This window comes from Rugamonas aquatica (assembly GCF_009380215.1).
GTDB classification, from domain to species: Bacteria; Pseudomonadota; Gammaproteobacteria; order Burkholderiales; family Burkholderiaceae_D; genus Rugamonas; species Rugamonas aquatica_B.
In genome coordinates this window covers 55,492-113,162 of sequence record NZ_WHUG01000018.1, presented here as the reverse complement: position 1 = coordinate 113,162, position 57,671 = coordinate 55,492, and the positions used below count along the sequence as shown (strand labels likewise).

General features: G+C 63.9%; 50 protein-coding genes and 1 tRNA gene (2 of these 51 only partly in view). 23 read left to right on the top strand and 28 right to left on the bottom strand.

Annotated features, from left to right (window positions below; all coding sequences use genetic code 11):
* The 6 genes from fabG to GEV02_RS28995 all read right to left on the bottom strand — a co-directional run.
* Window positions 1-162 carry the 5' end (the start) of a 3-oxoacyl-ACP reductase FabG gene (gene fabG, locus GEV02_RS29020; RefSeq protein WP_152841320.1) on the bottom strand. It extends 585 nt beyond the left edge of the window, so the window shows 162 of its 747 coding nt (coding positions 1-162); it begins with the start codon at window positions 160-162; the stop codon falls past the left edge of the window.
* Window positions 163-207: 45 nt separating this feature from the next.
* Window positions 208-1,149, bottom strand: coding sequence for an ACP S-malonyltransferase (fabD, locus tag GEV02_RS29015; RefSeq protein WP_152841319.1), 942 nt, complete (start codon window positions 1,147-1,149; stop codon window positions 208-210).
* Window positions 1,150-1,249: 100 nt separating this feature from the next.
* A complete protein-coding gene (locus GEV02_RS29010) occupies window positions 1,250-2,236 on the bottom strand; it encodes a beta-ketoacyl-ACP synthase III (protein WP_152841318.1) in 987 nt (328 codons plus the stop codon).
* A gap of 16 nt (window positions 2,237-2,252) precedes the next feature.
* The gene (gene plsX, locus GEV02_RS29005; RefSeq protein WP_152841317.1) at window positions 2,253-3,314 is read right to left on the bottom strand and encodes a phosphate acyltransferase PlsX; all 1,062 of its coding nucleotides are present in this window, start codon (window positions 3,312-3,314) and stop codon (window positions 2,253-2,255) included.
* 194 nt (window positions 3,315-3,508) lie between these two features.
* Window positions 3,509-3,691: a 50S ribosomal protein L32 gene (rpmF, locus tag GEV02_RS29000; RefSeq protein ID WP_008449924.1), complete on the bottom strand. Its 183-nt coding sequence runs from the start codon at window positions 3,689-3,691 to the stop codon at window positions 3,509-3,511.
* A 199-nt stretch (window positions 3,692-3,890) separates the two neighbouring features.
* Window positions 3,891-4,388, bottom strand: coding sequence for a YceD family protein (locus tag GEV02_RS28995; protein ID WP_152803534.1), 498 nt, complete (start codon window positions 4,386-4,388; stop codon window positions 3,891-3,893).
* Window positions 4,389-4,516: 128 nt separating this feature from the next.
* Between GEV02_RS28995 and GEV02_RS28990 the strand changes: the two genes are divergently transcribed.
* Both GEV02_RS28990 and GEV02_RS28985 read left to right on the top strand, forming a co-directional pair.
* Window positions 4,517-5,107 carry a Maf-like protein gene (locus GEV02_RS28990; protein WP_152841316.1) on the top strand — a complete coding sequence of 197 codons (591 nt, stop codon included), beginning with the start codon at window positions 4,517-4,519 and terminating at the stop codon, window positions 5,105-5,107.
* 8 nt (window positions 5,108-5,115) lie between these two features.
* Window positions 5,116-5,841, top strand: coding sequence for an SAM-dependent methyltransferase (locus tag GEV02_RS28985; RefSeq protein ID WP_152841315.1), 726 nt, complete (start codon window positions 5,116-5,118; stop codon window positions 5,839-5,841).
* A gap of 86 nt (window positions 5,842-5,927) precedes the next feature.
* Here the strand turns inward: GEV02_RS28985 and GEV02_RS28980 are convergent, their stop codons facing one another.
* Complete coding sequence (locus tag GEV02_RS28980; protein WP_152841314.1) at window positions 5,928-7,196, bottom strand: EAL and HDOD domain-containing protein; 1,269 nt, start codon at window positions 7,194-7,196, stop codon at window positions 5,928-5,930.
* A 104-nt stretch (window positions 7,197-7,300) separates the two neighbouring features.
* Entirely contained in the window at window positions 7,301-8,230 is a 930-nt protein-coding gene (locus tag GEV02_RS28975) for a 23S rRNA (adenine(2030)-N(6))-methyltransferase RlmJ (protein ID WP_152841313.1), read from the bottom strand.
* 177 nt (window positions 8,231-8,407) lie between these two features.
* Between GEV02_RS28975 and GEV02_RS28970 the strand changes: the two genes are divergently transcribed.
* A complete protein-coding gene (locus tag GEV02_RS28970) occupies window positions 8,408-8,665 on the top strand; it encodes a hypothetical protein (RefSeq protein ID WP_008449939.1) in 258 nt (85 codons plus the stop codon).
* Window positions 8,662-8,889: a hypothetical protein gene (locus tag GEV02_RS28965; protein ID WP_152841312.1), complete on the top strand. Its 228-nt coding sequence runs from the start codon at window positions 8,662-8,664 to the stop codon at window positions 8,887-8,889. The genes GEV02_RS28970 and GEV02_RS28965 overlap by 4 nt, the downstream gene beginning before the upstream one ends.
* A gap of 45 nt (window positions 8,890-8,934) precedes the next feature.
* On the opposite strand, the gene aceA is transcribed toward GEV02_RS28965, so the two are convergent.
* The 4 genes from aceA to GEV02_RS28945 form a co-directional block, all read right to left on the bottom strand.
* Complete coding sequence (gene aceA / locus GEV02_RS28960) at window positions 8,935-10,230, bottom strand: isocitrate lyase (protein ID WP_152841311.1); 1,296 nt, start codon at window positions 10,228-10,230, stop codon at window positions 8,935-8,937.
* 285 nt (window positions 10,231-10,515) lie between these two features.
* Entirely contained in the window at window positions 10,516-11,115 is a 600-nt protein-coding gene (locus GEV02_RS28955) for a PEP-CTERM sorting domain-containing protein (protein WP_152841310.1), read from the bottom strand.
* Window positions 11,116-11,238: 123 nt separating this feature from the next.
* Complete coding sequence (rraA, locus tag GEV02_RS28950) at window positions 11,239-11,736, bottom strand: ribonuclease E activity regulator RraA (RefSeq protein WP_152841309.1); 498 nt, start codon at window positions 11,734-11,736, stop codon at window positions 11,239-11,241.
* 36 nt (window positions 11,737-11,772) lie between these two features.
* Entirely contained in the window at window positions 11,773-12,993 is a 1,221-nt protein-coding gene (locus GEV02_RS28945) for an MFS transporter (protein ID WP_152841308.1), read from the bottom strand.
* A 95-nt stretch (window positions 12,994-13,088) separates the two neighbouring features.
* Between GEV02_RS28945 and GEV02_RS28940 the strand changes: the two genes are divergently transcribed.
* Complete coding sequence (locus GEV02_RS28940) at window positions 13,089-13,877, top strand: AraC family transcriptional regulator (RefSeq protein ID WP_152841307.1); 789 nt, start codon at window positions 13,089-13,091, stop codon at window positions 13,875-13,877.
* Window positions 13,878-13,975: 98 nt separating this feature from the next.
* A complete protein-coding gene (locus tag GEV02_RS28935) occupies window positions 13,976-14,899 on the top strand; it encodes a GGDEF domain-containing protein (RefSeq protein ID WP_152841306.1) in 924 nt (307 codons plus the stop codon).
* Here the strand turns inward: GEV02_RS28935 and clpB are convergent.
* The 7 genes from clpB to GEV02_RS28900 form a co-directional block, all read right to left on the bottom strand.
* Window positions 14,896-17,484, bottom strand: a complete 2,589-nt coding sequence (clpB, locus tag GEV02_RS28930) for an ATP-dependent chaperone ClpB (RefSeq protein ID WP_152841305.1) — start codon at window positions 17,482-17,484, stop codon at window positions 14,896-14,898. The two genes, GEV02_RS28935 and clpB, sit on opposite strands and share 4 nt — an antisense overlap.
* Window positions 17,485-17,558: 74 nt before the next feature.
* Window positions 17,559-18,020 carry a molybdenum cofactor biosynthesis protein MoaE gene (locus tag GEV02_RS28925; protein ID WP_152841304.1) on the bottom strand — a complete coding sequence of 154 codons (462 nt, stop codon included), beginning with the start codon at window positions 18,018-18,020 and terminating at the stop codon, window positions 17,559-17,561.
* Complete coding sequence (locus GEV02_RS28920; protein ID WP_152841303.1) at window positions 18,017-20,485, bottom strand: DUF349 domain-containing protein; 2,469 nt, start codon at window positions 20,483-20,485, stop codon at window positions 18,017-18,019. The genes GEV02_RS28925 and GEV02_RS28920 overlap by 4 nt, the downstream gene beginning before the upstream one ends.
* Before the next feature lie 78 nt (window positions 20,486-20,563).
* A complete protein-coding gene (locus GEV02_RS28915) occupies window positions 20,564-21,283 on the bottom strand; it encodes a hypothetical protein (RefSeq protein ID WP_152841302.1) in 720 nt (239 codons plus the stop codon).
* 151 nt (window positions 21,284-21,434) lie between these two features.
* Entirely contained in the window at window positions 21,435-23,843 is a 2,409-nt protein-coding gene (locus GEV02_RS28910; protein WP_152841301.1) for a bifunctional acetate--CoA ligase family protein/GNAT family N-acetyltransferase, read from the bottom strand.
* Between the two features lie 16 nt (window positions 23,844-23,859).
* Window positions 23,860-24,849 (bottom strand): DUF2804 domain-containing protein, encoded by a 990-nt coding sequence (locus GEV02_RS28905; protein WP_152841300.1) that lies wholly within the window; start codon window positions 24,847-24,849, stop codon window positions 23,860-23,862.
* 13 nt (window positions 24,850-24,862) lie between these two features.
* Window positions 24,863-26,113, bottom strand: coding sequence for a winged helix-turn-helix domain-containing protein (locus GEV02_RS28900; RefSeq protein WP_152841299.1), 1,251 nt, complete (start codon window positions 26,111-26,113; stop codon window positions 24,863-24,865).
* Window positions 26,114-26,257: 144 nt separating this feature from the next.
* Between GEV02_RS28900 and GEV02_RS28895 the strand changes: the two genes are divergently transcribed.
* From GEV02_RS28895 to GEV02_RS28860, 8 genes are all read left to right on the top strand, one after another.
* Window positions 26,258-28,915, top strand: a complete 2,658-nt coding sequence (locus tag GEV02_RS28895) for a sensor domain-containing diguanylate cyclase (protein WP_235923027.1) — start codon at window positions 26,258-26,260, stop codon at window positions 28,913-28,915.
* A gap of 98 nt (window positions 28,916-29,013) precedes the next feature.
* Window positions 29,014-30,255 (top strand): exonuclease SbcCD subunit D C-terminal domain-containing protein, encoded by a 1,242-nt coding sequence (locus tag GEV02_RS28890; protein ID WP_152841298.1) that lies wholly within the window; start codon window positions 29,014-29,016, stop codon window positions 30,253-30,255.
* Window positions 30,252-34,088, top strand: a complete 3,837-nt coding sequence (locus GEV02_RS28885) for an AAA family ATPase (protein ID WP_152841297.1) — start codon at window positions 30,252-30,254, stop codon at window positions 34,086-34,088. The genes GEV02_RS28890 and GEV02_RS28885 overlap by 4 nt, the downstream gene beginning before the upstream one ends.
* Before the next feature lie 32 nt (window positions 34,089-34,120).
* Window positions 34,121-35,272, top strand: coding sequence for a serine hydrolase domain-containing protein (locus GEV02_RS28880; protein ID WP_152841296.1), 1,152 nt, complete (start codon window positions 34,121-34,123; stop codon window positions 35,270-35,272).
* Between the two features lie 291 nt (window positions 35,273-35,563).
* Window positions 35,564-36,184 (top strand): putative metalloprotease CJM1_0395 family protein, encoded by a 621-nt coding sequence (locus GEV02_RS28875; protein ID WP_152841295.1) that lies wholly within the window; start codon window positions 35,564-35,566, stop codon window positions 36,182-36,184.
* Between the two features lie 41 nt (window positions 36,185-36,225).
* On the top strand, window positions 36,226-36,435 hold the full coding sequence (locus tag GEV02_RS28870) for a hypothetical protein (RefSeq protein ID WP_152841294.1): 210 nt from the start codon (window positions 36,226-36,228) through the stop codon (window positions 36,433-36,435).
* A 77-nt stretch (window positions 36,436-36,512) separates the two neighbouring features.
* The gene (locus GEV02_RS28865; protein WP_152841293.1) at window positions 36,513-37,472 is read left to right on the top strand and encodes a hypothetical protein; all 960 of its coding nucleotides are present in this window, start codon (window positions 36,513-36,515) and stop codon (window positions 37,470-37,472) included.
* 113 nt (window positions 37,473-37,585) lie between these two features.
* Window positions 37,586-38,755, top strand: coding sequence for a methyltransferase (locus GEV02_RS28860; protein WP_152841292.1), 1,170 nt, complete (start codon window positions 37,586-37,588; stop codon window positions 38,753-38,755).
* Between the two features lie 10 nt (window positions 38,756-38,765).
* On the opposite strand, the gene GEV02_RS28855 is transcribed toward GEV02_RS28860, so the two are convergent.
* Window positions 38,766-40,634 (bottom strand): serine hydrolase domain-containing protein, encoded by a 1,869-nt coding sequence (locus GEV02_RS28855; RefSeq protein WP_152841291.1) that lies wholly within the window; start codon window positions 40,632-40,634, stop codon window positions 38,766-38,768.
* Between the two features lie 208 nt (window positions 40,635-40,842).
* On the opposite strand from GEV02_RS28855, the gene GEV02_RS28850 reads away from it, so the two are divergent.
* From GEV02_RS28850 to GEV02_RS28830, 5 genes are all read left to right on the top strand, one after another.
* Window positions 40,843-40,919, top strand: a tRNA-Met gene (locus tag GEV02_RS28850).
* Window positions 40,920-40,997: 78 nt separating this feature from the next.
* Window positions 40,998-41,672 (top strand): hypothetical protein, encoded by a 675-nt coding sequence (locus GEV02_RS28845; protein WP_152841290.1) that lies wholly within the window; start codon window positions 40,998-41,000, stop codon window positions 41,670-41,672.
* Complete coding sequence (locus GEV02_RS33740) at window positions 41,648-42,508, top strand: site-specific integrase (protein ID WP_152841289.1); 861 nt, start codon at window positions 41,648-41,650, stop codon at window positions 42,506-42,508. Before GEV02_RS28845 ends, GEV02_RS33740 begins: the two co-directional genes overlap by 25 nt.
* Before the next feature lie 265 nt (window positions 42,509-42,773).
* Window positions 42,774-43,262, top strand: coding sequence for a helix-turn-helix domain-containing protein (locus GEV02_RS28835; RefSeq protein ID WP_152841288.1), 489 nt, complete (start codon window positions 42,774-42,776; stop codon window positions 43,260-43,262).
* Between the two features lie 31 nt (window positions 43,263-43,293).
* Window positions 43,294-43,788, top strand: coding sequence for a hypothetical protein (locus tag GEV02_RS28830; RefSeq protein WP_152841287.1), 495 nt, complete (start codon window positions 43,294-43,296; stop codon window positions 43,786-43,788).
* A 290-nt stretch (window positions 43,789-44,078) separates the two neighbouring features.
* On the opposite strand, the gene GEV02_RS28825 is transcribed toward GEV02_RS28830, so the two are convergent.
* On the bottom strand, window positions 44,079-44,303 hold the full coding sequence (locus GEV02_RS28825; RefSeq protein WP_152841286.1) for a hypothetical protein: 225 nt from the start codon (window positions 44,301-44,303) through the stop codon (window positions 44,079-44,081).
* A gap of 112 nt (window positions 44,304-44,415) precedes the next feature.
* Entirely contained in the window at window positions 44,416-44,991 is a 576-nt protein-coding gene (locus GEV02_RS28820; RefSeq protein WP_152806001.1) for a hypothetical protein, read from the bottom strand.
* A gap of 164 nt (window positions 44,992-45,155) precedes the next feature.
* Here GEV02_RS28820 and dcm point away from each other — a divergent pair, with 164 nt between their 5' ends.
* Window positions 45,156-49,079 (top strand): DNA (cytosine-5-)-methyltransferase, encoded by a 3,924-nt coding sequence (gene dcm, locus GEV02_RS28815; protein ID WP_152841285.1) that lies wholly within the window; start codon window positions 45,156-45,158, stop codon window positions 49,077-49,079.
* Window positions 49,080-49,115: 36 nt separating this feature from the next.
* Here dcm and GEV02_RS28810 read toward each other — a convergent pair whose 3' ends face one another.
* Window positions 49,116-49,523 (bottom strand): hypothetical protein, encoded by a 408-nt coding sequence (locus GEV02_RS28810; RefSeq protein WP_152841284.1) that lies wholly within the window; start codon window positions 49,521-49,523, stop codon window positions 49,116-49,118.
* Between the two features lie 488 nt (window positions 49,524-50,011).
* On the opposite strand from GEV02_RS28810, the gene GEV02_RS28805 reads away from it, so the two are divergent.
* Window positions 50,012-51,079, top strand: a complete 1,068-nt coding sequence (locus GEV02_RS28805; RefSeq protein WP_174999392.1) for a site-specific integrase — start codon at window positions 50,012-50,014, stop codon at window positions 51,077-51,079.
* Between the two features lie 88 nt (window positions 51,080-51,167).
* Window positions 51,168-51,914, top strand: a complete 747-nt coding sequence (locus GEV02_RS28800) for a hypothetical protein (RefSeq protein WP_152841283.1) — start codon at window positions 51,168-51,170, stop codon at window positions 51,912-51,914.
* 312 nt (window positions 51,915-52,226) lie between these two features.
* Here GEV02_RS28800 and GEV02_RS28795 read toward each other — a convergent pair whose 3' ends face one another.
* Both GEV02_RS28795 and GEV02_RS28790 read right to left on the bottom strand, forming a co-directional pair.
* Complete coding sequence (locus tag GEV02_RS28795) at window positions 52,227-52,544, bottom strand: hypothetical protein (protein WP_152805986.1); 318 nt, start codon at window positions 52,542-52,544, stop codon at window positions 52,227-52,229.
* Window positions 52,545-52,589: 45 nt separating this feature from the next.
* Window positions 52,590-53,237 carry a DUF4755 domain-containing protein gene (locus GEV02_RS28790; RefSeq protein WP_152805983.1) on the bottom strand — a complete coding sequence of 216 codons (648 nt, stop codon included), beginning with the start codon at window positions 53,235-53,237 and terminating at the stop codon, window positions 52,590-52,592.
* Between the two features lie 69 nt (window positions 53,238-53,306).
* Here GEV02_RS28790 and GEV02_RS28785 point away from each other — a divergent pair, with 69 nt between their 5' ends.
* The gene (locus GEV02_RS28785) at window positions 53,307-53,723 is read left to right on the top strand and encodes a helix-turn-helix domain-containing protein (RefSeq protein WP_152805980.1); all 417 of its coding nucleotides are present in this window, start codon (window positions 53,307-53,309) and stop codon (window positions 53,721-53,723) included.
* A 448-nt stretch (window positions 53,724-54,171) separates the two neighbouring features.
* On the opposite strand, the gene GEV02_RS28780 is transcribed toward GEV02_RS28785, so the two are convergent.
* The 3 genes from GEV02_RS28780 to GEV02_RS28770 all read right to left on the bottom strand — a co-directional run.
* Complete coding sequence (locus GEV02_RS28780; protein WP_152841282.1) at window positions 54,172-55,071, bottom strand: helix-turn-helix domain-containing protein; 900 nt, start codon at window positions 55,069-55,071, stop codon at window positions 54,172-54,174.
* Between the two features lie 285 nt (window positions 55,072-55,356).
* The gene (locus GEV02_RS28775) at window positions 55,357-56,025 is read right to left on the bottom strand and encodes a PEP-CTERM sorting domain-containing protein (RefSeq protein ID WP_152841281.1); all 669 of its coding nucleotides are present in this window, start codon (window positions 56,023-56,025) and stop codon (window positions 55,357-55,359) included.
* A 97-nt stretch (window positions 56,026-56,122) separates the two neighbouring features.
* Window positions 56,123-57,671, bottom strand: the 3' portion of a protein-coding gene (locus tag GEV02_RS28770; protein WP_152841280.1) for a DUF4209 domain-containing protein. It continues 335 nt past the right edge of the window; only the last 1,549 of its 1,884 coding nucleotides appear in the window; the start codon falls outside the window, past its right edge; its stop codon occupies window positions 56,123-56,125.

The following is a 57,671-nucleotide window of genomic DNA, read 5'->3' as shown; positions in this document are numbered from 1 at the left end:
GGCGCCGAACTCGGCCAGATAAGCCGAGATCGCTTCCGCGCCGGCTTCGGTGGTGGCGGTGCCGATCACGCGGGCGCCTTGACGGGCCAGCTCCTGGGCAATGGCCTTGCCGATGCCGCGCGATGCGCCCGTAACCAGGGCAACTTGATTTGCTAAATTCATGGTGTTCCTTAAACGTTTAGGGAGTGTGCCTGAAGACCCGGCTGCTTATTTGAGCAGGGTCAACACGCGTTCCAGCGATGCTTGATCGGTGATCGCGTCGCCGACCAGAGTGGCGTCGATGCGCTTGGTCAAGCCCATCAGCACCTTGCCAGGTCCGCACTCGACCACTTGCGTGATGCCTTCGGCGGCGACCTTCTGCATGGTTTCGACCCAGCGCACCGGCGCGGCGGCCTGGCGCACCAGCGCGTCCTTGATGCTGGCCGGATCGGTCAGCACGGCGACATCGACGTTGTTGATCAGCGCGATCTGCGGCGCCGAGAACGTCAAGCCTTCCATGTAGTCGCGCAGACGGTCCGAGGCCGGCTTCAGCAGCGACGAGTGGAACGGCGCCGACACCGGCAGCTTCATGGCGCGCTTGGCGCCCTTGGCTTTGGCGATCTCGCAGGCGCGCTCGACCGCGGCGGTTTCGCCGGCGATCACAACCTGCGCTGGCGCGTTGAAGTTGACGGCCTCGACTACCGAACCGGCCACGGCGTCAGCGGCTTCGACGCAGGCGGCGCGGACATCATCGTCCGACAGGCCCAGCACGACGGCCATGGTGCCCTGCCCGACCGGCACGGCTTCCTGCATCGCTTGCGCGCGGAAGCGCACCAGCGGCACGGCATCCTTGAACGAAATCACACCGGCAGCCACCAGCGCCGAGTATTCACCCAGGCTGTGACCGGCAACGATGGACGGCAGCGGACCGCCGGCGGCGATCCATGCGCGGTAGACGGCGACCGCAGCGGTCAGCATGACCGGCTGGGTGTTGGTGGTCAGGTCCAGCTCTTCCTTCGGACCTTCGGCGATCAGCTTGCCGAGGTCGAATTGCAGCGCATCGGATGCTTCGGCGATGGTCTGTGCCACCACCGGATTGCCGGCAAAGCCGTCCATCATCGCGATCGCTTGCGAACCCTGGCCTGGAAATACAAAAGCAAATTTAGTCATACTTCATCCATCTCATTTTTATTGAACGCTACGCTAGCATGCCATCGTGACAGCTTTGCTACCGACGAGTCCGTTAGAACTCTAATTCTAATTCAGGCCGTTAAAAACGCGCCAAAACTGCGCCCCAGGTAAAGCCGCCGCCCACACCTTCCATCATGATGTGCTGGCCTTTCTTGATGCGGCCATCGCGCACGGCGACGTCCAGCGCCAGCGGGATCGAAGCGGCCGAGGTATTGCCGTGCTGATCGACGGTGACGACCATCTTCTCGACAGGCAGACCCAGCTTCTTGGCGGTGCTGTTCATGATGCGGATATTGGCCTGGTGCGGTATCAGCCAGTCGATCTGGTCGGAGGTCATGTTGGCCTTGTCCAGCGCTTCGTGCGCGACCTTCTCCAGCACCGATACGGCCAGCTTGAAGACGGCCGGACCATCCATGTACAGGAAGGCGCTGCCGGCAACCGCACCGCCATCGACCGAACCCGGCACGCTGAGGATGTCCGAATGACGGCCGTCCGCATGCAGCTTGGTGGCCAGGATGCCCGGCTCTTCCGACGCGCTCAGCACGATGGCGCCGGCGCCGTCGCCGAACAGCACGCAGGTGGTGCGGTCGTCGAAATTGAGGATGCGCGAGAACACTTCGGAACCGATCACCAGCACATTCTTGTGCACGCCGGCGCGGATGAAGGCGTCGGCGGTCGACACGGCGTAGACGAAGCCGCTGCACACGGCTTGCACGTCGACGGCCGCACTGTTGTTGGTCATGCCCAGTTTTTTCTGCACGATGCAGGCGGTGCTGGGGAAGCTGCCGAAGAAGTCCGGCGTCGAGCTGGCCAGCACGATCAGGTCGATGTCGTTCGGCTCCAGACCGGCCATCTCCAGCGCCTTCTTGGCGGCGTTGACCGCCAGGTCCGATGATTTCTGTTCAGGCTCGGCGAAGTGGCGTGCCGAAATACCGCTGCGGCTGACGATCCATTCGTCCGAGGTCTCTATGCCTTTGGCGGCGAGTTGATCAGCCAGATCCTGGTTGGTCACACGCTTTTCCGGCAGGTAGCTGCCGGTGCCTATAATTTTGCTGTACAAAGTCATGCCGTTCTACCGTCCACTAAATAGTTGAGCTTGGTACTTCCGGGGTATCCGTGTTGCGCGGCATGAGCTCGGCGATCATTTCCGAGATATGCCCCAACACATCATTTTTTGCAGCATCATACGCGCGTCGGATCGCCCATTCAAAAGAATAGGCATCGGCGCCGCCATGGCTCTTGAACACCAGGCCGCGCAGGCCCAGCAGACTGGCGCCGTTGTGGCGCGATGGCTGGAAGCGATCCTTGACCGCCTTCAACGCACCGCCGCCGAGCAAGGCGCCCAGCATGGTCAACAGGTTACGCTTGAATTCCGTGCGCAGGGTGTCGCCGAAAAATCGTGCAACGCCCTCCACTGCCTTCAAGGTCACGTTGCCGACAAAGCCATCGCACACCACGATATCGGTGGTGCCCTTGAAGATGTCATTGCCTTCGACGTTGCCGTAGAAGTTGAGCGCGCCGCGCTCGTGATCGACCTGCAGCAGCTTGCTGGTGGCCTTGACCACTTCATTGCCCTTGATGTCCTCGGTGCCGACGTTCAGCAGGCCGATGGTCGGGCGATCGATTTTTTCCATGGCCGACACCAGCACCGAACCCATGATGGCGAACTGGTGCAGGTGATGCGGTTCGCAATCGACGTTGGCGCCCAGGTCCAGCATATAGGTCGGGCCATTTTTCTGATTCGGCATGATGCCGCAGATGGCCGGACGGTCGACGCCGGTCATGGTCTTGAGCACATAGCGCGACACCGCCATCAGCGCGCCGGTGTTGCCGGCCGAGACGCAGGCCTGGGCCCTGCCGTCCTTGACTTGCTCGATGGCGACGCGCATCGACGAATCCTTCTTGCGGCGCAGGGCCACTTCGAGCGGATCGTCCATGGTGACTTGTTCGGAGGCGTGTTGCACGGTGATGCGCGGATGCGTATCGGCGTGCTGCTTTTTCAATTCCGCGCGAATGACGTCCTCCAAACCGACCAGGATCAGTTCAGCGTCAGGCTCACGTTTGAGGAAGGAAACTGCTGCGGGGATAGTGACCGACGGGCCGTGATCGCCACCCATGCAGTCGATAGAAATTTTGATTGTCATTTGTTTTGATTCAGTACCACGCTCCAGCCCATGCGGGGCAAGCTGCGGCAAGCTGCGGACCAACCACATCCAGGTCTACGCGTTTCAAAATGACGGTGTGCAAAAGAGGATTGCAGCCGATGATAAAGAAAAAGCGATGCTCCGCGAGTTATCCACGTAGCACCGCCTATTTCCGGGTCCAGCAAAAGCGTCGATTACTCGTCGTTTTTGGTTTTCAGGACTTTACGACCACGGTAGAAGCCGTTAGGGCTGATGTGGTGACGCAGGTGGGTTTCACCGGTGGTTGGCTCGATACCCAGTTGTGGAGCAACCAGGAAATCGTGCGAACGGTGCATACCACGCTTCGAAGGGGACTTCTTGTTCTGTTGAACTGCCATGTTAATGACTCCTAATACATAAGTTCTAAAATTTTAACACATTCGACCAGCAAATACATGCGAATCGAGTATCCTGCCGGCAAAACTGAACCGGCATAGTTAAACTGAGATTTACTACATTTTCACTGCTGACTTGCCATACTCGATTTACTACACGCGTTTGACACGTTCTTTACAACACTACTTATTCGGTACTGCTTTATTCGGATTTGAGGCCCTTGAGGGCGTCGAACGGCGACAACTTTTCGCTTTTTGCCTTGTCCAGCAGAGCGGAATCGGGGCAGACATCATGTTTCGGCGTATGCGGCAGGGCCAGCAGCGCTTCGTCTTCCACCAAGTCCATCAGCTCCATGCTGCGGCTGCCGACGATCACATCGATCGTCTCGTCGTTGATCATTTCTTCGATCTCGTCCGCTTGCTCATCGTCCTTGCCCAGCATCAGCACGGTTTGTGCGTCGATGGTGTGCGCGTAAGGCGTCAGGCAGCGCTGGCAGACCAGTTGCACGGTGCCGGAAACCGACAGCGTCATCTGCGGGAAGCCCATCTTGCTGGTGCCCCCTACTGCTTTCCAGGCGATCGTACCCGACGTATCGGCACAATCCTTGGTCAAACGGGTCATTTCGGCAACAGGCGTCACGCCTTGCTGGCTGCCGTTGCTCCGACAAAATTCAAAGGCGTCGATCACAATAGCATTCATTACAGAAAATTTCCCCGGAAAACCTGCGATAATAACAGGGTTTTCATCGTCAAGTCAAAGCCTTAGCGTATTTTTCGTTCTTTTTTGCCGCTGGCACGTCCGGCGACAGAGCATATAACATTCCCCTCATGACATCAAGTTTACTCGTACTCGCCTCCAGTTCCGCGTATCGCCGCGAACTCTTATCACGGCTGCAACTGCCGTTCGACGTGGCGGTGCCCGATATCGACGAAAGCCCGCTGCCCGGCGAGACGCCCAGCGCCACGGCGCTGCGCCTGGCGCGCGAAAAAGCCGCCGCCGTGGCCGCCAAGCTGCCCGGCCGCATCGTCATCGGCTCAGACCAGGTCGCCACACTGGACGACGAGCAGATCGGCAAGCCGGGCAACCATGCCAACGCGCTGGCCCAGCTGCAAAAGATGCGCGGCCGCGAAGTGATCTTCCACACCGCGCTGTGCGTGTGGGATGGCCGCACCGGCACGGCGCAGGTGGAAGACATCCAGACCGTCGTCAAGTTCCGCGACCTGCCCGACGCCGAGCTGGACGCCTACCTGCGCATCGAACAACCCTACGACTGCGCCGGCAGCGCCAAGAACGAGGCGCTGGGCATCGCCATCCTGGAACGCATCGACAGCAGCGACCCGACCGCCCTCACCGGCTTGCCTTTGATCGCGCTGACAGGCATGCTGCGCAACATTGGCGTTTCCTTCTTTAATACCTGACTGTTTTTATGACCGGCACCCTCTTCTTAATACCGAACACCCTGGGCGAGACTGAAGCGCTCTCCTCCGTGCTGCCCGAACAGGTACAGCAGATCACTTCGCAACTCGATTACTTCGTCGCCGAGAACGCCAAGACGGCGCGCGCCTTCCTCAAGCTGGTCAACGCCAGACATCCGCTGGCCAAGCCGCTGCAGGAAATCACCATCTCCGAACTCAACGTCAACACCCCGGCGGCCGCGCTGGCGGGCCTGCTGGCGCCGCTGCTGGCCGGCCAGGATGGCGGCCTGGTGTCGGAAGCCGGCGTGCCGGCGGTGGCCGATCCGGGCGCCGACCTGGTGCGGCTGGCGCACCAGCACAACATCCCGGTGCGGCCGCTGGTGGGACCGTCGTCGCTGCTGCTGGCGGTGATGGCGAGCGGTCTGAACGGCCAGAGCTTCGCCTTCAACGGCTATCTGCCGACCGACCCCGCGCAGCGCGCCACCCGCATCAAGGAATTGGAACAGCGCTCGCGCAAGGAAAAGCAAACGCAGCTGTTCATTGAAACACCTTACCGCAACGCCGCCATGCTGGAAGCGCTGACGGCGGCCTGCGCGCCGGGCACGCTGATCTGCGTGGCGACCGACCTGAGCCTGCCATCGGAAACCATCCGCACCATGACCGCGTCGCAATGGAAAAGCGCGAAGGCGCCGGACTTCCACAAGAAGCCCACCGTGTTCCTACTGTTGGGACAGTAGCCAACGTCGTGCCCGCGCAGGCGGGCACCCATAGAACGCGTCCGTAGCTGGCTCAGCATGGATTCCCGCCTGCGCGGGAATGACGTTCAGACGCTGCGGGTATAGTCCGTCACCCACTCGATCGCCGCCAGCTGGATCGCGTACAGTTCGGCCGGCGTCAGTTCCAGCTGGTGCAGCATCTGCGCCAGCAACTGGCCGTCGCGGTTGCGCTCGATGTGCTCGATCAGGCTGAGCATACTGCCGTAATCGCCGCTGCGGTGCAGCAGCGCGGCACGCACCTCGTCCAGCACGTTGACGCTTTCCAGCACGTCGCGCATGTGGATGGAGAACAGCGTATCCATCAGCGACATCACGCCCACCGTGAAGCCGATGTCGGCGCTGACACGCTGCCCAGGCCGCAAATGCTCGACCATCAATTCCATGGTCTTGCCGCGCGTGGTGGCCAGTTGCAGCAGCGGCGAGGTGAACTCCTGCGCGCCACCGCCCTTCACATACAGCAGGATCTGCAGCCAGCGCTTGAGCTGGCGCCGTCCCAGCACCATCAGCGCATGGCCGACCGAGTTGATGCGGTAGCGCGCGCCCACCGCCGGCGTGTTCACCAGCCGCAGCAGGTTCAGCGTAATCAGCGCGTCATGCTTGACGCTGCGTTCGATCTCGTGACTGCTGGCCTCGGTGTTGAGCAAGTCCAGCAAGTGCAGCACGCTGCGCTGCGACGGCGAAATCTTCTTGCCGCTCAAGATGACGGGCCGCGCGAAATAATAGCCCTGGAAATATTCGAAGCCCAGCTCCATGCATTGCTGGAACTCCTCCATCGTCTCGACCTTCTCGGCCAGCAGCTTTTGCTTGGGGTTCTTCAGCACGCGCGCCAGCGCCGGCAAGGTGCCGGGTTGCATTTCCTTGATGTCGACCTTGATGACGTCGCACAGCGGCTGGAATTTCTGCACGTCTTCGGACTGGCCGATCACATCGTCCAGCGCGAACTTGAAGCCGGCCTGCTTGAGCTCGCGTATGCGGTCCAGCACTTCCGGCGTGGCTTTGACGGTTTCGAGGATTTCGAGGATGACTTTGTCGTTCGGCAGGAAGCGGATGAAGTCGCTCATCAGGCCGATGGCGTCGACGTTGACGAAGGCCATCTGGTCGCCCACCACGTGCTCCATGCCCAGCTCGGAAGCGTGGGCGATCACGGTGGCGGTGGCCTCGGCGTCGTCGGTGATGGTGGCCTCGTTGCGCAGACGGGCGTCGCGGAACAGCAGCTCGTAGGCCACCAGCCGCTGTCCCCGGTTGAGGATGGGCTGGCGTGCGAGAAAGAAATTGTCAGCAAGCTTGGACGGCACCGTTGACGACGTCATCATCATGGGAAGCTCCCAATCTGCAATCTGCTTTATTCGGGTTGCCGTCTCAAGCGGCAACCCGCTAACTAGCAGACTATACCCTGCTATACCGTCCTGACAACATTTTTCTAGCGACTGACCGGCCGGCGCACCGCAGTGTTGCGCGTACCCGTCGGCTTGCCGCTTTCCAGTGTGAATCGGGCGCCGGAGTCCTTGCCCAGCACCTTGACCAGGTAGGGCATCACTTCCTTCAACATCGGCTCCAGCGTGTACGGCGGGTTCAGGATGAACATGCCGCTGCTGTGCAGGCCGAAGCCGTCCGGCATCGGCGTGTTGGTGGTCAGCACAACGTTGAGCCAGTCGCTGCATGGCAGCTGCTTGAGCTTGTCGGCGAACTGGCGCGATTCCATGCGCTGCAGCAGCGGATACCAGACCGCGTAAGTGCCGGTCGGGAAGCGCCCCAGCGCCTCGGCCAGCGTGTCCTTGACCTTTTTATAGTCCTGCTTGTCTTCGTACGGCGGGTCGATCAGCACCAGCGCGCGGCGCGACGGCGGCGGCAGCAGCGCCTTCAGCGCCTGGAAGCCGTCGCCGCGCGTCACCAGCACGCGCTTGCCGCGCGTGGTCGGGCGTATGCCCTGCTGCGCGGCGTGTTCGTCGAGCTTGCGGAAGTTATCGGCCAGCAGCTTGGAATCGGCCGGGTGCAGTTCGAACAGGCGCAGGCGATCCTGCTCGCGCGCGACCTGGTCGGCGATGTAGGGCGAGCCGGGGTAGTAGCGCATCTTGCCGCTCGGGTTCATGCCACGGATCAGGTCGACGTATTCCTTGATCGGCGCGGGCATGTCGGTGCGCTCCCACAGCGGGCCGATGCCGGTGTCGTATTCGGCGTTCTTGGAGGCGAAGGAGCCGTCAAGCGCGTACACGCCGGCGCCGGAGTGGGTGTCGATGTAGCTGTAGGCGGTATCTTTCTGATTCAGATACTGCATCAACTGGATGGTCACGAAATGCTTCAACACATCGGCGTGATTACCCGCGTGAAAGGCGTGGCGGTAACTCAACATAAGCTTGGTACTTCCTAAATAGTGGTGGTGCAGAACAATCCCGCATTATCCACTAGAAAGCGCCGCCAGCCAAAAATGCGCCCATATCGTTTGCATCAAAGCGTGCACCGGGATGGTGACTAACATGGAACGGCCGTTCTGCATCCGCAGGCGCGGCGACCTTTCATGGAGGACATTATGGCATTCAACAACGTAGGTCCGCTGACCTTCCTGGCGCCGGGGCAGACGGCGTTCTGGAGCTACAGCTATCCCAGCGACCATGGCACGCAGTTCGCCTCGGCCGACGTCAAGGCGCCCAACCAGGGCGCGGTCCACATGGCGGACCAGCAAAGCAAGCGCAAGGAAAACAATGGCGACGCCACCTACTTCGTCCAGATCCACAACCAGGGCATAGGCGGCGCCTTCCACAACCTTCAAGGAGGGGGCATGTCATGAAGATGACCATCGTAACCGACGACCAGAACAACATCCTGGGCGCCGTGCAGGGCCATTCGCTGTCGGCGAAGCAGGGCCAGATGGAAGTGAACGTCTCGTTCGCACCCGGCCACAAGACCCACATGCTGGAGGTGGACGACGACATGGCCACCATCCACGACGTCGATGACTTCCAGAAGCGCCTGAAGCAGCACCTGCATCAACACCTGGGCAAACAGCCCTGACGCCAGCACCGCGCACGCGGACGGATCGCCGCCGCGTGCGCGGCATCAGGCCACCTTCCTGTCGAAGAACTGCTCATCCTCGGTCGAACCGTGCAAGGCGGTGGTCGACGACTGGCCGTTCTGGATGCACTGGGTGACGGCGTCGAAATAGCCGGTGCCCACCTCGCGCTGGTGCTTGACCGCCGTGAAGCCCCTCTCGGCGGCGGCAAATTCCGCTTCCTGCAACTCGACGAAGGCCGACATCTGGCGGCGCACATAGCCGTGCGCGAGGTTGAACATGCCGTAGTTCAGCGCGTGGAAACCGGCCAGCGTGATGAACTGGAACTTGTAGCCCATGGCGCCCAGTTCCTTCTGGAAGCGGGCGATGGTGGCGTCGTCCAGGTTTTTCTTCCAGTTGAACGAGGGCGAGCAATTGTAGGCCAGCATCTTGCCCGGGAATCTGGCGTGCACGGCGTCGGCGAACTGCTTGGCGAAGGCCAGGTCGGGCTTGCCGGTCTCGCACCAGACCAGGTCGGCATACGGCGCGTAGGCCAGCGCGCGCGCTATCGCCTGCTCCAGGCCCGGCCTGACCTTGTAGAAGCCCTCGACGGTGCGCTCGCCGGTGCAGAACGGACTGTCGTTGTCGTCCACGTCCGAGGTCAGCAGGTCGGCCGCCTCGGCGTCGGTGCGGGCGATCACCAGCGTTGACGTGCCCATGACATCGGCGGCCAGGCGGGCCGCGGTCAGTTTCTCCACCGCCTCGCGCGTCGGCACCAGCACCTTGCCGCCCATGTGGCCGCACTTCTTGACCGACGCCAGCTGGTCTTCGAAATGCACGCCGGCGGCGCCGGCGGCGATCATCGACTTCATCAGCTCATAGGCGTTGAGCACGCCGCCGAAACCGGCTTCGGCATCGGCCACGATGGGCGCGAAGAAGTCGATGTCATCCTTGCCTTCCGACCACTGGATCTGGTCGGCGCGCTGGAAGGTGTTGTTGATGCGCTGAACAACCATGGGCACCGAATTGGCCGGATACAGCGATTGGTCGGGATACATTTCCCCGGCCAGGTTGGCGTCGCCGGCCACCTGCCAGCCCGACAGGTAGATCGCTTTCAGGCCGGCCTTGACCTGTTGCATGGCCTGGTTGCCGGTCAGCGCACCCAGTGCGTTGACGAAGGGTTCGTTGTTGAGCAGCTTCCACAGCTTGTCCGCGCCGCGCTTCGCCAGCGTGTGCTCGATCTGCAAGGAACCGCGCAGGCGCACCACGTCTGCGGCAGTGTAGCTGCGGGTGACGCCCTGCCAGCGCGGGTTGGTGTCCCAGTCTTTTTGCAGGGCGGCGATTTGCTCTTCGCGAGTTGTCATGGCGTTCTCCTATTTGAAACGAAATCCGTTACACAAATAGTAGACTCTTTTTCGCGCGAACAAGCAGTCTTATATAAGACATATAACTCGATATTTACCCATACAAATCAATGGGATAATTATATTTTTTCAGGATGCGGAACAAGATTTCTCAAAACGAAAGAGAACTGCGCAGCGGGTCCAGCGCACTTCTCGCAATGTGAAATGAACGCCGCGCCAGATGAAAAGCAAACACCCCGCAAGCCATGCGGCTTGCGGGGTGTTTGCCATGGGGAACAGTGAGAATCAGGCCTTGCGGCGGCGCGAGGCCAGGCCCAGCAGGCCCAGGCCTGCCAGCAGCATGCCGTAGGTTTCCGGCTCAGGCACGGCCAACACGGTGAAATCGGTCGCGCCGACGAAGGCGCCGGTCATCGTGAAATAGCTGATGGACGGGGTGTTTTCCAGGAACCCATGGAATTCGCCCTGGTTCTGGCCGCCGGCGGTCAGGAAGGTCAAGGTGGTCGACTCGATCAGCGCAAACGTCGAATCATAGGCCGCAATCGTCGCCGTGCCGTAATAGCGCGGTGCGTAATTGAGGAAAGCGCCCACGCCGCTGACGGCCTGCGAGAACTTCAGCATCATGGTGCTGGTCGTATCGTTGGTGCCGGCCATCGTCAAGCCGGACCAGAAACCGTTGTCGGCGAAGCCGTAGTTACCATCGTACCCGTAGACCGAGTAGTTGTAGGCGCTGCTCCAGTCCACGCCCGGAGCCAAAGTCTGTGGACCAGCGCCAAAATACCCCAGCACCGGCATCGGCAAAACCGTCCCGCCCGGGAGCGACGTCACCGGAGCGGCTTGGGCGGACAGCCCCAGTGCACACAACACTGCGAAAGTTAGTTTCTTCATGGAAGACTCCTGATGAACCTGCACTTAAGCACCAAAAATTGATGCATTGTAATTTTTACATGCAGCTACACCAGTGTCAATATTCATTGCAAAAATACCACAAACGTTTCAATATAGAAAATATTATGAGACTAGCATTTGCTGAGCCACCAGGATGCCGTCCGCATCGGCATAGATCCAGTCGCCCGGCTGCACCGGCACGCCCTGGATGTGCACGCGCACGTTGCGCTCGCCGACGCCCTTCTTGCTGCTTTTCTGTGGATGGGCTCCCAGCGCGCGCACGCCGATTTCGCAGGAGTTGATCTCGTCGGTGTCGCGGATGCAGCCGTCGACGATGATGCCGGACCAGCCATTGTCCTGGGCCAGCAAGCCCAACTGGCCGCCGACCAGCGCGCGGCGCAGGCTGCCGCCGCCGTCGATCACCAGCACATTGCCGCCGCCCTGGGTTTCCAGCACCGACCGCACCAGCGCGTTGTCCTCATGCACCTTAAGCGTGGTCACACGGCCCGAAAACTGCACCTGCTTGCCAAAGTGGCGGAACACCGGTGGCAGCACGGCCAGGCGGCCGTCCTCCAGCAGATTGGCGTTGTCGTCGCATAAATCGGTGGTGGCGAAATTCATTGTCGTTCCGTGCATATGGTGAAGGAAACAATGATTCTATGCTGTTTTGGCGGCCGCGACCAAGCGGGTCTTGCTGCCGACGCCGAGCGCGGTCAGGATCACCAGCGCCTGGAACGCGCCGATGCCGATGAACACGCCGGACGGATGGTTGGCGTCCATCAGCGCGCCGAACAGCAGCGGGCCCAGCGCCAATCCGCTGTCCAGGCCGGAATACACGACGCCGAACACGCGGCCGGTGGCGTTGGCGGGCGCCGCGCCGCGTATCAGCAAGTCGCGCGAGGGGCCGGAAATGCCGGTCGCCAGGCCGATCAGCCCCATCAGCGCGACCGCCATCCAGGCCGGCACCACGGCCGTGGCCAGCACCAGCGACAGCAGCGCCGCCGTGCCGAAGGCGATGATGATGATGCGGTCGTGATGGCCGCTGCCGGCCCCGAGGAAGCCACCGTACACCATGCCGGCCGCCGAGGCGATCATGTAGGCGGTGTAAGCCGTGGTGGCCCAGGCCAGCGACATGCCGTACAGGCTCACCAGGCTGGTCGCCGCGAAGCTCTGGATGCCGGCCAGCGCCACCGCCGAGATCAGGAAGAAGGCAAAGCACATCCACACCACCTGCAGACGCAGGAAGCCGAACGCCCCGCCCTGGCCTGCTCCGGCCGACGCCGTCGGCGCCACCGCAGGACCGGGCCGCAGCGCATGGCGGTTCCAGACCAGCAGCGCCAGCACCGCCAGCGGCAGCAGGGCCGCGCTCAGCAGCGCCGTGCGCCAGTCGGTGCGGCTGGCTACAAAGGTCAGGAACAGCGGCGAGATCGCCCAGCCGATATTGCCGCTGATGCCGTGCACCGAAAAACCATGCGCCAGCCGGCCCTTGGACACCCGCTGGTTCAGCAGCGTGTAGTCGGCCGGATGGAACACGCTGTTGCCGCAGCCCGCCAGGAAGGCGCCCAGCATCAGCTGCGCATAGCTGTGCGCGCTCGACAGCGTCACGGCGGACAAGCCCAGCAGCCCGATGCCGCTGAACAGCACGGCGCGCGCGCTGTAGCGGTCGACGACGAAGCCGGCCATCGCCTGCCCCACGCCGGAGACGGTGAAGAACACCGTCATCAGCAGGCCCAGCTCGGCGTAGCTCAGGTTAAATTCCGGCTTCAGCCACGGTATCAGCGCCGCCAGGATCACGTGGTAAAAGTGCGAAGTGCCGTGCGCCAGCCCGACCAGGCCGATGACCCTGGCGTCCTGCCGCAGCAACGAAGTGTCGTTCATGCCGCCTCCATGTTTCCAAAAAAAGAAGGCCTAGTGTAAGCATTTCGCGTGCGTCTGATTTAAGATAGAAGGTCAACTTTTATCGAAATCCCGCCATGCCGATACCGGTCGTCACCCACACCCAGTTTAACTGGAACTGCGACTTCCCCACCGCCATCCGGCCGCTGACCATGTCCGGCCGCGACCTGCCGGCCGACGCCGTGCTGCTGCCGCACCATCATCCATGGGGCCAGTTCACCTACGCGATGCAGGGCGTGATGCGGGTGACGGCCAACCACAGCAGCTGGATCGTGCCGCCGCAGCGCGCCATCTGGATCGCGCCGGACGTCGAGCACGCGGTCACGATCCTGGAGCCGACCCGGCTGCGCCCGCTGTGCGTGCACGCCAGCCGCTCGCCCTTCCCCGACGCTTGCAAGGTGGTGGAAGTGTCCGGCCTGCTGCGCGAGCTGCTGTCCGCGCTGGAGCAGCACGACCAGGACGAACAGTCCGGCCGCGAGCGCCTGCTGGGCGAAATGATCCTCGACGAGCTGCCGCGCTGCGCCGCCCGTCCGCTGCGCGTGCCGCTGCCGCACGACAAGCGCTTGAAAGCCCTGTGCGACGCGCTGATCGCCGATCCCGGCGCCGAGCACACGCTGGCGGCCTGGGCCGGTCAGGTTGGCGCCTCCGAACGCACGCTGACGCGCCTGTTCGAACGCGAACTGGGCATGCGCTTCAGCCAGTGGCGCCAGCAGGCCAGGCTGGCGCACGCGGCGCCGCTGATCGCGCGCGGCGTGCCGCTGTCGCTGGTGGCGGCGCAGCTCGGCTACGCCAGCCAGTCGGCCTTCTCCGCCATGTTCAAGAAGACCTTCGGCAGCACGCCGACATCTTTTTTCGCTGAAAAGTAGATAAACGGTCAAGTTTTCGATTAATACACCGTTAACGTTGACTTGGACGAAAGTACGGTACATTAGTGGAAACTCAACAACTCGAAAAACGGTATCGCATGACCGACGTGTCGCTATTCTCGAATGAGCAGATTGCCGCGCTGCTCGCCGCGCTACCGGATCCGGCGTTTATCCTCACCCGCAGCGGCAAGTACGCCGCCCTGTTCGGCGGCACCGACGCCCGCTACTACCACGACGGCAGCGCCCTGGTCGGCAAGAGCATCCCGGACGTGCTGAACGGCGAGAAAGCCGCGTGGTTCATCGCGCAGATCGCCATCGCGCTGGCCAAGGAAGGCTTGCATGTGGTCGAGTACCAACTGGCCCGCAAGGATGTAAAAGGCCTCGACGCCGACGGCCCGGAAGACACGATCTGGTTCGAAGGCCGAGTGCAGGCGCTGGAGTATCGGGTGCAGGGAGAGGATGCGGTGCTGTGGGTGGCCAGCAATATCACCGCCAGCAAGAAGCTGGAAGCCTTGCTGCGCATGCAGAGCGAGACCGACGCGCTGACCGGTCTGGCCAATCGCCGCAAGCTGATGCAGGCCCTCACCGACAGCTACGAGCTGTTCGCCCGCTACCAGACACCGGCCTCGGTGCTGATCTTCGATATCGACAAGTTCAAGAACATCAACGACACCTACGGCCACCTGAGCGGCGACAAGGCGATCCAGGCCACGGCCGATGTCTGCCGGCGCGAGCTGCGCACCACCGACTTCCCGGCCCGGCTGGGCGGCGATGAATTCGTGATCCTGATGCCGCACACCGGCTGGGAGCAAGCCAGGCCGATCGCCGAGCGGCTGCGGCAGAAAGTGCCGGCCGCCCTGCGCGCACTGGGCACGCTGGGCGACGGCGCCACCATCAGCGGCGGCCTGAGCGAACTGCTCCCCGGAGACAGCTCCTTCGAAGACGTGCTGAAACGGGCGGACGACGCGCTGTACCGCGCCAAACGCGACGGCCGCAATCGCATCGTCCACCTTGATGCTTAGCTGAAGGTCAGCTCGCCGTTCACCTGATCGGCGTCGACGTGGATGATGTCCTTCGGCCCGAAGCGGCCTTGCAGGATAAGCTTGGACAGCGGATTCTCGATCTGCTGCTGGATCGCCCGCTTCAACGGCCGCGCGCCATACACCGGATCGTAGCCCGCCTCGGCGATCTTGTGCAGCGCCGCTTCGGTGATCGTCAGCGTCATCTCCATCTTGGCCAGACGCTGCTCCAGGATCGCCAGCTGGATCTTGGCGATGGCGCCGATGTTCTTCTCATCGAGGCCGTGGAACACGACGATTTCATCGATACGATTGATGAACTCCGGACGGAAGTGCGAACGCACCTCGGCCATCACCGCCAGCTTGACCACGCCGGGATCGGAATCCTCCATCGCCTGGATCTTGTGCGAGCCCAGGTTGGACGTCATGATGATGACCGTGTTCTTGAAGTCCACCGTGCGGCCCTGGCCGTCCGTCATGCGGCCGTCGTCCAGCGCCTGCAGCAGCACGTTGAACACGTCCGGATGCGCCTTCTCCACCTCGTCCAGCAGGATCACGCTGTACGGCTTGCGGCGCACGGCTTCGGTCAGATAGCCGCCCTCGTCGTAGCCCACGTAGCCGGGCGGCGCGCCGATCAGGCGGGCCACCGAATGCTTCTCCATGAATTCGCTCATGTCGATGCGTATCATCGATTCCTCGGTGTCGAACAGGAAGCCCGCCAGCGCCTTGGTCAGCTCGGTCTTGCCCACGCCCGTCGGCCCCAGGAACATGAAGGAGCCATACGGCCGGTTCGGATCCGACAGGCCGGCGCGCGAACGGCGGATCGCATCGGACACGGCGGCGATCGCCTCGTCCTGGCCGACCACGCGTTCGTGCAGCTTCTCTTCGATGTGCAGCAGTTTGTCGCGCTCACCCTGCATCATGCGCGACACCGGTATGCCGGTCGCGCGCGACACCACCTCGGCGATTTCCTCGGCGCCGACTTCGGTGCGCAGCAGCTTGGGCTTGGCGGCGTCGCCAGCTTTCAGGTTCACGCTCTCGGCCTGCTTCAACTGCGCCTCCAGCTCCGGCAGGCGGCCGTACTGCAGTTCCGACACGCGCTGCCAGTTGCTGTCGCGCGTGGCCTGCTCCATTTGCAGCTTGATGCGCTCGATCTCTTCCTTGATGTGGGTACTGCCCTGCACCACCGCCTTCTCGGCCTTGAGGATTTCCTCGTAATCGTTCAACTCGCGCTGCAGGCGCACGATCTCCTCGTCGATCAGGTCCAGGCGGCGGCGCGAGCCTTCGTCCTTCTCCTTCTTGACGGCTTCCTTCTCGATCTTCAGCTGGATCAGGCGGCGTTCCAGCTTGTCCATCACCTCCGGCTTGGAGTCGATCTCGATCTTGATCTTGGACGCCGCTTCGTCGATCAGGTCGATCGCCTTGTCGGGCAGGAAGCGGTCCGTGATGTAGCGGTGCGACAGCTCGGCCGCGGCGATGATGGCGGCGTCCGAGATGGCGACCTTGTGGTGCAGCTCATACTTGTCCTGCAGGCCGCGCAGGATGGCGATGGTGGCTTCCACCGACGGCTCGTCGACCAGGATCTTCTGGAAGCGGCGCTCCAGCGCGGCATCCTTCTCGATGTATTTGCGGTATTCGTCCAGCGTGGTCGCGCCGACGCAATGCAGCTCGCCGCGCGCCAATGCAGGCTTGAGCATATTGCCCGCGTCCATGGCGCCATCGGCCTTGCCGGCGCCGACCATCGTGTGCATCTCGTCGATGAAGACGATGGTCTGGCCTTCGTCCATCGCCAGTTCCTTCAGCACAGATTTCAGGCGCTCCTCGAATTCGCCGCGATACTTGGCGCCGGCCACCAGCGCCGCCATGTCCAGCGACAGCACGCGCTTGCCCTTGAGCGAATCGGGCACCTCGTTGTTGACGATGCGCTGCGCCAGGCCTTCGACGATGGCGGTCTTGCCGACGCCGGGTTCGCCGATCAGCACGGGATTGTTCTTGGTGCGGCGCTGCAGCACCTGGATAGCGCGGCGGATCTCGTCATCGCGGCCGATCACGGGATCGAGCTTGCCGGAGCGGGCGCGCTCGGTCAGGTCCAGCGTGTATTTTTTCAGGGCTTCGCGCTGGCCTTCGGCTTCGGCGTTGTCCACCTTGGCGCCGCCGCGCACGGTGTCGATGGCCGCTTCCAGCGACTTGCGGGTCAGGCCGTTTTCACGCGCCAGCTGGCCGGCGTCGGATTTGTCGTCGGTCAGCGCCAGCAGCACCATCTCGCTGGAGATGAACTGGTCGACGCGCTTCTGCGCTTCCTTGTCCGCCAGGTTCAGCACCGCGACCAGCTCGCGGCTGGCCTGGACGTCGCCGCCGGTGCCGGACACCTTGGGCAACCGCTCCAGCGAGGAGCCCAGCGCCTTGGTCAGGCCGCCGACATTGACGCCGGCGCGCTGCAACAGGGAGCGCGCGCTGCCGTCGTTCTGGTTCAGCAGCGCGGTCAGCAGGTGGACCGGCTCGATGTATTGATTATCGTTGCCCACGGCGAGACTCTGCGAGTCCGAGAGGGCTTCCTGGAGTTTGGTGGTGAGTTTGTCTTGCCGCATGGTGGTGCTCCGATGAATTTTACTTATCGCACAGATAGGGCTGGGCAATCAGTTTTCAAGGAGACCGCCCGGAATTAAACTTTCCATTTATTCAATGCGACGTCATCGCTGACGCGGGCGTCGACCCAGCGCGCGCCGTCCGGGGTCTGTTCCTTCTTCCAGAACGGCGCCTCGGTCTTCAGGTAATCGATGATGAATTCGCAGGCCGCGAACGCTTCGCCGCGATGCGCCGACGTCACCGCCACCAGCACGATCTGCTCCTGCGGCTTGAGCGGCCCCACCCGGTGGATCACCAGCGCGCCGAACACCGGCCAGCGCTGCCGAGCCTGCTCGATGATGGCGAGGATGGATTGCTCGGTCATGCCGGCGTAGTGCTCCAGCTCCATCTCCGCCACGCTGGCGCCCTCGTTCAGGTCGCGCACGGTGCCGACGAAGCTGACGATGGCGCCAACCTTGGGGTTGTCGGCGCGCAGCCGCGCCAGCTCTGCGTTGAGATCGAAGTCTTCCGCCTGGATGCGGACCTGGCCTAAGCTCATGCGCGCTCCGAGGCGCCGATGCGGCGGAACAGCTGCTCGATGCGGCTGGCGGTGCGGGCGTCGGCCAGCGCCGGCATCGCGCACAGTTGCAGGTAGGCGCTGCCCGCGCTCTGCGGCTTCTGGCCGGACTTCAGCGACGATTGCAGCACCTCGACCTGCATCTTCAAGCGCTCGCGCGCGAACTCGGCGCCGCTGTCGACGCCGGCCACGATCTCCAGCCGCAGCACTTCGTCCAGCAGCTTGGCGCGGTTGCGTTCCAGTTGCTCGGCGTAGGCGCTGCGTTTGCCGTCCAGCGCGGCCAGCGCGGCGTTGAAGCGGCCGTGCAGCGCGCGTTCGTACTCGGCGGCCAGCGGCGGCAGCGCCGACCAGCGCGACTGCCAGTCGGCGCCATCGATGGCGGCGCCGTCGGCCGGCGTGCCGATCGCGCTTTCCAGCGCCTGGCACAGACGCAGCTTGTCGCGCAGCGCGTTGGCCTGGGCGGCGCCGGCGCGGCGTTTGATCGCGTCGGCCTGGCCCTGCACCGCAGCAACCGCGGCGTTGTAGCGTTGCAGGATGCGGGCTTCGGCCGCGCGCGGCACGCCGCCGGACGCATGCCAGGCCGACGCCGCATCGCGCAGCGTCTTGGCGATGGCCGCCAGCTGGGCCTTGTCGTCGCCGCTGAAGGTGGCCGTTTCCAGTTCCTGGCACAGCGCTTCGCGCGCGTGCAGGTGGGCCTTGCGTTCGTGGTCGGCCGCGTGGGCGGTTTCCTTGCGCTTGTTGAAGATGGTGTCGCAGGCGGCGCGGAAACGCTGCCACAGCGCCTGTTCGGCCTTGCGCTCCAGCGGCAGCGCCTTGGCCTGCTCCTGCCAGCGCTCTTGCAGGCGGCGCAGGTGGTCCAGCGTGTGGCGGTCGCCCGGCTGCATCTGTTCCGCTTCGGCGATCAGCTGCTCGCGCTTGGCCGTTTCGATCTTGCGTTGTTCGGCCAGCGGCGCCAGCATTTGCGACAGCGCTTTATCGAAAGCTTGATCTAGCTTACGTTTTTCCTTGCGGTCGATGGTGCCAAGACGGCCCCACATCTGACGCAGGCGCTGGCCGGCGGCGGCCACGTTTTTCAGGTCGGCGCCCTCGCCGGCCGCGCTGGCGGCCATGGCGCGGGTTTCGTCGACCAGCGCCTGCGCCTTGGCGGCGTTGGCGTGGCGTTCGTCGGCCAGTTGCTTGAAATGGGCCGCAGCCGGCGCATAGGCCGTGGTGCAGGCAGTGTCGAAGCGTTCCCACAGGCTCTTCGGCGCGTGGCCGGAGACGGCGTCCAGCGACTTCCAGCGCTCGCGCATGCTGCCGACCTTTTTGGCCAGTTCGCTCATCGCCAGGCCCAGTGCGGGCAGTTCTTCCACCGCCTTGACCAGCTCCTCACGCGAGACGTTGCCGCCCCAGCGCGCCCAGTCGCCCAGGCGTTTAAGTTCGGCGCGCACGTGGTTCAGGCGGTCGGTCTGGGCCGGGGTCAGGCGGGTCTTGTGTTCCTTCAGCCATTTGTCGTGGTCGGCGGCGGCGTGCAGCAGGCCTTGCGCCAGCGCGGCGTCCATCGCATCCAGCGTTTCCAGGAATTTCTTGTCGGTTTCCTTGGGTGCGGCGGGCTGTTTCGGTGGGCGTGCGGCCGGGGCCTGCGCCGGAGCCTGAACAGTTGGCGCTGCGGCGGCCGGATCGCCGGCCGGTGGCAGCGCTTCCGCGACGGCGGCGCGCTGGCTGGCGGCAGTGGCCGCAGTTGAGGCACTGGACAACGCGGCGCGGCTCTGTTCCAGCGCCTGCGCGAAATCACTCAGCAGGTGCTTGGGCAAGGCATTGTGTTCAGGCGCCTGCTGATAGCCGGCATGCGCGGCGACGTGGCGTTCCAGCGCCTGCTGCGCCTCTTCCGGCGGCAGTCCGGCCGACGGCAGCTGACGCAGCGCCGCCATCGCATCGATGATGGCGCGCTGCAAATCGACCTGCGCTTCCAACCGGGCCGCCAACGCGGCGCGCGCGCTGGCGAACGGTTCGGCCAGCTCCGGCACGGCCGCAGTCACCTGCCATTGGCGGTCCAGGTCGGCGACCTGATTCGGGGTCAGTTTTTCATCCTGCAACAAGCGCTGTGCCAGCTCCAGGCAAGCCTGGGCTTTTTGCCGCTCTGCCTGCTGGTAGCGGATCGCGTCCAGCCGTCCCTGCATCAGCTTGGCGACGCGGCGGTCGGTGTTGCGCATCGCCTGCAACACCTGTTCGAGATAAGCCTGCGACTGCACGTGCTCGGCGGCCGTCAGGCGCACGCCGGCGAATTCGCTTTGCAAGATCAGCTGGACGGCGGCGGCTTCGTTGCCCGCCAGCCCGGCGGCGCACCGCGCCTGTTCGTCGCGGCGGCTGGCCGATGCGGCAGCGGCGGCGCCCTGCTCGGGTGTCGCCACGGCGGCCTGGAGTTCGGCCGTCTGGTCGGTAGTTCGCTTAAAGATGAAATCGAACATGGTGCGCTATGAGATGGCTAAAACCACCATCATAGCAAAGCGAAGGGAATTTGCCCGATGCGTATGCTATTTGGGCGGTTATTTCATCGCCGGCAATTGCCGGGTCGATCGGGCGACGGTGGTCGGGGCCGGATGCGCCCCGGTTTCGTCGATGCTTACTATCGGCAACACTTGCAAGCCGGGAATGCTGATCTGGCCGTCGTCCACGACCCGCAGGGTGTTGACCGTGCTACGGCCGGCCGGCTTCGGGGTCGCCTCGACTGCGGCGCCCGGCGCCAGGCCGGCACGCTTCATTTCCTCCAGATGCTTGTCATGCATCATCAATTGATTCGCAATGGAAAACCATGTTTCGCCGGCGATGGCGTTGCGGGCGATGGCGAACAGTTCCTGCTCTTCCTTCTCCAGCCGTTTCAGCAGCGAGGAGCAGAAGGTTTCGATACTGTCGCAGATCAAATTGACCTGGTCGTCGCGCACATCGGCCAACGAACCCAGTTTGTCTTGCAACATGCGGATCGACAGCAGCGCGGACTGGTTCAAGCGGTTGAGCTCGTCCAGCAACTGGTCTGCACGTTCGGTCGCTTCGCGCAGCGCGGGGATCAGGTACATCTCGGTCTTGCGCCAATGACAGGCCTGGTACAGGCTATTGAGATTCTCGCAGGCATATTCCAGCTGCGACAGGGTGATGCGGTTTTGATGCATCAGCGTGGAGCGCACATACTTTTGGAAAGATAACAAACTGAGGCGGACACTGGCGTGTTCCACCGACAGTGCTACCAGAGTATATGTGGCAGTTAACATTCTGACTCCCAAAGCTGAAGTTGCGGGCGCCCGGATGAGCGGCAAGAGCGGAAGTAAAAGTGTAAATAAAGCCGACAAACACGCCTTGAGCTAGAACAAACATGCTCCCCTGCGTTATGCACTCCAATATATAACAAGCCGGCGGCGAACGCTATCGCAAAGACAACTGAAGTCGCACCATTCCCGCTTCAGGATGCGGCAATACCACGCCGCCGAAATGCCGTACCAGTTTTTGCACGCCCAGATTCTCGGCCAGCGCGTCGCCGACGATCTCGCCCGTGCCCTGGCTGCGGAAATAATCGATCAATTTCTGGAACAAAATGTAGCCCAGCCCCTGCCCTTTCAAATCGGAACGCACGATGATGGCAAATTCGGCGGACTGGTTGTCCGCATCGGCCACGGCGCGCACCACGCCCAGCGTTTCCGGCTCGCCGCCGGCGCTGTTGCGGGTGGCGATGAAGGCCATCGCGCGGTCGTAGTCGATCTGCGTCAGCCGCGCCAGCTGGGCCGGCGGCAGCTCGCGCATGGCGGTAAAGAAGCGCAGCCGCACATCGTCCGGATCGAGCGCGGCGAAGAACACCTGGTGCTGCGGCGCGTCCTCCGGCCGGATCGGCCGCAGCAGCAGGCGACCGCCGCGCCAGTCGATTTCCTGCTCCAGCTCCAGCGGATACGGACGGATCGCCAGCGCCCGGCCACGGCGCACCGGCGCCAGCTGCACGCGCGCGGCCAGCGCCACCACGCCGCCGCCGATGGCCAGCAAGGGATTCAAGTCCAGCTCCGCCAGCTGCGGCAGGTCGGCCAGCATGTCGGCCACCTGCACCAGCGTGCGGCACAGCGCATCGGCGTCGGCGTCGGTCTGGCCTTGCGCCAGCAGGCGCGCCACGCGGGTGCGGCCCACCATGTCACGCGCCAGCACCATGTTCAGCGGCGGCAGGCCGGCCACACGATCGGCCGCCACCTCCGCCGCGATGCCGCCCTGGCCGAAGAACACCACCGGCCCGAACACCGCATCGGTGCCGATCTGGATGCGGGCGGCGGCCAGCGTGGCGCCGGTCAGCGCCGCCTGCTGCGGCGTCGCCAGCGCGATGCCGTAGGCCGCCAGCAGCGCCCGCGCATCCTTGTCGGACAACTCGCTGCGGCCGGCCGCCAGCGCCTCCGTCACCAGGGCCTGCGCCGCCGCGCGTTCCGGCGCGGCGGTGGCGGGCAGGCGCGCCGGCACTTCCATCAACAGCTCCTGGTTGCGGCGGTACTGGGCGATCTGCAGGAAACCATGCACGGCTTTTTCCGGCGTGTCGTAAGTGGGCAGGCCGGCGTCGGCGAACACTTGGCGCGCGGCCGCCGCCGAACGTCCGCCCAGCCAGCAGGACAGCACGTTCTTCGAGGCCGAACGCATCATCGGCGCCACCGCCGCCGCAATCAGGCTGCTGGGCACCATGGCGGTCGGCGCGTGCAGGAACAGCAGCGCGTCGGCCTGCTTCTCGCGCAGCAGCGCTTCCACCGCGCTGGTGTAGCGCTCGACCGGCACGTCGGCCAGCAAGTCGACCGGATTGGCCAGCGGCGCGTCGGCGCGGCGCAGCAGGCGCAGCGTGTCGGCCGACAGCGGCGCCAGTTGGGCCCCGCCGCACGCCAGCGCATCGGCGGCGATCAGGCCCAGGCCCGCGCCGTTGGTCAGCACGGCCAGCCGCTCGCCGCGCTGCGGGCGCTGGCGCGCCAGCGTTTCGACGGCGTCGAACAGGTCTTCGGTGGAGTACACCCGCAGCATGCCGGCGCGGCGGATGGCGGCGTCGAACACCAGGTCGGCGCCGGGCGCGGCGTCGCGCCCGACCTTGAGCACGATCACCGGCTTGCCGCGCGCCGCCAGCCGTCCCGCCGACATGAACTTCCGGGCGCTGCTGACATCCTCGACGCACAGCAGGATAGCCTCGGTGTTGGCGTCGCCGGCCAGATAGTCGAGCAGGTCGCCGAAATCGATGTCGGCGCCCTCGCCCATGGCGACGAAGCGCGAGAAGCCGATGCCGCGCAGGCTGGCCCAGTCCAGCACCGCCGTGCCCAGCGCGCCCGATTGCGACACGAAGGCCAGCTTGCCGGGATCGGCGGCGATATGGGTGAAGCTGGCGTTCAGGCCCAGCGCCGGCGACTGCAGGCCGACGCTGCCCGGCCCCAGCACGCGCAGCAGATGCGGCTTGGCCGCCTCCAGCATCGCCTGCTGCAGGCTGCGGCTGCCGGCGCGCAGGTTCTCCAGCCCCGCCGTCATGACGATGGCGGCGCGGGTGCCGCGCGCGCCCAGTTCCGCGATCAGGCCCGGTATCGTCGACGGCGGCGAGCACAATATCGCCAGGTCCGGCGCATCGGGCAGCGCCGCCACGCGGGCGTAGCACGGCAGGTCGTGCAGACGCTGGTGCTTGGGATTGAGCGGCCAGATGGCGCCGCCGTCGCGGGCGAATCCGGCTTCCACCAGATTGGCCAGAACCCGCGTGCCGATGCGCTGCGGGTTGTCCGATGCGCCGATCACGGCCACCGAGCGGGGTTGGAACATGCGGTCGAGATTCCTGATGCTCATGTGGCGATGCCCCTTGTTACCAGCGTGAAGCGTGATCCTCGGTCACGCCCATCATCTGCGTGACCATGCGTTTGGGTTGGTCCGGCGCGCTGCGCACCCAGCCGGTGAAGGTGCCGATCGGCTGCAGATAGCGGCTGGCCGCCACCACCAGGTTCTTGTCGTCGCGGCGCGCGCCTTCCGGCGTGAAGTACAGTTCCAGCAGATCGTCTTCGGTGAAGATGTGCCAGGTCGACAGCGGGTCGCTGCTGTCGTAGATGAAGTGCGCGGGCGCCAGCGCGTGCACCTGGCCGTCCAGCCACAGCGCGTTTTCGTGGCCGCCGAAGTAGCCCGCCTGCAGATTGAAGCCCAGCTCCAGATTATGCGCCGAGGCCCAGCGCCACGCGGTGTTGCGCGCCAGCAGACCGTTGGAATAATCGAAGCTGGCGACGCCGCCGGTCAGCGGATACTCTTCGCGGAAGGTGCGCACCTCGCCGCGCAGCGGCAGGCCGGACGACTTCTGCGTCGCATGCACCGAGCCCTGCTCGACCGGCCCGGTGGCCAGCAGCAGCGGCGCGCCGCCGGGACCGAATTCGGCGTCGATCTCCAGATAGTCGCAGCGCAGCGTCAGGCTGTAGCTGCCGTCGGCGCGGCTGTCGATGGCGATGCTGCTCTTGCGGGTCTTGAAGCGGCTCGATCCGCCGGCGTGATCGGCCAGCCGCGCCGACAGGCCGGGCAAGCCGTCCTGCGCGAAGTTGGCCAGCATGTCGCCGTCGTTGCGGTCGAAGGCGTAAGCGAAGGCGGTGCTGGTCCAGCCCAGGTCGACGATGGCGACCGCGCAGAACACCTGCTCCGTGCACAGCGCCACGTAGTGCCAGCGCTTGTGGTGAAAACGGCGCCAGAAACGGCTGCGCGCAAACGGCGCGGCCAGCTTGCTCCAGTCGATATGGCCGACCTGGCCCGCGTAGCGGCCGAACAGCGGTTGTCCGTCGGGGCCCAGCAGGCTGGCGGGGGCGGCGGGCAGACTCATAGAACTCCTACTATCATGCGGCTTCCATTTCTTTCGTGTCTTTCGTGTTGAGGTCCAGCGCGGCGCGCAGCAGCGGCGCAAAGCCTTCCGGCGCGGCGTGGACGATCTGTATGTCGGGGCATTCGTGCCAGTTGGCCAGGCGCTGCAAGGCGCCGGCGATGTCGCGCACGAAGCGGTCGCTGATGCGCGCGCCGGGTTCCAGCACCAGCGATTTCAATTCGAACACGCCGCCGCGCCGGTGCGCCTTGGCGTCGACCCGGCCGACCAGCGCGCCGCGCCGCAGGATGGGCAGCGTGAAGTAGCCGTAGCGGCGCTTGTCGGCCGGCGTGTAGCATTCGAGCCGGTAGTCGAAGCCGAACAACTCCAGCGCGCGGCGGCGGTCCCACACCACCGGGTCGAACGGCGACAGGATGGTGGTCAGCGTCGGCGCCAACGTGCCGGCGGCGGCAGCGGCCAGCAGCTCGGCGTGGTCCGGGTGGACGTAGATCGGATCGTCCCAGTCGTCGACCCAGGCGCGCAGCAAGGCGCCCTGCCCGGCCAGTTCTTCCGGATCGAGGCGCGGCGGCTTGGTGCGGAAGTAGTCGCTGATCCAGCCGGCGCGGGCGCAGCCCATCGCCTTGACGGCCTTGAGCACCAGCGTGCGGCGGGTGTCGTCGATGTGTGGCATGCGGCTGTCGTCCCAGCCGGGCAGCACGCGCTCGGCCAGGTCGTAGATGCGCTGGAAGTTCTGGCGCTCGGCGATCATCAGCGCGCCGGCGGTGAACAGCACTTCCAGCGAACGCTTCTCCGGCTTCCAGCTCCACCAGCCGCCGCTCTGGCCGTCGGTGCGCTCGAAGTCGGACGAACGGGTCGGGCCGTTGACGCGGATGTGATCGAGCACCGCGTCGACCTCGGCGCGGCGTTCGCGCATCCAGGTCTCCGAATACTTCCAGCCCATCGCCGCCGGATCGAGCATGCGGTGGCGATACAGGCCGTAGTCCTCGATCGGCACGAAGCAGGCCTCGTGCGCCCAGTACTCGAACAGCTGGCCTGCGGCCAGCGCCTGCTCCAGCCAAGGCTGCGGGTAATCACCCAGACGGCTCCACAACACCAGATAGGGGCTGCGCGCCACCACGTGGATGGTGTCGATCTGCAGCACGCCCATTTGCCGTATCGCGTCCACCACGTCGGCCTGGCGCGCCTTGCGGCGGCGCGGCTGCAGCAAACCCTGCGCCGCCAGATGCAGCGCCCGCGCAGCGGCCAGGCTGATTATCAATTCGGTCATGAGCGCTATTCTAATAAAGAAATCAACATTGCCTGTGATCGGAATGGGGTTTTTTTTGACCTGCCAGCCACAAACGTGACATTTCCGTGCAGAATATCCACAGATGGCGTGCCGCTACCATTTCGCGGGGAATGTAGACTTTCGATGAACCACTTTGCCACTCGCCCGATCGTGATGTTTTTACGCCGCCTGTACCGGGCGGTCCTGCTGCCCGTGTTTGCGCTGGCGCTGCTGGCGGCCATGTGGGCGGCGGTGACTTATCAGATCGGCCAGGAAAAGCAAACCGCGCGCAACGAGGCGGTGCTGCACAGCCAATCGCTGGCGCGTACGCTGGCCGAACACACCAACCATCTGCTGCGCCAGGTCGACCATGCGACGCAGCTGTTCAAGCTCAAATTCGAGGAGACCGACGGCGCGCTGCGGCTGGCCGAATTCACGCGCCGCAATGGCCTGCTCGATTCGCTGCTGCCGTCCAAACTGGACCTGCCGCTGGCCTTGCTGGGCCCTGACGGCCGCCTGATCGACAGCCGCAACGGCTACTTCGCGCCGGACCAGCACGACCAGGCGTTCTTCCGCCAGCATGCCGCAAGTCCGGTCGACACGCCGCAGGTATCGACGCCGGTAGTCGAGCCGCGCACCAAGAAATGGCAGATCCTGATTACGCGGCGGCTCAATGACCATCGGGGCGAATTCGCCGGCGTCATCATGGTGATGGTCGATCCGGCCTCCTTCGTCGAAGACTACGACCGCATGAACGTCGATCCCGGCGGCGCGGTGCTGCTGGTGAGCCGCGAGAACGGCATGTCCACCGCCCGTGTCGACGAACAGCTGGTCATCAGCGATGCGATCGATTTCACGGCGGCGCAAGGCGGCGCTCAGCAGCCCGACGAACTGCTGCTGGCGCGGCCGTTCGACGCCGTCGAGCGCATCTACGGCTATACCGAGATGCCGCGCTATCTGCTACTGGCGGTGGTCGGCAATCCCGTCGCATCGGCGATGGCGCGCTTCGAACAGCGCCGCAACGTCTACTACGGCGCGGTCGCCATCGCCTCGGTGCTGGTGCTGCTGTTTATCGGCCTGCTGATGCAGCAGGCTTACCGGCTGCGGCGCAGCGCACGCATGATTACCGAAGCGCAGGCCATGCTGCGCGCGGCGGCCGACGCCAGCATGGACGCGGTCTACCTCATCAAAGCTTGCCGCGTGCGCGGACCGGGCAAGGAGATCGTCGACTTCACCATCGCAGACCTCAATGAACGCGGCGCCGCGCTGCTGGGCTCCACCGCCGAAGAGGTCAAGGGCAAGCGCCTGATCGAAGTGCTGCCGGCGCTGCACACCAAGGGCTTCATCGAAAAATACAAGACGGTGCTGATCTCCGGCCGTCCGCTGGAGGAGGAATTCGAGGTCGACTTCCTGCCGGGCAGCGACCATCTGTGGCTGCACCACCAGATCGTCGCCATCGAAGAAGGCGTGGCCGTCACCACGCGCGACATCACGCCGCGCAAGGAGGCCGAGCTGGCGATGCGCAAGAACCAGGCGGAGCTGGCTGCCGTCAACGACGCCTCGCCGCTGGGGTTGATGCGCGCCGATCCCGCCGGCCACTGCACCTACGTCAACCGCACATTCGAATTCATCACCGGGCTGACGCGCGAGGAAGCGCTGGGCGACCAGTGGATGCGCGCCGTGCACCCGAACGACCGCGAGGTGCTGAAGGCGGCCCTGAAACACATGGCCAAGACCCGCGTCCCCTTCCAGGACACGGTGCGCTGCGTGCACCCCGACGGCATGATGATCTGGATATCGTTCAAGATCGCCGCGATGGTGGTGGACGGCCATATCTACGGCTACGTCGGCACGGTGGACGACATCACCCACGTGCGCAAGTCCGTGATGGCGCTGCGCGAAAGCGAATCGCGCCTGCGCACCATCGCCGATACGCTGCCGGCGATGGTGGCCTACATCGATTCGGAAGAAATCTACCGCTTCCACAACGTCGCCTACGAGCGCGAATTCAATCGCACCGGCGTCGCGGTGCTGGGCAAGTCGATCGAGGCGACCATGGGCACGGAGCGCTACCAGTTCCTGGCGCCCTACATCAAGCGCGCGCTGGCCGGCGAGACGCTGACCTTCGAGGAGGACGATTCCGCGGCAGCCGTGGACCGCACCTTCGAGGTGGTCTACATCCCGCAGATGGACGAAGACGGCGTGACGGTGATCGGCTTCCACGTCATGCGGCAGGACATCACCGCACAGAAGCGCGAGAAGCTGCGCCTGCTGAAACTGTCGCAGGTCGACGCGCTGACGGGGCTGACCAACCGCGCCGGCTTCCTGCAAAAACTCCAGGACGCGATGGCCGCAAGCCGCGAGAGCCACAGTCTGATGGCGGTGATGTACATGGATATCGACCGCTTTAAACCGGTCAACGACACCTTCGGCCACAGCGTCGGCGACGCGCTGCTGAAGGCGTTTTCGGGCCGGCTGACGCACGCCATGCGCGCCAGCGACACCATCGCCCGGCTGGGCGGCGACGAGTTCACCATCATCATGGAGCGCGTCGCCCGCTTCGACGACGCCGCGGCGCTGGCGGCCAAGATCGTCGCGGCGATGCAGCCGCCGTTCGACCTGGATGGCACGGTGGTGTCGATTTCGGCCAGTATCGGGCTGGCCTACTACCGCGACGAGGATGTCTCCCCGGCCGAACTGCTGAACCGCGCCGACGTGCTGCTGTACGAGGCCAAACAGGGCGGCCGCAACACCTACCGCGCCGGCCCGGCGCTGCCGCCGGCGGCCAGCAACGCGGCCTGACGGGCCGCCACGGCGCGGCGACGCCACTTTTATCAACTCGTCCGACGCCATCTTGCGCTATATTGTGCGCTTCCCGGCTGTTTTGACTACACACCTTCATGCGTCTGCTGCACACTTCCGACTGGCATCTCGGCCAATCCCTGCATAATTTCGAGCGTAGCTACGAGCACCAGCGCTTTCTGGACTGGCTACTGGACACCCTCGTCGCCGAACAGGCGGACGCGCTGCTGATCGCCGGCGACATCTTCGACAACGCCAATCCGTCGGCGGCGTCGCAGAAGCAGTTGTACCGATTCCTGCAACAGGCCAAGGAGCGCCTGCCGCATCTGAACCTGGTGGCCATCGCCGGCAACCATGATTCGCCGGGCCGGCTGGAAGCACCGGGGCCGCTGCTGGAAGCGCATGGTACCCGGGTGATCGGCAGCGTGCAGCGCAAGGCCGATGGCGAGATCGACATCGAACAGCTGGTGCTGCCGCTGACAGGCCGCAGCTGCGCGGTGGAGGCGTGGTGCCTGGCCGTGCCTTTCCTGCGTCCAGGCGACGTGCCGCGCATCGCAGAGACGGAAGACGGCGCAGATCCTTATCTGGCGGGCATCGCCCTGCTCTACCGCCAGACGCTGGAACTGGCGCTGAGCAAGCGCGCGGAAGGCCAGGCCATCCTGGCGATGGGCCACTGCCACATGGTCGACGGCCAGATGTCCAACGATTCGGAGCGCCGCATCGTCATCGGCGGCACCGAGATGCTGCCGGCGGGGATCTTCGACCCGGCCATCGTCTACGCGGCGCTGGGCCATCTGCATCTGGCGCAGAGCGTCGGCAAGCAGGAGCACATACGCTATTGCGGCAGCCCGATCCCGCTGTCGTTTGCGGAGGTGGGCTATCAGCACCAGGTACTGCGCATCGACATCGACGGCGCGGCCGTGCGCGAGATCGTGACGCTGCCGGTGCCGCGCGCGGTCGAACTGCTGCGCGTTCCCACCAAACCCGCGCCGCTGGCGCAGGTGCTGGAGGAACTGGCGGCGCTGGACGTGGCGCCGGCAGAAGCAGAACAGCAGCCCTTCCTTGAAGTGCGGGTGCTGCTGGACGCTCCGGAGCCGGGCCTGCGCACGCGCGTCGAGGCGGCGCTGGACGGCAAGCCGGTGCGGCTGGCCAAGATCGAAACCTCCAGCGCGGCGCGCAGTGCCTCCATCGACGACGACGTGATGACGCTCGACCAGCTGGAGCAGCTGAAGCCGGACGACATCTTCCGCCAGCTGTACCGGCAGCGATTCGACAACGATGCGCCACCCGACCAGCTAAGCGCCTTCGCGGAACTCATGCTGACGCCGGGGCAGCCATGAGAATCCTGAGAATCGGCGGTAAGAACCTGGCCTCGCTGGCGGGCGAATTCGGCGTGGACTTCGAGCAGGAGCCGTTGGCGTCCACCGGCCTGTTCGCGATCAGCGGGCCGACCGGCGCTGGTAAAAGCACGCTGCTCGATGCCCTCTGCCTGGCGCTGTACGACGCTACACCGCGCCTGTTGAAGGTCGCAGGCCGCAGCTACCTGGCCGATGTCGGCGCGGAGACCGTGTCCACGCAGGACACGCGCACGCTGCTGCGCCGGGGCACGGCGGAAGGCTATGCGGAGGTGGACTTCGTCGGCAACGACGGCGCCTCCTACCGCGCCCGCTGGAGCGTGCGCCGTTCGCGCACCAAGGTCGAAGGTGCGCTCCAGCCGACCGCCATGACATTGCATCTGCTGCCCGCCCTGCAACCGATAGGCGGCACCAAGACCGAAGTCAAGGTGGAAATCGAGAAGCGCATCGGCCTGTCGTTCGAACAGTTCACGCGGGCCGTGCTGCTGGCGCAGAACGAGTTCTCGGCCTTCCTCAAGTCCGAAGACAACGAGCGCGGCGAGCTGCTGGAGACGCTGACCGGCAGTACCGTCTACACCGAGATTTCGATGCGGGCCTTCGAGCGCGCCAAGCTGGAACAGGCGGCCCTGCAGAACCTGAATGCCCGCCTCGCGGATCAGAAGCCGTTAAGCCTGGAGCAGCGCGGCGAGCTGGAAGCACAGAGCGTCGCAGCAACGGCAGCACTGCAGGCGCTGGAGCAGCACAAGGCAGAGCTGGAGCAGGAGCTGCGCTGGTACAAGCAGGCCGAGAAGCTGGCCGAGGACGAACAACTGGCGCAGCAAGCCAGCCAGGCCGCCATCGCCGACGTGGAGGCAGCCGCATCGCGCCGCACCGCATTGGCGCGCATCGCCGCCGTGCAGCCGGCGCGTCCGCTGGCCGACGATATCCGTCGCATCGCCGCCGACATCGCCGCCACGCAGGCCGCCATCACGGCCGGCATGCAGGATGCCGTCTTGGCGGCGCAGGTATTGGAACGCGCCATGGCGGCGCAAGCACAGGCAGCAGCGCAAGTGCAAGAAGCGGAATCCGCCCAACGCACCGCAGCGCCGCGACTGGATCAGGCAAAGGCACTGGACACACGCATCGAAGCCATGCTGCCCGCGTATCGCCAGGCTTCCGCCACGTGCGAACAGGCCGACCAGGCCGACGCCGTCGCCCGCGCCGCGCTGCAAGAGCGCCAGGACGAACGCAAACGTCTCGGCGCGCAGCACGAAGCCGGCGTCGCGTGGCTGGCGCAGCACAAGCAATGGCAGACGATGGCGCAGTCGTGGGAGCGCTGGGATGTGCTGTTCGTGCAGGCCGGCCAGGCCGCCGCGCAAGCCGAGAAGCTGAACACCGCGCTGGCCCGCGTGCAGCGCAACGCCAGCGCGCACCGCGACGACGAGGCGGAAGCCAGCGCCAAGCTGGCCGCATCCGGCGCCGCTTTGCAAACGCTGGAAGCGCAGCGCCAGGAAGCGGCGCGCGTGCTGGCGGCCCTTCCGGCCGAGCAGTTGCAGGCATCGCGCCGCGATCTGGAGCAGCGCCGCGATCAATTGGCCTCGGCTGAAAAACTCTGGATCGAACTCGATGCGCGCCAGAGCCGTCATACGCATATCGAAACCCAGTCCGCGCAGCTGCGGCAGGCAGTGGCTGCGGCCGAGGTGCAGTTGCAGGCGGCCCAGCAGGAAGGCGTCGGCATACTGGCGACCTTCTCGCAAGCCGAGCGTTCGCTGAAGCTGGCGGAAGCCGCTTGCGCCAAGAATGTGGAATCGCTGCGGGCTACGCTGGAAGATGGCACGCCCTGCCCTGTTTGCGGATCGCCGGAGCACCCGTATCGGCAGGACGACGGTGGTTTGCACGCCTTGCTGGCCGAGTTGCAGGCCGATGTCGCCGGCTGCCGCCAGCGGATGGAGGCCAACGTCAATCGGCAGGCGGCGCAGCGCGCCACCGAGCAGGCCAGCCTGGAACAACTGAACGCATTGGCGGCCGAGGGCCGCACGGTGGCGCAGGCGCTGGAGCGCGTCGCCGCTGCATGGCAATCGGCGTCGCTGCCGCCTGCGCTGCCGCCGGAGCCTGAGCGCACCGGCTGGTTCGTCGAACAACTGGAACAGGTGCGTGATGCGCTGCACGCGATCGAACGACAGGAAGGTGCGCTGCACGCTGCACGCATCGTCCGCGACCAGGCGCAATCCGCCTGCGATCTGGCGGCGGCCGAGCATACGCGTTTGCAAGGCATGGCTTCACATGCGCAGACCGCGCTGGCGCAAGCCAATGCGGAACACAAGGCGCTCGACGATCAGCGCATCGAAGTCGCGCTGACGCTGGGCGCCCTGCTCTCCGATCTGGACCCGGCCTTCAGCGGCGGCGACATGCCGAGCGAGGAATGGAAGGACGACTGGAAGGCCGGCCCGGCACGATTCCACGAAGCCCGTCAGGCCGAGAGCCGGCAATGGCTGGCGCAGCGCGCAGCGCATGACGGACGCGCCGCCGTCATCGCCACCATCGACGTGGAAGTGAAGGCGCTGGGCGAGGCGCAGGCCAAGGCTGGCATGGACGCCGTCAACGCCCGTGTGGCCTACAGCAGCGCGGACGCCGCGCTCAAGGATATGCAGCAGCAGCGCATGGCGCTGTGGGACGGCAAGGAAGTGCGCGATGTCGAAGCGGCGCTCATCGCTGCCATCGACGCGGCCCGGGAGCGGCTGGCGGGCTTGCAAACTGCCGCGCAGCAGGCGGCCCAGGCGCGCGTCCGCGCGGACGAGGCGCTGGCCCAGGCCGCGCAACGGCTGGCAGCGCTGCATGGCGCGTCAACCAAGGCAGCGGCAGCACTGTCCGATTGGATCGCCGCATTCCACCAGCGCCAGCCTGACGCCGGCCTGCGCGATCTCGATCACCTGCACGCGCTGCTGGCGCATTCGGCCGACGATGTCGACGCCGAACGCGCCGCGCTGCTAGCCATCGACCGCGCCGCCGACAACGCCGCCGCAGTGCTCAAAGAGCGCCAGCGCCAGCGCCAGCAACACCAACTGTCCGCGCCGCCCGCCGGCAGCGAGGCACCCGACGCGTTGCAGGACGTCGCCGAAGCGAATGCCGTCGAGCCGCGCAGCTCCGCCCCCGGCGCCGCCCAGTCGCCGATCGCCCTGCTGGCCTCCGCCCTGAACGCGCTGATGGCCGAACGCAAAACCGCCCACGACACCGCCACCGCCCTGCAACTCTCGCTGGCGCAGGACGACGCCAAGCGCCGCCAGTCGCAAGCCATGCTGGCCGAGATCGAGCGGCAGGAAGCAATCGAACAGCGCTGGGCGCGCATGAGCGACCTGATAGGCTCGGCCGACGGCAAGAAGTTCCGCAACTACGCCCAGCAGTTCACGCTGGACGTCCTGCTGGGCTACGCCAACGCCCACCTCAATCACCTCTCGCGCCGCTACCAGCTGGAGCGCATCGACAACCCAGCCGCACCATCACTGGCGCTGCTGGTGCGCGACCAGGACATGGGCGGCGAGATGCGCTCGGTGCACTCGCTGTCCGGCGGCGAATCGTTCCTGGTCTCGCTGGCGCTGGCGCTGGGACTGGCCTCGCTGTCGTCCAACCGCGTGCGCGTCGAATCGCTGTTCATCGACGAAGGCTTCGGCAGCCTGGACGCCGAAACCCTGCGCGTGGCAATGGACGCGCTGGACGGCCTGCAAGCGATGGGCCGCAAAGTCGGCGTCATCTCGCACGTGCAGGAGATGACTGAGCGGATCGCCGTAAAAATATTGGTCCAACCTTCGGCGGGCGGCAAGAGTACCGTCACAGTGCAGTAGAATAGTGCTTTATTGCTAATCCAGGTTGGCCCATGAAACTGCTGCTTCGTCTGTGCTTCTGCCTGTCGATCACCATGCCGGTGGCGCACGCCGCCACCTGCGCCGCGCCGTTCAAGCAGGCGGACGGCTGGGAACTCGCCGCGCCCGAAGCATCGGGCTTCAACGCCAACGCGCTGTGCGTCACGCTGACCGCGCTGGCGCAGGGCAAGGACAACATCCACGGCATCGTCGTCGAACGCCACGGCAAGCTGGTGGCCGAGATGTACCGCAGCGGCAAGGACCGTTCGATACGGCGCGGCCTGGGCGTATGGCCGCCGTTCGCGCCGACGGTGGAATTCGGCCCGGACACGCTGCACGACGTGCGCTCGATCGGCAAGAGCGTCATCAGCCTGTTGGTCGGCATCGAGAAGCAGCACGGCAGAATCTCCACGCTCGCCACGCCGGTGCTGGACTACTACCCGGAATACCATGACCTGCGCTCGCCGCAACTGGACGCCATCCACCTCGAACACCTGCTGACCATGAGCGGCGGCTGGAAATGGGACGAAGGCGCGCAGCCCAACAACGAACTGCGCCTGTTCTGGAAAACCGACCAGCTGCGCTACGTGCTGGAGCGCCCGGTGGTCGCGCCGCCCGGCACCGTCTGGAACTACAACGGCGGCGGCACCACCATCCTGGCCGATATCGTCACCCGCGTCAGCGGCCAGCCGTGGATCGAGGTCGCGCGCAAGGAGCTGTTCGAACCGCTGGGCATCGTGCAATGGGAATGGGTGACGGACCTGCGCGGCCGGCCGGCGCCGTTCGCCGGACTGCGCCTGCGCCCGCGCGACATGGCCAAGATCGGACGGCTGATGCTCAACCACGGCCGCTGGAACGGCCAGCAGATCGTGGCCGAGGAATGGGTGGATGAATCGCTCAAGCCGCGCCTGAGCGTGGGCTTCCGCAGTCCGGGCAACCAGCCGGACGAACTGCACTACGGCTACCAGTGGTGGGACGGTACGGCGGCCTGGCACGGCCGGCGCACGCCGTGGAGCGCCGCTTTCGGCAACGGCGGCCAGCGCATCTTCATCGTGCCGGAGCTGGACCTGACGGTGGTCATCACCGCCGGCGACTACGGTTCGGATGCGATGGGCGCGAAGGTCAACCAGCTGCTGCACACGCTGATCGCCACCGTCAGCGACTAGTACTGTCCTTGCGCTCCAACTTCAGCATCTCCCACCCCAGTTCGCGGCGGATTTGCCGAGCATCCGGCGGCGGGCGCCGCTCCGCGATCTGCGTCTGCAACCACTGTCGCACTGATTCTTTGCTCGGTTGCTTCTTTTGGTCCATGGTCTTGCCTCTTTGGTGGAAGAACGATCCCTGAGACCTTCAACGCGGCCCAGACCCGCCAGTTGACCGGCAGGCGTCCGCGAATTTGCAACCATTTGCTACAGATTTGCTATCATTCAGACGAGCAGGAGGCAGCGCACACCACCATGAGCATAGGCGCCATAGCACCGAGTTCCGCCAGCCAGCCACCGGCGCGCGCAACGCCGCCGGTGCAGATTGCGTCGTCGGCCACGCCTGCGGGGCCGGCCTCCGCTTCGACCGCCTCATCCCCCAACACCAATTTCTCCGGCAGCGACTCCGCCACCAACCTGACGCCGGAAGCGTTGGCACTGGTCGCCCAGCTCAAGGCCCGCGACACCGATGTGCGCCAGCACGAACAGGCGCACCTGGCTACGGCCGGCGGCCTGGCCACGTCCGGCGCCTCCTACACTTACCAGCGCGGCCCGAATGGCGTCGACTACGCCATCGGCGGTGAGGTGCATATCGATACCTCGCCCGGCCGCACGCCGCAAGAGACTATCGAACGCGCCCACACCATCCAGGCAGCGGCACTGGCCCCGGCCGATCCCTCCGGCGCCGACCGGGCGGTAGCGGCCCAGGCGCAGCAAATGGAACTGCAGGCCCGCTCGGAACTGGCGACACAGCAGGTGGAACAGGCCACGGCGCGCACGCAGGGACCGGCGCCGGTAGCAAACGACGCCGCCAAGGTCCGCCGCACCTACGAAGTGGCGCCGCTGGTGCCGCCCAAGCTGGATATCTACGCCTGAATGTTAGAATCCCGCTTTTGCAAGCCACTCAAAGATCAACCATGTTAAAAGCACCACGCACCCTGACCTTCAAATGCGCCAAATGCGCCAAAGCCGTGCAGGTCCGCCTGCAAAAAGTATCGGCCTGCTCGCACATCCAGCCTTACCTGGGTATTTGCGCCTGCGGCGAGGTAAAACACCACGCCATCGGCCAGAAAGAGGCCGTCGCTTCCTACCTGGCAGCCCCGGAAGGCTGGACCCATCATCATTAATCTTTGCGGCACCCTCAAGAAATCGGCCGGGGGACCGTTATAGAAGTATTATCAAACCGAATCTGCCGGAACCTGCCATGTCTATCCTACCTGCTCTCGGCGCCCGCACTTTGCCGGCGTCCCTCTACGGCGCCAACCCGCATAACGATGGCAAGACTGCCGGCACGTCCGCCGCCAGACAGGTGAAACCGGTCGATTCGTCGCCGATTTCGCTGTCCAACGACGGCCTGGAAAAGCACGTGGCCTCGGTCGGCAACTCGACAGTCGATTTCGCGCAGGACTTCCTGGGCAGCTTCGCCAAATCGCTGTTCGGCGACGCCGCCAAGGACGCGGTCATCAATTTCGACTCGGCCAGCCTGGATGCCTCGTCCACCCTGGCCGTCGGCGTGCAGCACAGCTCCGGCCCGAACGGCAGCAGCGACGCCGCCGCCTTCCAGCTGACCGACAGCTCGCACTTCATCGGCAAAGGCACGATCACCACGGCCGATGGCCGCAAATTCGATTTCGAAGTGGAAGTCCAGTACGACGCCGAATTGAGCGGCGCCGCCAGCCAGACCACGTCCACCAACAGCGATAAGGCCAACAGCGACAAGGCCAACGACGCAGCGGCCAAGCGCCCGGTGGCGAGCAACGGCGCCAGCGCCGACAACCTGCCGACCGTGCAGGTGCCGAACATCGACTTCCCGGGCACGCTGGCCGACCTGTTCAAACTGATCGGCCGCGACCTGCAATCGGCGCTGTCGACCGGCGACAACTCGCCCAGCAAGACCAGCGACGGCATCGACCGCAACACCTTGCGCAGCCTGTCGCTGCGCCTGCTCAACCTGGTCGACAGCAAGGACACCAACACCTACACCGCGCCGACCGCCGCCGACAAGGCCAAATCGGTCGCCGACGCTTACGGTTCGCAGACCGCAGCGCCGCAGCCTGGTACCAATGCAGGAACCAGCGCAACGCCAGCTCCGGCCGACGACCCGATCTCGCTCGCACCGGCCGCCAACGACGCCGCACCAGGCGCCAAAGACGCGACAAGCTAAGCGCCAAGTATAATAAGCACCGCAGCACCAAGAACGCCGGCAGGGATGGACACCATCCCCGGCGTTTTTTGTGTTGGTCCATTCCGCTTATTACACCTACCGATTGCCCCGACATGCCCGCACAAATCACCACCTCCCCTACGCCGCAACAGATCCACTGGGAGGAGAACGGCGTGCAGTGCGCCGCGCGCTGGCGCTCCGAAGCGGGCATGCCGCCGCCTAAGCGCGTCGTCATCGCCGACGACACCACCAATGCGGACGTAGCCTACCGCCTGGCCTGCGAAGGCACGGCGCTGCTGTGGCGTGGCGACTTCCAGAACGCCCGCCAATTGCTGCAAGCGCTGGCGCGCCGCGCGGACCACAAGGGCAAGCCGTCGAAGAAAGCCAAGCCGGCCAAAGTGCCGGCAACGGCGACCGAAGCCTTCCACCTGCACCGCCAGGCGCAGTCGCAGCGCGCACGCACGCTGGCGATGCTGCTGATTCCATTCGACGCCGGCTACGAGATCCCGCTGCGCCGCGCGCCGGACGTGCAACTGGCCTGCAACGAGGCATACGGCCGCTTCGAAGAACCGTTCATCGCCTCGCTGCGCGAGCTGCTTGGCCTGATCGGCGCGCACGAATGGCGCCGCACAGGCGTGGAAATCCCGGCGCTGGATGCGCGCATCCACCCGCACTACGGCGTGTTCTCGCCGGTGCGCGGCGAGTATGTTGAACTGGTGGCGAATGCGCCGCTGCCGGCCGGCGTCAAGCTGGCCTATGACATCGGCGCCGGTACCGGCGTGCTGTCGGCGGTGCTGGCCAAGCGCGGCGTGGCGCGCATCATCGCCACCGACCAGGATCAGCGGGCGCTGAGCTGCGCCCGCGAAAACCTGGCCCGGCTGGATCTGGACGGCCAGGTCGAACTGCTGGAAGCGGACCTATTCCCGGAAGGCCGCGCGCCGCTGGTGGTGTGTAATCCGCCGTGGGTGCCTGCGCGTCCGAGTTCGCCGATTGAATACGCGGTCTACGATCCGGACAGCCGCATGCTGCGCGGCTTCCTGGCCGGCCTGTCGGCCCACCTGACGCCGGGTGGCGAAGGCTGGCTGATACTGTCGGACCTGGCCGAGCATCTGGGCCTGCGTCCGCGCGAAGAGCTGATGGAGTGGATCGCGGCCGCCGGCCTGAAAGTCATCGACCGCCAGGACGTGCGCCCTACCCACCCGCGCGCCGCCGACGCCACCGACCCGCTGCACACCGCCCGCGCTGCCGAGGTCACGTCGCTTTGGCGTCTGGCCGCCGCGTAAAAACAGTCCGTCACATCGTCCAGGTGCGCAGTCCGATCCAGCCGATCGACACTGCGTAGCCGGCGATGGCCAGGATGCCAACCGATGTCAGTCCCGCATGCCAGCGCACCAGACGGCTGGCGTGCTTGGTCGTCAGCGCATGCCACAGGCCCGCCGCCGCCAGCAGCGGGAACGCCACGCTGCACAGCAGTATCGGCAGCGACAGCACGCTCGGCGCCGCCAGCATCGTCAATGTGCCGATACCTCCCGCTATGCCGATCAGCGGCAAGGCGAACGTGGCGCACAAGCTGCCAAACGCCAGCAGCGGCATCAGCCGCACCTTCCAGCCGCCCTTGGCTTGCAGGGTCTTCCGATAAGCCCCCACGCTCCAGACAGGCAAAGCCAACAGGCCGAACAGGCCGCCAAGCAAGGCCAGCGCAGCCACTATGCAGTAGCCGGCAATGCGCCATCCTGCTTCGCGCTTGCGGTCGCCCAGGCCGCCCGACAGCAGGTAGGTTTGTCCGTCCTGCTCGATGAAGGCCAGGCTGGCCGCCTCCCGATCGGTGCGGCGAAAACTGTGCTTGCCGGTCGGCAGATAAGGCTTGCCGCCGACACGCAAACCGCCATCGGCCAGCGTGACCCGCGACATGCCCAGCACTTCCGCATACGGGCGCATCAAGTCCTTGGCCGGCGTCACGTTGCGGTAGAAACCGGTCAGGGCGGCGAGTTCCTTGGGGTCGACCGGGAATGAGGGCGCTGGAGCAAACGCATGCTTGCGGCTCAGGTAAGCCTGAATCAGGCTGGTAACAGGTGTGCGGAAGTTGACGCCCTCGCCGCCATTGGCAAGCACCACATAACCGTTACCCTGCACGGCGGAATAGCCGTAGACGGAGGTGAATGAGTCGATTTCGCCATTGTGGCCGCGAAAACTCGGCCCCGTGTCATTCGCGGGGAAGTTACCCAGGCCATAGCCTCCGCTCAGCCCTGCACGCGCGGCCAGCGAGGCCTCGCCATGCTCGATGCGCTCTACCGCCTGCGGCGACAGGATCCGATGCCCGCCGACCGTGCCCCTGCCGACAAAGAACAGCACCAGTTGCGATAATTCCCGCACGCTGGTGGCCAGCGATCCGGACGCCGGCATGATGATGTGCTGGTAAGGCGTCGGCGTGCCATCGGGCGCGTAGCTCTTGGCCACCTTGGCCGCCAATGCCGGCGTCAACGTGAAATCGGCGCTGGCCATGCCCATGGGCCGCAGCACATGCTCGCGCTCGAAGGCTGCGAAGTCCTGCCCTGCGACTTTTTCCAGCACATAACCCGCCACGGCCGGGCCGGCGTTCGCATAGACGGCAAACTGGCCTGGCTTCCAGCGGCTGACAAACTCAGGGCTGGCGAACTCGACGCCTCGCCGCACCGACCAGCCCGGGCCATCCTGCAGCTCGACGCGGGCACTGATGTCCGGCCAGCCCGTCGTATGCTCAAGCAGGTGGACGAGACGCACGGGATCTGTTTGCTCCCATCGATTATTGAAGGTGATCTCTGGCGCCAGGTCGGCCAGCCGCGCATCCAGTTTCAGTTTGCCATTTTCCACCAGCTGCATGATGGCGATGCTGGTGAAGCTTTTGGAAATCGAGGCGGCACGAAATATCGTATCCGGGGTAACCCGCTCGCCGCTGGCCTTGTCGGCCACGCCATACCCTTTCAGCAAGACTATCTTGCCATCTTCGATCACGGCCAGCGCAGCTCCTGGAATGCCGCGCTGTGCAAACACTTGGGCCAGGCGCCCGTCCAGCTCTTCCAGGGTGGATGGTGCGGGCGGCGTAGGCTCTGCGGCGCTGGCCGTCGCCAACAACAGCCAGGATGACAGCGCAAGCGCGCAGAAGGTCTTCGGCGAAGGTGGCATCGATGCTCCCAGGGTGAGGTGTAGTGTTATGGTGATGTATTACAGTAACCCAATAATAGTGCATCTTTGTTGAAACGCAAAGCAATTTTGAAGGGAGCAAGTGATGCGATAAACATAAGCATCACTTAAAAAATCCCGGGAAATATAAGTGGCTCTTATTTTGGCCCTTGCGGAACGCAAAAGGTCTATGTATAATTCGGGCCTCAGACGCGGGGTGGAGCAGTCTGGCAGCTCGTCGGGCTCATAACCCGAAGGTCACAGGTTCAAATCCTGTCCCCGCAACCAGAACACAGCAAGCCGTTGATTCTTTAAAAGGAATCAGCGGCTTTCGCTTTTCCGGGTGCGCCACTCAGTGAGCCACCTGTGCAAATCAAAGCCCCACGCCTCTACCGCAACCGCTGCGGCGTCTATTACTTCCGGGTCAAATCCGGCGGAAAAGAAAAGCGGATCAGTCTACGCACGAAGTGTTCCAAAACTGCTAACATTCTCGCTCTGCAACTCAATCTTGATTTGGAGCGGAGGCGGGACATGGCTGAACCCAAGCTGTCGGACTTCAACTTCGATTTGGCGACTCTGCGCCGCTACGAGATCGCGCTCAAAAACGGGACCACTATCCGCACCGACGGCTCCGCCGAAGAACACGCGCGAGTGATGCAGATGATGGGCGAGATCGATCGTATTGGCATAATCGACCTTGAGGACCGGCCCCTGCGCTCGGCCACCGCCAAGCGCGCCAAGCCCGAGCCGCTCACGCGGGCCGTGGACAAGTGGCTCGCCAACTGCATGGGCAAGAACGGCGGGCGCACTGTGGACACGAAGGTCTACCACATCAAAGATTTCTTGGAGCGCATGTTCCCCTTGGTCGAATCCGTCGAGCTTTGGCTGGCGGAGCATGAGAAGGTCGAATTCAACAAGAAGCGGGCTCTGCGCGCATTGGAAGAAAACAAGGCTGCTGGCCGGGCCGACACGCCGGCGCAGACATCGAAGCCAACGCGCTCGACAAGCAAACGCTGGTGGAATACAAGGACGCGCTGCTGACCATACCGCAGACTTCGAAAACCATCGACAACAAGCTCAGCACGTTGCACGACTTCTTCAAATACATGATTGGGCATGGGCTGCACACCAAGCTCGACAGCAACCCCGTCGAGGGCATGTTCATCCTGACCAAGGATGCCCGGAAGAAGACCACCAAAGCCTATCAGCCCTTCACCGAGGATGCGCTTGCCAAGCTCTTCGACTCCGCGCCATACCTCGACGCGATGGGCGGAGCGCCAGACTTGTTCTGGGGGCCTCTCCTTGGCGTCTACACCGGCATGAGGATCGGCGAGGTCACGCAGATACGCTGCATCGACGTCCACAAGGCGCCGCGCACGGGCATCCACTACATACACGTCTACAAGAGCAAGACCGTCGGTGGCATCCGCAACGTTCCCATCTGCGACGCGCTGATCGGCCTAGGCTTCCTGGAATATGTGAACGAGTGCCGAGCGGCCGGAGCGGAGCGGCTGTTCCCTCATCGGCTCCTCATCAACCACAGCTATTCGAAAGAGCTTTCGGCCGCGATGCTTGAATACCAGCGCGCCCGCCGACTCAAGGCGCCGCAGACGAGCTTCCACTCGTTCCGGGTCAACGTTATCACGCAGATGCACGACAACGATGCCGAGGCGGGCAAGATCATGAAGATCGTCGGCCACGACGACGGCGAAGGCCACGCGGTCCATTGGGGCTACGTGCGCGAGCTGCACAAGCTCAAACCCGTCGTGGACGAACTAGCGTGGCCCATCGACTTGCAGGCGTTGAAATACGACGGCCGGTTCGCCGGCTTTTTGGCGGATCGGAACAACTGGGCGGCAGAGAAGTCGGAGGAGTGAATAGGGGGATTATTTTGACCAGCAGTGGGGAGTGATATCGCCCCCCAGAGGGGGAAATTTTGCATCCCCAGTGGTGGGCAATTATTCACCCCGAAGTAGATGGAACCATATACATAATTATTGCAACCAAAAATATGGGCTCATAGGAATACAAATAAAGCATGTGGGGGTCGGTTTTGCGCCCCTATGCCTCCCTGCGGCGTCTTGCCGCCGCAGGGATTCGCGCTGATACTGCTCATGTCGATCACTTTGAAAAGAGAGCAACATGTCAGCGCAAATCAAACCAGCCGCCACCGAGGCAAAAAAAGAGCTCACAAAAAAATGGGGCGAGGACATCATGGCGTTGGGCTTCACTGCCGTGCCTGACATCCTCCTGAAACGAATGGGCAAGCTCAACCTGTCGTCCACCGAGTTCGTCGTGATGCTCCAAGTATTGTCGTTCTGGTGGTTCGCTGAGAACAAACCATTCCCATCGAAGAAGAAAATCGCCAACGCCATCGGATGCAGCGAGAAGACCGTTCAAAAGACGATGGGTCGCTTGGAAAAATTGGGCTTCATCAGTCGCATCGAGCGCCGAAAGGACGCCGACCGCAACGATTCCAACCTCTATGACTTCTCCCCGCTCATTGCGCAGTTGCAGCCGATGGCAGTCGAAGAGCTGCAAATCCAAAAAGCGGAGCGAGAGGCCAAGGAGGATCGCATGGTGCCGGCCTGGAAAAAGAAGAACAACAAACTGAAAATTGTCGCGGGCTAAGCTCTAACGCGATTTATTGAGGAATTGCATTTTGAAATGGATACCCGCCGACATCGATGGCCAATCATACGACTTGTCCCATCTGCATCCCTTCACCTTCCCCTTGGCAATGCCCGCAAAAGGAGACTTGCCGGCACTGCAATTCGAAATTGAGGTGAAGTTCAGCTTGCATTGCTTCACCAAGGAAAAGGTGGAGGATGCTCAGAAGGGGCTCGACTACGGGGACGGGCGTGAGACGCGCACTTTTGATTTCGACCGATATGAGAAGTCGAAAGTGTTGCCTGAAATCATCAAGACGCTGGAACAGCGAAAGTGCTACTTGGCGAAAGAGAACAATTACATGACGGTTGAGTTGGCCGACCGGAATAAAACCGTCCACTATCAAATCTATTTCTCTATGGCTAAATTGGCTCCGGGACGCTTGACGCTTTACGTTCGAAGCGCCTATGTCAAAGACAGCCCACAATCTGTCCAGCGCATAAAGCCCATTTTATTCAAGGCGATTTGCGCAAAAACAGGAGCCTGAAAAGGAAATGGCCCCGCTCGCGCGGGGCCATTCTTGAATCTAGTCGGTCACCTCTTCAATCCGCACATTGTGCAGACCCTTTTCAGGGCGGGTAGCAGCCGCGAACCGCGTATAGCATGCCTTAACTTCCCCTCCATTGTATTCCTTGCCTGTTCGCGTGTCAAACGGCCTGGGGGACGTGGATGTCCCCCACTGCCGGACGGTCGAACACCCCTCTTGGGCAGGTTTGCGGGTAATGGCGCTTCATTGCTGAATAGCCATCAAGCACCAAAACCCTGTGCGGCTCCCCATTAGGGCTTTTTCTTCTCATACACGTCACCGCCTACAACGCAAAGATCAGGAAAGGGAGCATCTTGGGGGAAATTTTGAGAAGGCGGAGGCAAAACTCCATTAAGCGGCCCAATGTTCTGCCAATCGCTCAACTCGATTTCCATAGTTTGTTCGTAGCCATCGGCCGGACTGATGATCGTTCCTTTTTTATCTTTCGAGACCCGTTTTGCTGGGATTTTTGCCATGTGGCTCTCCTAGTGGTTGAGTTTGGTCAGGCCATGCCGATCCTAACACTGTCGTCCAAGAGCATTGGAACCACTTGACGGGAAGAATCGCCACCCATCAAGGATGAAGATTTTACGCAGCCCGGCGAGGACGTTGCGCGCCGTTGCCTGGCCGAGCCACGCGATCCAGCGCGCGGGCTTGGGCCAGGTGGAAGGCCCTCGCGGAGGCGTCGGCCAAGCGCTCGCTGAACTCCCGCAGGGTCAAATCCTCGGCCTTGCCCGTCAGCTTGCCGGCGATGATGGCGGCGCACATGTCCATTGGACGGCCGCCCCTTTGGATCGAGAAGGGCCAAGTCTCCACCGGGCTGGCTGTCGCCATCCACGACTGGAAGCCGAGGATCGGCGGCATTGCCGAGCGCACCAACCGCTTCTTGCCCGCGACAGCCTCCTCGAAGCGCGCGAGGTAGTCTTCGATCTCCGAGGCGGGATACTTGAACTTTTTAGAGACTTGCACGCAGGCGATGGATTCGAGCGACAGTGGATCGATGGGGCGGCGGTCAGTCGGCTTCTTCGCCAACTCCTCGTCTCGGGCGGCGCGGGCGCGGTGGAGCGCCTTCTGGGTCTCGCCCAAGATCAGTGACGCCTCGGCGACGGAGAAGGCTGCGGCCATCTTCTGGTCAGCCGGCTTTTCCCTCAACGCGGCCAGCAAGGCCGTCCCCTTCGCAATGTCTGACGGTTTCCGAATGTGTAGCATGCGCGCCCTCCCTCTGTGTTGTGATTTTACCATGTCGTTTTTTGAGCCCGCGCCGACGGGACGGATGGGACAAACGGGACAAGGAGGACAAACGGGACCAGTGGTTGGGCGACTCGGTTTTGCCCATCGCATTCGCCACACAATCGGCCTCATGTCGGGAGCGCTTCGTTCCCGCGCTGGCGCTGGAGGCGGACATGGAGAAGGCGATGCGAGGTCGAGGCGAGCGGGGAAGCATCCGCCGCGAAGCCGCCATCGCCCCGTCCGCCAAGCGCGTCGTGGACAAGCTTGGCGAGCTGGCGTTCGACCAAGACGGGGCCAAGGCCAGCCTCGAGTTCGCCAAGCATCGCGGGCATTGGATCGCCGAGTTCCGCTTCTCCATCCGCTCTGGGGCCTATCAGGCTTGCACCCTGCCATTGACCACATCCAGCGATGGCTTCGGCACGCGCCCCGAAGCCTTGGCCGGCGCGGCCTCCCGGCTGCTCGAATCCCTGCAATCCTCCATCGAGGGCGAGCAGCTTGCCAAGTCTGGACAGAAGGCCGTCGCCGCGTTGCGCGCTTGGGCCAAGCAGTTCTTGGCGGCCGAGCCGGATGCGCCGCCCGCCGCAGGGCCGTTGTCGGGCATGCGCTTTCTGGATGTCTTCGCAGGCATCGGCGGGTTCCACCAAGCTCTGGCGTCGCTTGGCGCCTCGTGCGCCGGCGCCATCGAGCTGGACGCCAGGGCCAGAGAGACCTACCAAGCGAACCATCGCGGCGACTACCCCGTGCATGCCGACATCCGGGCCGTGGACGCCGGCGCGTATGGCGAGGTGCACATCGTCTGCGGCGGCTTCCCGTGCCAGAGTTTCAGCCTCGCGGGTGGCCGGGCCGGATTCGGCGATCCCGACAAAGGCGCGCTGTTTTTCGACCTGGTCAAGCTGATTGGCATTTTATCCCCCAGCGTCGCCATTCTTGAAAACGTCGCCGGCCTGGCGAACCACGACGGGGGCCGGACGCTCGACGTCGTCTTGGACACCCTGACCCGATTGGGCTACTCGGTCAGCATGCGCCTGCTCAACTCGGGATCGTTCGGCTTGCCGCAGATGAGGGAGCGCCTTTTCCTGGTGTGCATCCATGATCGGGCGCTCGCGAACCGGACGGCCCCCTTCGTCTTCCCCAAGGGCGCGGACGCGGCCAGTGTCGTCGCCGACATTCTGGAACCGAAGCCGAAGACGGCTCCTTGCGGGCGGGCATGGGAGAGGACGAAGCCCAATCCCATCGACCGATCCGGCAAGATCGAGGTGGTCGGGCTCATCGAGGGCAAAGGGAGCCAAGGCTACCGAATCGCCTCCCCACTGGGCAAAGGCTTCACACTGTGCGCGAACTCTGGCGGCGCCGGTGGAAAGACGGGGCTCTATCTGGTGGACGGCAAGCCCCGCGCGCTGACGCCGAGGGAGGCGGCTCGGATGCAGGGCTTCCCGGAGGAGTTCGAGCCGCACGCGCTCCGAAGCGTGGCCCTGCGCCAGTTCGGGAACTCGGTTGCGGTTCCGGTGGTCGAGGCCATCGCCAAGGCTTTGCCCATCAAGCGCTCAGGGCCGCGCGGTGGCGGCCACGCAGATGAAGGCGACACGCAAAAAAAGGATGGTGGCGACGCAATGAAACGGGCCGCGCCTTCTCGAATGAAAGCCTGCCGCGCGCGTCCGCGAGTCGCCTTGGCGCCCGATTACGCCTTGTGGGCCAAGGGCTTTTCAAAAATCCGCCACTCGCCGGCGGAGGCGTTTCGGGAAATCAATTTCCGTTGCGAATTTCGTTGTAGGATTGACCATCGCTATTTTTTGGAAAGAAGGGATGGCCCGCCCATGATCGAATCGTTGAGCATCGCGAAGACCGCGACCTATGGCCTCGCGCCGCAAGTCCTCGACCGCCTCGCGCGATTCAATTTCCTGTTCGGCACCAACGGCGCCGGCAAGACCACCATCACCAAGGTCATCGCCAATCCCGGCGCGCATCCGCATTGCGCCCTCGCCTGGAAGAAGGGGACGCCGTTGGAGCCGATGGTCTACAACCGCGACTTCATCGAGCGCAACTTCAACGCCGCCCCGCGCCTCAAAGGCATCTTCACCTTGGGCGAGCAGGACATCGCCAACCTCGAGGCCATCGCGGCGAAGAAGGCCGAGCTCGACGGCATCGGCAAAACCATCGAGCAGTTGACCAACACGCTGCAAGGCCAAGATCAAAAGTCGGGGAAGAAAGGCGAGCTCGCCGACTTGGAGGCCCACATCAAGGGCAAGTGCTGGGACCAGAAGCAAAAGCACGACGGGGATTTCAGCGAGGCGTTCACCGGCGCCCGCAACAGCTCGGAGCGGTTCAAGGACCGCGTCCTGACGGAGCTGGCGTCGAACAATGCCGAGTTGAAATCCTTGGACCACCTCCGGGACAAGGCCAAGACGGTGTTCGGGACGACGCCAGTCGTCGAGGCCGCCGTTCCGGGCCTCGGCCCCGCCGACATCGCCGGCCACGAGTCGAACCCCATCCTCGCCAAGAAGGTGATCGGCAAGGAGGACGTGGACATCGCGGAGCTGATCCAGCGGCTGGGCAACAGCGACTGGGTCAAGCAGGGCCAGGCGTTCTACGAGCGGAGCAAGCCCACTTGCCCGTTCTGCCAGCAGAAGGTCCGGGAAAGCTTCGAGGCCAGCCTGTCGAGCTACTTCGACGAGACGTTCGCGAAGGACACCAAGGCCATCGCGGACCTGCAAGCCGCCTACGCCCGCGATGCCGACGCGCTGGGCGCAAAGTTGAAGGCGGTGGTGGACGGCGGCTCGCGGTTCATGGACATGGAGGCGTTCGAGGCCGAGCGCTCCGCCATCGAGGCGCGTTTGGCGACCAACGCGCTGCTGCTGGCGAACAAGGCCAAGGAGCCGAGCCTGCCCGCCCACATCGAGCCGATGTCCGAACTGCTGGCGGCCGCCTCCAAATTGATCGCGAGCGCCAACGCGGCCGTGTCCGCGCACAACGAGATCGCCAAGAACATCACCAAAGAGCGGGCGGACCTGACCAAGCAGGTCTGGAAGCACGTTTTGGAGGTCGAGCTCAAAGCCGAGCTGACCGCATACGCGGGCAAGCGCGACGGCCTCAACACGGCCGTCGCCAAGCTGGGCGCCCAGATTCAGGAGGCCAACACGTCAAAGACGGCCAAGTCGAAGGAGATCAAGGAGTTGGAGAAGTCGGCGACGAGCATCGAGCCGACCATCGAAGGCATCAACGGCCTGCTGAAATCCTTTGGCTTCCGCAACTTCACCATCGCCAAGGCTGACGACGGCCCGTTCTACAAGCTGGTGAGGGCCGACGGAAGCGACGCCAAGGACTCGCTGAGCGAGGGCGAGCGCTCGTTCGTCACCTTCCTCTACTTCTTCCACCTGCTCAAAGGCAGCGAGAGCGAGAGCGGCATGACCACCGACCGGATCGTGGTGTTCGACGATCCGGTGTCGAGCATGGACAGCGACGTGCTGTTCATCGTCAGCAGCCTCATCAAGTCGCTGTTCGATCCGGTGCGGAAAGGCGCCGGCGGCATCAAGCAGATTTTCGTCTTGACCCACAACGTCTACTTCCACAAGGAAGTGACCTACACATCCGACCGGGGCGACGACGCCAAGGGCGGAGAGCGCAGCTACTGGACTGTGAGGAAGGGGGCTGGCGGCGCCGCCGTCGAGCGCCACAACACGAACCCGATCAAGACGTCCTACGACTTGCTGTGGGAGGAGCTGCGCCGCCCGGAGAAGTCCCCGCTGACCGTGCAGAACACCATGCGGCGCATCTTGGAGAACTATTTCAAGATTCTGGGGCGGATGGACTTCGACAAGATTTGCGACCAGTTCGATGGACAGCAGAAGGCCATGTGCCGGTCCCTGTTCGCCTGGGTCAACGACGGGTCGCACTTCTCGCACGACGACGCCTTCTACACCTTCGACCAGGCCTCCATCGACACCTACTTGGAAATCTTCAAGCAAGTGTTCGAGAAGACCAATCAGCAGGCCCACTACGACATGATGATGGCCGGCCCGCGCTGACTGGGCCGAGCCTCCGGGCCAGCGCCGGGGTTGGCGTCACAGGGCTCCCGCTCGCGGCGGGCGTCGCCTGCGGCGGGAGACGCCCATTTCGGCGAAGACCTCGGCGACCAGCAAGTCGGCGTTTGCCCGCTCCCGATGTTTCCGGGCCAGCGAGCGGGCCACGGCCTCCCCGTCGGGCTCCGGCTTCGGGCGGGGACGCTCCCCCGCTTGGCAATACCACCCCGCCAAGTCGTCCATCTTCACCACCGGGACCGAGCCCAAATGGCGGTGCGGCATGCAGAACCGGCCTTCGCGAATCGAGGCGTAGATTGTCGGAGGGGCCAAGCCCAGAATCTTGGACAGGGTCGGAACCCGGACGAAGGCGGAGCCGATCCCAAACTTTTCCGCCAAATACGACTTGGCCCGCTCGCGTTGATCGCGCATCCCCTCGTTCTCGCTTTCCATGCCATCTCCGTGTCGAGGCGTGACTTGCCCCTCCAAGATGAATGCCGGCGAGCTCGGCGAAATCGCCGTCCGCCCGTCGCCCAAGTGTTTGGATGCAATCTGACGACGCCGCTCGTCCGCAATGCCATCAAATATCCACACCGTTCGTCCGGTAAATTTATTGCTGCGCGCAGCAGTGCGTAGAAATCGGAGCAGGCCAATCTGTGCAAAACGCACAAAGATGAAACATTTTTATTATTTATAAATTTAAAAAACGACCTATTTTCCCCCGATCCACCTCCAATGCTGCCCTGCACAGGGGCTGCCAGTGCTCCTTCATGCTCCAAAGCGCACCTTGTGGGGGTTGGCCTCCTTCGATTTAGTTGACGTGAGGTGTCGCCGTCGCAGCACTCCTTTTGTCGCGAAGCTCAAAAAAAATGGGCCGAAACGACTTTTGGACCGCCTATGTCTACGGCAGCGCTCTCGACAACAACCACAAGGAGAACCGCATGGCGAGCATCGTCGAACGAAAAAACAAAGAGACCACATCTTGGCAGGTCACCATTCGCATCAAGGGCTCCCCGAAAATCGTCCAAAGCTTTCCCTCCAAACCTGAGGCGGAAACCTTTGCCCGCGTCACGGAGCGAAAAATCCGCACCGGACGCGGCGCAGTTTTGCCGGAACGAGCTCTTGCAGCCACGGCCTTGGACTTTCAAAACGAGGAGCTTCGATCTGTCATCCGCATGTTCATCAGAAGCGAAAGGTGCAAGCCGCATTACAAAAAGATGGCCCCCAAGGTTTTGAAAGCGATTGGCGATGTCAAGGTGGGAGACGTGCGTCGAAGCTGGATCAAGGCCTATCTGACATCCATGAAGCCTAGACTGTCCCACATGGGACGGCCTTTGACGTGGGCCACGCTCAAAGGCCATCTTGGACTTGTCGGCTTGGCGATCCGTTGGCGGGCCAACGAACTGGACGTCGCGGTGCCGCAGTTCCCATTTTCCTCCGACCTGTTGCCCAAAGGGTGGCAAAACAATCGGGAGCGGCGGCTGTCCGAAACCGAGGAGAACGCTCTGATGGCGACGCTGGCCAAAGCCAAAATCGACGATGGTCAGAATCAATGGCCGCTCCTTGTGGGGCTGGCTCTTGAAACCGGAGCGCGCCTTCAAGAATTGATTTTGGCCACTTGGAGCGAAGTGGACTTGGCCGAGCGCCTTTGGACCCTTCCCAAAGAGCACACAAAATGCAAATATTCACGCGCCATTCCGCTCTCGGCCAAGGCCATGAGCATCGTGGCGCAGCTCATGGCCCAGCAAATGCTTGGCGATCAGCGCATATTTCACACCATGCTCAATCCGAAGGCCGTATCGCAGAACTTCCGGCTTCGAGTCAAGCACGCTGGCCTCGTGGACTATCGCTTCCACGACCTGAGGCACGAGGCGATCAGCCGCATGGTTCTCCGAAAACGCCAGCTCTCAGTGTATGAAATCATGAGGATCGCCGGCCACGGCAGCCTGGCCATGCTCAACCGCTACGCCAATCTGCGCGGCTCGGAGCTCGCCAGCCGCATGGAATGACACGCTTTGCATGCAGGGGCCGCTGCCTTGGCGGCCCTTTTCTTTGCGCTGGCTTCGGCCCGCGTCCACACTGAAACAAGGGAACCCCATGACTAGCAAAGAAAAATCAATTGCAGCCGGTGGCAAAAAAAATGCGTGGACCCGAGCAGGCGTCTCCGTCCGCCTCACCCGAGCCAGGACGCCAAAGCTTCAAAAATTGAAGGCGAACATGGACGAAGATGCAAACCCAATCGATGTGATCGACTTCGCCATCAACTCGGCGCTGACGAGCAACGATACTATGGACTGGTTGGGAGGCGGAAGTGTGGCCGATCTCGAAGAATCGGTATCCAAGCTGGCAAGGGAGACGCGCCATTCAAACGAGCGCCTTGCCGAGGTTTGCCGCATGCTTCCCTCGCTCGTGTCGTCTTTCGGGATGACGGCCGCTCCAAAATCCGATGGTTTCTCGCCCGCAGCGATTGAGTGGTTTTCCCCATCGGAGTGTTTGCGCCGCGAGGAAGCGGCAAGAGGCGCGGCGTGTGAAAGAGTCGCCCAAGCCGACGCGCGCTGGATCGGGACGGAGGCCGCCGGCAAATCTCATGTCGCGATGAGGTTCGAGGTGAAGTTCGTCGCAATGGACCGCCGGAATTTGAGATTGCGGGAAAATGCCGCCATGCCGGTGTTGGTGGATTTGATCTGGAACAACAGCGCGTTGGCCCGCGCGGACTTGACCGGCGGAGCATACCTCGTGTGGATGAAAAATTCTGGCGGCGGCTGGGATTGCAACGTATATGCCAAGCTATCCAACGGCGGATTTGGCGCGGCTCTGGACAAAGACGGCAAGCCAAGGCGCTGAGAAGTCTTCCACTCCTTCGCTGTGAGCTCAACCTGCCAGCCAAAATCGTTTGGCGCCTGCCCCCTCCTGATCCGAGGGGGCAGCTTCTTGCAAGCTTGGAATCGGGAGCGTCGTCAAGCCTTCCGGGGCGAGCCCCAAGCTCTTGTATCTACAAAAAAGCGGGCGCACCGCATTTGCACCGCACATTGGTGCGTCGGGTGTATAACCTCAAAAGGCTCGCAAACCACCGTCTCGTCACACATGTGTGGCACATCGGCACCGCGCAGCCTCGACGACGCCATGCGCCAGAATCCAACAGGCCGGCACGCCTCCTCAGCCGCCAGCGCCCAAGAAGACCCAGCCCTCACTCTCTTTTTTGAAGCGCCCGACAGCGTGCCCCATCGGGCCGTCGATCTCGCACACGAAGGCGTCCAGCTGCCCCTTCTCGCATTTGACCACTTTGACCTTCGCGAACTCGTCCTTCTGTTTTGCAGCGTCCGCTTTCCCCGCCATCGCTTCGAGCTGCCGCAGCATCGCGGCTTGGACGTCCGATTCGCTTGGGCCAGACTGGCCGCAGCCAGAGAGGGCCAAGGCCGCCAGCGCCGAGGCGGTCGCGATCATCACATTTTTGATCTTGTCGTGCATTGCCATTTAGTTCTCCATTCGATTGTTGTCTTGCGTTCTGCTCGGCGCGCGTCACGCCGCGACGCCGCCCTCGTTGATTTCTTGCTGCAACAGCTCCATCCACCGCGCTCGGACCATCGGCTCCTTCATCGCGACGCGCCACTGGGGCGCCTGCAAATCCTTGACTGTCAGGAACAGGCCGGTGTTGGCGCTGGCCTCCTTCGCCATCCGAGCGTTGGCTCCGGCCGCCGCGACATTGTTGGCTACGCCGAGGCCGCCAACGACGCGCCCGGCCGTCTGCGACTGGATCGCCCACTTGCGGATTTCGTCGTAGGGATAGATTTTCCAAGCCCCATCCGCCAGCACCCCGATTTGCCGCATCGAACGGTTCAACGCGATGCCCGTGCCATCCTCGGCGTGGTCGAAGCCAGTTCCCTGTGGGACGCCGACGGCGCCGAGCATTTCCCGATGCAGCTTTTCGCGCTGGCCGGCTCGGCGCAGCACGAACCAAACCAAGAGGCCCGTCGGCACCCAAGCGAAAGCGAACAGCCCCAACGCCGCCAGCCCACCGGGGGCGGCGGGGATGAACAGCGAAAAGAACAAGCCCCAAAGCACAAATATCGTCGCGAAAAATCCCATCTCTTTCTCCTTCTCCTCACGTTGGCACACGGGCGTCTGCCGTCCTGTCAAAAACGCATAATAAACCAAATTGGTTGACATTCAACCTTTTAAGTCCTTCAAAGCTTCTGGCCGGGTGTCCACCATTCAGGTTGAATCGAGGAAACCCAAATGTTCTACTTCTACACATACGACGGACAGCCGCCCCCTTCGGCCACCAGCGCGGAGGAGCGAGCCGCATACTTGCGCAAGGCCATAGGCCATGAAATCAGCACGGCCCGGCAGCGAGCCGGGCTGACTCAAGAATCCGTCGCCGAGCTCCTCGGCATCGGCCCCGAGGCCGTCTCGCGAATGGAGCGCGGCGTCGGCTCCGTCAACGCCGAGCGCTTGGTGGTCCTCGGCGAGATGTTTGGGTGCAGCTCCGCAGACATGCTGCTTGGCGCGAGCGACTCGCTGCCGGACCAAGCCGTCCTGATCGCCCAACAGCTAGCCAAACTCGACTCGGCCGACCGCGACATGGTCGCCGACCTCGTCAAGACACTGGCTCGCCGACTCGAGCCCAAGAAGCCGGGCAAGCCCAAACGCTGACTCGTCTGCGGATACACAAAGGCATACACGCCCCAGACGCAAGCCTGGGCAGACGCGCGCACCGCGCATGCACCGCATGAGTCCCATGCGCCACGTTGAACAGGCATCGCCCCGCATACACCTCATTGAGCTCGTTGAGCGCGCACCGCATGCGCGCCGCGCTGGCGTTGGCTGCTCTGTCGCCCTCTCCAACATGCAGAAGTTACAGGCCAGGCGTGGTCGCTGGCTTGAATCCATGCGACACGGTCGTCTTTTTCGAAAATGGCGCAAAGCTTTTCGGGCGTTCGGCAGCCGAGCATCGAGGCCCGCCGCTCCGACAAGCATGGGACATGAGCGCCACATGCGTCTCGCGCGTCGAGTGGCCGTGCTGGAATGGGAAATTGAGAACCGCCAGCAGGATCGCCGCTTGGAATTAGGGGATTGGGGAGCCGAGGGGGAATGTGGGACGCTACGTCCGCAGCGCGTGTCGTCCCGCTTCGCCTTCTCCGTCATAGCCTCCACATGAGGCTCGGGCGAGCGCGTCTGCCCGGAGCAGTCCACGCAAAAGGCTTGGCTGCATTGCCGCCGAAGATTTGAAAGATCGGGTCATGTGGGAGAGGTCGGAGAAGCCCTCCTCGACAGCGATGGTGGTGAGGCTGGCGTCAGAGCCTAGCCTGTCGGCGGCCCGGAGGATTCGGGCCGCTTGGCGGAGCGCCTCAGCGGTCACTCCTTCTGATTTCAGTTTGCGTTCGAGCGAGCGCTGGTGGCAGCCGAGCCGGTGGGCCAACTCGCCCACGGACATGGAGCCCTCGGCTTCAAAAATCGCGGACGCCTCCGCCGCCGCCGAGTTGGAGACGCCAAGCAGCTCCGCCACGGTCCCAAGGCTTCGGCGCGGCGGCCCTCCAAGGCGGGCGTTCCTCTCCACGAAGCCAAGCAAGCCGTCGAACATGGCGAGGGTGCCCACGCGGCAGGGTCCGGGGTCCGGGGCTCCGACCAGCACGCGCCGCTGGGCCACGACCGCGCCGGAGCCCGGCCCGCCGCTCGGCAGGGACACGCTCGTGCGCACCGCGATTTTCGCCGAGGCGTTGTAAGAGTTGTAGGCGGCCACCACGACCTCCGGGCTCGACAGCATGCTGGTCGTCCTGACGCCGAGGGAGAGGTCCGTGAGAAGGAATTCGCGGACGGCGCTCTCGATCTGGCCTTCGGTCACGCCCTCGGCGGCCCGCGCCCGGCCTGCGGCGTTGTAGCGCGCATAGGGGAGATGCCCGTCGATGACGTGGGCCACGGCCGCGACAAATCGCGATATGGGCGTCCATCCGGCCCGCCCTTCAAGGGCGTGGACCACGACATGGTAGGCGAGCGAATTCATGCAGGCGGTTGGCCTTCTCTCAGTTTTGTCCAAGGGGCAGCTTTGACAAGCGCGTCCACAAGGCCGAGAGCGACCCATTCGTGGGCCGACGGTTTTTCCTACGCGCGTGTGGACGTCGCGGCGAGCCACGCAGGATGCGTGGCCGCCGGATGTCAAATCGTCATTGCTTTTTTGCATATTACAACAGGCTGGGCGCCTCAAGGTTGGCTCTTGCTCGGACTGTCGCTTGGCCCCGGAATTTTCCTGCGCTGTCGCATGGATTCAAGGCGTGGCCAGGGCCTTGTGTTATTGGGCCTGAATGGAAGCCGACCAGCCTCTGGCGTTTCGTTTGGCCGCAGCCCACACCACAGCCAGGCCCAACGCGAGCAGCGCCCAAGAGGCGGGCTCGGGGACCGGCGCCGTCGGGAAGTCCAGAGCCGCGACGGCCATCGGGCTGCCGGGGATCAAAGGCATGAGGTCGTATCCGAACGTGGCGCTTGGGAAGTAGTAGTCCGTGGTGAACAGCCCGACAGTGGTGGCTTGGAAGGCTGTGGCTTGGACACCGGAGAAGGCGGAGGAGATCAGGAAGCCCGACAGTGTTGAGCGCGGGGCGACACTGGCCGAGGCCGTCGATGCGGAGAAGACCAACGCTCCGGCTCCATGCCCGACATTGAGCCGGTCGTCGGAGACGATGTGCCACGTCCACCCTGTGGGGGCGGAGATTGAGGCGTGGGCGTCGGAGAAGTAAGGCACGATTAAGGTGGAGAGAGCGCCGTCGAAGGCGGACGGGCCGGAGGGGCAGCCGCCGGCGCTGGCCGCGATGTCGATGGTGAACATGCCGCCGGAGCTGGTCTGGGTCGAGGAGACAGATGGGGAGGCCGGAGCGCAGTAGCCGATGCCCGCTTGGCTTTGGGCGCATGCGAACAGCAGGACGGCGGAGGCCAAGAGCCGGCGGAAGACGTGGGAAGTTTTCATTTTGGTTGCCTTTTCAATATCGAGGAAACCATTGTGTCCGCTTCGCGCCCGCGCGTCTTGAATCTACGCGACAACCCCTTTCCGCCAGAGGTCCAATCTAGTTCTGCGACTCGGCAGGCGGCTCGGCTTGCTCGTCTGCCGTTTCGGTCGCCGCCTCATCTTCCGGCTTCAAGTGCCCGAATGTCCGAATCGCGAGCAGCGAGTGGACAACCCAGTTCGCCATGCCCAAGCCGAAGGCGTCGGAGCTGGCCAAGCCATGCGCGATCTTGTTCCGAAGGTTCATCCCTTTCGGGCTGGTGTAGAGCGCGCGCAGGTGCAGCCGGAACGCCGGATGCGCCTTCTCCTTGAACACCGGGTTCATCAGCAGGGTTCCCATCCCTATGCTTTCAAAGCCGCCCTCGCGCGGATTGCGCCTCATGGGCGACTCGCCGTAGGCGCGCAGCATTTCGCGCAATCCCGCCTCGACCTGCGGCACCAAGACATGGATGGCCTTCAAATGGTCGCCCAGTTCCCACGCCTTGAGTCCCGCTCGAAGCAAGCCGTGCGACCGTGGCGGGAACAGAGGGCTCTGCGCCAGCAGGGCGAGAAGCGCCTCGGCGTCCACTCCCCAACGAGATTTGAGCCGCGCCAATGCTTGATGGAGCCAAGGGCTGCTCGCGCCAATGTGGTTTGCCGCAGCGTTGACGACCCGGCCGGGCATGTCGTCCTTGACCGAGCCGATGGTCGCAACCGTGAAGCCGCTGTCGTCCGTCAGCGAGATGGATATCATCGCGTGCAGTGGCGCGTTGGCGGCGATTTCTTCGATCTCTCGGCGCAAGCCCTCCGGCTTTGATATCAGGTGATAAGCGATCCGGCCAACAGCCTGCCTCGCCGAGTCCGCCGTCAGCTCATCAAGCCAAGCCTCCATCTCCTCGTTCGGCACGTTGATCGTGGTGGAGACCAGCTTCATCGACTGCCGGGCCTCGTCGCCGCGCGAGATGATAGCCGCGTCCACGCGGGAGGCGTTCTCGGCCAAGTTGTTGTCCCTGTATCGCGCGCTGAGGTCTTCGAGCCACGCGATGGCGGTCATCGCGTTGGCCCGCTTCGCGAACTCCTCGAAGGCGCCACCGGCCTGTCTCAACGCGGCGATGCCCAGCTCGGGCTTGCGCGCCTTGGCTCCCCAGCGGGCGATCCTATCGGCCGCCTGCAACGCTTGGTGCGGATCGAAGCGCTGCGGGTCGGCGATGTCGGAGCAGGCGTCGAGAGATTCTTGGAGCCACCCGAGGAGCTCGACGCGCTCCGTGTCGGTCAGCGCCAAGCCCTTGCGGTCGTATGCGAGGTCGTCGATCAGCCACCACTGGAACACATGTCCAGCCGCCCGGTTCGCGCGGTTGAAGTCGAAGGCCGCCGCCTTCGAGCGGTCGATCAGCGTCTGATCCTTGATGGAGATCGCCAAGCCCACCGCCCGGTCCAAGAACCGCCAAGCCTGGAACAGCTTCAAGGGCTCGACCGGATCGCACAGCTTGACCGAGTCCAAGTAGGCTACGACGGCGCGCTGCGCCAGTTCGCGCGGCAAGTCGATCTGAGTCTCGCTAGGGTGGCCCTTGTTCCAAATCCTGCCGATCTCCCACGCCAGGTCGGCGTAGCGCGCGCGAAGGATCGGGTGC

Bases quoted from the DNA above. Each gene is read 5' to 3' on its own strand.
- fabD (WP_152841319.1), bottom strand. From the start codon at position 1,149: ATGACTAAATTTGCTTTTGTATTTCCAGGCCAGGGTTCGCAAGCGATC.
- GEV02_RS29010 (WP_152841318.1), bottom strand. From the start codon at position 2,236: ATGACTTTGTACAGCAAAATTATAGGCACCGGCAGCTACCTGCCGGAA.
- plsX (WP_152841317.1), bottom strand. From the start codon at position 3,314: ATGACAATCAAAATTTCTATCGACTGCATGGGTGGCGATCACGGCCCG.
- rpmF (WP_008449924.1), bottom strand. From the start codon at position 3,691: ATGGCAGTTCAACAGAACAAGAAGTCCCCTTCGAAGCGTGGTATGCAC.
- GEV02_RS28995 (WP_152803534.1), bottom strand. From the start codon at position 4,388: ATGAATGCTATTGTGATCGACGCCTTTGAATTTTGTCGGAGCAACGGC.
- GEV02_RS28990 (WP_152841316.1), top strand. From the start codon at position 4,517: ATGACATCAAGTTTACTCGTACTCGCCTCCAGTTCCGCGTATCGCCGC.
- GEV02_RS28985 (WP_152841315.1), top strand. From the start codon at position 5,116: ATGACCGGCACCCTCTTCTTAATACCGAACACCCTGGGCGAGACTGAA.
- GEV02_RS28980 (WP_152841314.1), bottom strand. From the start codon at position 7,196: ATGATGATGACGTCGTCAACGGTGCCGTCCAAGCTTGCTGACAATTTC.
- GEV02_RS28975 (WP_152841313.1), bottom strand. From the start codon at position 8,230: ATGTTGAGTTACCGCCACGCCTTTCACGCGGGTAATCACGCCGATGTG.
- GEV02_RS28970 (WP_008449939.1), top strand. From the start codon at position 8,408: ATGGCATTCAACAACGTAGGTCCGCTGACCTTCCTGGCGCCGGGGCAG.
- GEV02_RS28965 (WP_152841312.1), top strand. From the start codon at position 8,662: ATGAAGATGACCATCGTAACCGACGACCAGAACAACATCCTGGGCGCC.
- aceA (WP_152841311.1), bottom strand. From the start codon at position 10,230: ATGACAACTCGCGAAGAGCAAATCGCCGCCCTGCAAAAAGACTGGGAC.
- GEV02_RS28955 (WP_152841310.1), bottom strand. From the start codon at position 11,115: ATGAAGAAACTAACTTTCGCAGTGTTGTGTGCACTGGGGCTGTCCGCC.
- rraA (WP_152841309.1), bottom strand. From the start codon at position 11,736: ATGAATTTCGCCACCACCGATTTATGCGACGACAACGCCAATCTGCTG.
- GEV02_RS28945 (WP_152841308.1), bottom strand. From the start codon at position 12,993: ATGAACGACACTTCGTTGCTGCGGCAGGACGCCAGGGTCATCGGCCTG.
- GEV02_RS28940 (WP_152841307.1), top strand. From the start codon at position 13,089: ATGCCGATACCGGTCGTCACCCACACCCAGTTTAACTGGAACTGCGAC.
- GEV02_RS28935 (WP_152841306.1), top strand. From the start codon at position 13,976: ATGACCGACGTGTCGCTATTCTCGAATGAGCAGATTGCCGCGCTGCTC.
- clpB (WP_152841305.1), bottom strand. From the start codon at position 17,484: ATGCGGCAAGACAAACTCACCACCAAACTCCAGGAAGCCCTCTCGGAC.
- GEV02_RS28925 (WP_152841304.1), bottom strand. From the start codon at position 18,020: ATGAGCTTAGGCCAGGTCCGCATCCAGGCGGAAGACTTCGATCTCAAC.
- GEV02_RS28920 (WP_152841303.1), bottom strand. From the start codon at position 20,485: ATGTTCGATTTCATCTTTAAGCGAACTACCGACCAGACGGCCGAACTC.
- GEV02_RS28915 (WP_152841302.1), bottom strand. From the start codon at position 21,283: ATGTTAACTGCCACATATACTCTGGTAGCACTGTCGGTGGAACACGCC.
- GEV02_RS28910 (WP_152841301.1), bottom strand. From the start codon at position 23,843: ATGAGCATCAGGAATCTCGACCGCATGTTCCAACCCCGCTCGGTGGCC.
- GEV02_RS28905 (WP_152841300.1), bottom strand. From the start codon at position 24,849: ATGAGTCTGCCCGCCGCCCCCGCCAGCCTGCTGGGCCCCGACGGACAA.
- GEV02_RS28900 (WP_152841299.1), bottom strand. From the start codon at position 26,113: ATGACCGAATTGATAATCAGCCTGGCCGCTGCGCGGGCGCTGCATCTG.
- GEV02_RS28895 (WP_235923027.1), top strand. From the start codon at position 26,258: ATGAACCACTTTGCCACTCGCCCGATCGTGATGTTTTTACGCCGCCTG.
- GEV02_RS28890 (WP_152841298.1), top strand. From the start codon at position 29,014: ATGCGTCTGCTGCACACTTCCGACTGGCATCTCGGCCAATCCCTGCAT.
- GEV02_RS28885 (WP_152841297.1), top strand. From the start codon at position 30,252: ATGAGAATCCTGAGAATCGGCGGTAAGAACCTGGCCTCGCTGGCGGGC.
- GEV02_RS28880 (WP_152841296.1), top strand. From the start codon at position 34,121: ATGAAACTGCTGCTTCGTCTGTGCTTCTGCCTGTCGATCACCATGCCG.
- GEV02_RS28875 (WP_152841295.1), top strand. From the start codon at position 35,564: ATGAGCATAGGCGCCATAGCACCGAGTTCCGCCAGCCAGCCACCGGCG.
- GEV02_RS28870 (WP_152841294.1), top strand. From the start codon at position 36,226: ATGTTAAAAGCACCACGCACCCTGACCTTCAAATGCGCCAAATGCGCC.
- GEV02_RS28865 (WP_152841293.1), top strand. From the start codon at position 36,513: ATGTCTATCCTACCTGCTCTCGGCGCCCGCACTTTGCCGGCGTCCCTC.
- GEV02_RS28860 (WP_152841292.1), top strand. From the start codon at position 37,586: ATGCCCGCACAAATCACCACCTCCCCTACGCCGCAACAGATCCACTGG.
- GEV02_RS28855 (WP_152841291.1), bottom strand. From the start codon at position 40,634: ATGCCACCTTCGCCGAAGACCTTCTGCGCGCTTGCGCTGTCATCCTGG.
- GEV02_RS28835 (WP_152841288.1), top strand. From the start codon at position 42,774: ATGTCAGCGCAAATCAAACCAGCCGCCACCGAGGCAAAAAAAGAGCTC.
- GEV02_RS28825 (WP_152841286.1), bottom strand. From the start codon at position 44,303: ATGGCAAAAATCCCAGCAAAACGGGTCTCGAAAGATAAAAAAGGAACG.
- GEV02_RS28810 (WP_152841284.1), bottom strand. From the start codon at position 49,523: ATGGAAAGCGAGAACGAGGGGATGCGCGATCAACGCGAGCGGGCCAAG.
- GEV02_RS28805 (WP_174999392.1), top strand. From the start codon at position 50,012: ATGGCGAGCATCGTCGAACGAAAAAACAAAGAGACCACATCTTGGCAG.
- GEV02_RS28800 (WP_152841283.1), top strand. From the start codon at position 51,168: ATGACTAGCAAAGAAAAATCAATTGCAGCCGGTGGCAAAAAAAATGCG.
- GEV02_RS28795 (WP_152805986.1), bottom strand. From the start codon at position 52,544: ATGGCAATGCACGACAAGATCAAAAATGTGATGATCGCGACCGCCTCG.
- GEV02_RS28790 (WP_152805983.1), bottom strand. From the start codon at position 53,237: ATGTCAACCAATTTGGTTTATTATGCGTTTTTGACAGGACGGCAGACG.
- GEV02_RS28785 (WP_152805980.1), top strand. From the start codon at position 53,307: ATGTTCTACTTCTACACATACGACGGACAGCCGCCCCCTTCGGCCACC.
- GEV02_RS28780 (WP_152841282.1), bottom strand. From the start codon at position 55,071: ATGAATTCGCTCGCCTACCATGTCGTGGTCCACGCCCTTGAAGGGCGG.
- GEV02_RS28775 (WP_152841281.1), bottom strand. From the start codon at position 56,025: ATGAAAACTTCCCACGTCTTCCGCCGGCTCTTGGCCTCCGCCGTCCTG.